Genomic DNA, 56052 nt, shown 5'->3' on the forward strand with positions numbered 1-56052 from the left:
GTCAAGGACGTCGTGGCGGTGCCGATCTCCGCGCTGGCCGGCGACAACGTGGTCGAGCCCTCCGCCGCGATGGACTGGTACGGCGGCCCCACCCTGCTGGAACACCTGGAGACCGTGCCCGTGGGCACCGACCCGGACGCCGAACCCGCCCGCTTCCCCGTCCAGTACGTCATCCGCCCGCAGAGCGAAGAACACCACGACTACCGCGGCTACGCCGGCCAACTCGCCTCCGGCGTCCTGCGCGTCGGCGACACCGTCACCGTCCAGCCCTCCGGCCACACCACCACCGTCGCGGCGATCGACGCGCTCGGCACCCCCACCGAGATCGCCTGGGCCCCGCAGTCGGTGACCCTCCGCCTCGCCGACGACCTCGACATCTCCCGCGGCGACCTCATCGCGGCCGGCCCGCCGCCCGCCCCCACCAAGGACGTCCAGGCCACCGTCTGCCACCTCAACGAGCGCCCCCTGCACGTCGGCGCGAAGGTGCTGCTCAAGCACACCACCCGCACCGTCCGCGCCCTCGTCAAGGACATCGGCTACCGCATCGACATCGACACCCTCCACCAACGCCCCGCCACCGACGGACTGCACGTCAACGACATCGGCCACGTACTCCTGCGCACCGCCGAACCCCTGGCCCTCGACGACTACACCGACAACCGCCGCACCGGCTCGTTCATCCTGATCGACCCGGCCGACGGCACCACCCTCACCGCCGGCATGGCCGGTTCGACCGCGGAGGAATGGACCCGCCATGCCTGACGTCGATCTGTTCCGGCTGCTGGCCGGACTGGTGCTGCTGCTGATGTCGGCGCACCTGCTGGGCAGGGTGTTCGCCCGCTTCCGCCAACCCCCGGTGATCGGTGAGATCGTCGGGGGTCTGTTGTTCGGGCCCTCGCTGCTCGGCCTGCTGGCCCCGCACGCCCAGGGCTGGCTGTTCCCGCGGACCGGTCCGGCGGCGTCCGGGCTGGCGCTGGTCTACCAGCTCGGCACGCTGCTGCTGATGTTCCTGGCCGGGGCGCAGATGCGGGCGGTGTTCTCCCGGCGCGACGGCCGGACGGTGGGCCTGGTGGCCGTGGTCGGGATGGTGGTGCCGTTCGCCTTCGGGCTGGGGCTCGCGCCGTTCCTCGACCTGGGGCGGGTGGTCGGCCCGGCGGGGGACCGGGCGGCGCTGACCCTGGTGCTGGCCTGCGCGGTGGCGATCACCAGCATTCCGGTGATCTCCCGGATCATGCTCGACCTGGGCATCCTGGGCACCGACTTCGCCCGGGTGGTGCTCTCGGTGGCGGTCCTGGAGGACATCGCGCTCAACGTGGTGATCTCGGTGGCGCTCGGCATGGTCAACGACGGGCGGCACGACAGCTTCGGGGCGGCGGCGCTGCTCGGGGTCGGCGACGGCCCGGCCGCGCTGGTCTACCACGCGCTGGCGCCGCTGGTGCTGTTCGCGCTGATGGCGGCGGTCGGGGTGGCGGTGCGCCGCCGGACGGCCGTCGCGGGCCGCCGGGCGGGCGGGGTGGCCGTCCAGCTGTCGGCGGTGCTGGCGGCGTCCGCGGGCTGCCTGTTCGCCGGGATCACCCCGATGTACGGTGCCTTCCTGGTCGGCCTGGTGGCCGGCTGGGGCGGGGCGGTGCGGGGCGCGGCGGACGCGGGGGACGAGCCCGCGCGGGCGGTGCACACCTTCGCCGCGAACTTCTTCATCCCGGTGTACTTCGCCGTGGTGGGCCTGAAGCTCGACCTGGTGCACTCCTTCGACCCGCTGCTCACCGTGCTGTTCATCGCCTTCGCCTGCGTGGTGAAGGCGGGCAGCGTGTACGCGGGGGCCCGCTGGTCGGGCTGTCCGCCGGTGCGCTCGGCCAACCTGGCGGTGGCGATGAACGCCCGGGGCGGTCCGGGCATCGTCCTGGCCACCCTGGCGTACGACGCGGGCATCATCGACGCGACGCTGTTCACCACCCTGGTGCTGACCGCGGTCGTCACCTCGCTGATGGCCGGCGGCTGGCTCGAACGGGCGGTCTCCCGAGGGCAGTTGGCGACGGACCGGCCGGCGGCCGGGGAGCCGGTCGCGGTCCGGGCGGGTGCGGCATGAGGCCGGTCCCCGTCTGCACCTGCCTGCCGGGCGCGACCCTCTGGCTGGCGGACGCCCGGGAGCACGACGCCGGGGCGGAGCTCGCCGCGCTGCTGTGCACCGGGCACCACCGCCGGGCCGAGTTCCTCCCGGCGTTCCCGCCGCTGCCGGGGGAGGACCCGGCCGGGGTCGTCCGGCGCACCGGGATGGTCGCCGAGATCCTCGCCCGCAACGGGGTCCTGGCGGTGGTGGCCGGCCCCGGCCCCGAGCCGTCCGGGCTGGCCGAGGTGCGCGAGCGCCACCGGCTGTCCGGCACCGCCTTCCTCGCCCCGGCCGCCGGGCCCGGCCCCGCGTCGACGGCCGACGCCCTGCTCGCCCTGCTCGGCGCGCACCACCTGGTCCGCCGCACCTGATCCCCCGTCCCAGGAGCCAGCACCCGTGTTCGAAGAATTCGCCATCGACTGTTCCGGCCGCTCCGCCGAGGAGATCGAGGCCGCCACCCTCGCCTCGGTCGCCGCGCACCGGCTCGCCTACCTCCGCAACTTCCCGGTCGAGGTGGACCGCTACACCGCCCTGCTGTCCCGGCTCGGCGAGCTGTGCCCCAACTACGCGGCCGGCTCGACCAAGGCCGCGTACGCGCTGCACGAGGCGATCAACGTGGTCCGCTGCCGGGCGCCGCAGGCCGAGGGGGTCGAGCGGGTCCAGGAGAAGGCCGGCTCGCTGCCCATGCACTCGGGCCGCTCCTTCGCCCGGCGCCGCCCGCTGTACCTGGCCATGCTGATGGCCGACCCGGGCTGGCAGGGCTTCGAGCCCGGCCGCAACGGGGAGTCCCTGCTGGTGCGCTGGGGCGACGTGCTGGCCGCGCTGCGCGAGCGCCACCCCGAGCACTGGGCCGAGGACCTGCGGCAGCTCACCGGCCTCGCGATGAGCTTCCCCGCCTCGCACCTCGACGAGGCGCCCTCCGAGCTGCCCTTCCTCTACCTGCCCGGCACCCCCCGGTACACCCCGGTGGCGGACGACTGCGCGGCCCGGCTGCCGCAGGACCTCGGGCGGCTGCGCAAGGCCGCCGGGGGGATCGAGGGCGGCGAGCGCTGGTTCGAGGCGGTCGAGCGCTTCCACGCCGCCGCCAACGACCCGGCCCTCCAGCAGGTGTACCTGATGCGCGCGGGCGACGTCGTGATCATCGACAACGACCGCCACGGGCACGGCCGGCAGTACGTGGTGGCGGCGCGGACCGCCGCCGACGGCCGGACCGAGGTCAATCCGCGCACCATCTGGAGCGTCAACATCCAGTGACCCGAACCAGGTTCGGTCCACTTCCCGCCAACTCCCCATTCTGGAAAGAGACATGAGCACGGTAATCACGAGCTGCACCCGTGGTGCGCAGGAGCTGCCGGAGCGGCCGACGGCCGTCGAGGGCACCGGCCGCGCCGGGGACCTGGTGATCGCCCGGGTGGTCCGGGTCGGCGCCTACCCGCGGGTCGAGAACGTCCACGGCCGGGACGTCCGGATCCGGGTCGGCGACGAGGTCGTCGGCGTGCTGGGCGACCGCCACTCCACCACGTCGATCTACGGCGGCCTGCCCGAGGACGGCCTGGCCGTCGGGGCCGGCACCCCCGCCGACCTGCTGGCGGTGGGCGGGGTGGTCGGCATCGCGGCCTCCTCCCCGTCCTCGCTGGGCACGGCCACCGCCCTGGAGCTGACCGGCCTCGCCGCCGGCCCGGACGGGCGGGTGCTGAGCCTGCGCCGGCGGGCCGCGGCCGAGGCCCCGGCCACCCCGGTGGTGTTCGTCGGCGGCACCGCCGCCGAGGTCGGCAAGACCACCTTCGCCGCGGCGCTGGTGCACCACCTGGCCGCCCGGTACGGGGTGCGGGTGGGCGTCACCAAGCTGGCCGGCACCGGCCGGCTCCGCGACCTGCTGACCCTCGCCGACGCGGGCGCCCACTGCGCCGCCGACTTCGTGGACGCGGGCCTGGCCACCACCTACGGCCACACCGCGGACACCGTGGTCGGCGCGGCCCGGCACCTGGCGGCCCGGCTGACCGGGGAGGGCGCCGAGATCGTCGTCGCCGAACTCGGCGGCGACCTGTGGGGCGCCGGCATCCCGGACATCCTGCGCGACCCCGGCCTGGTCGCCGCGGCCCGGGCGCTGGTCCTGGTGCCCTCCGACACCATGGCCTCGCTCGGCGCGGACACCTGGCTGACCCGCAACGGCATCACCGTCCCGCCGGTGCACGGCGTCCCGCACCGCAACGTGATGGCCGCCCGGGAACGGGTCGGCCGGGGCATGGGCGTCGAGCTGGTCGACCCGCACGACGAGGGGGACCTGGACCGCCTGGTCACCGGCCTGCTGCTGCCCGCGCTGCCCGCCCGCGCCGTCCCGGCCGGCACCCGGTGAGCGCCCCCGACCCGCACCTGGTGCTGCTGCTGGGCGCCGGCGGCATCTCCCCGGACGCCGCGCTGGCCTCCGCCCGGCGGGTGACCTCCGAGATCAGCGTGGTCTGGTACCAGGGCGGCCCGTCCGCCGCCGCGGCGCAGGCGCTGCGCACGGCCTGGAGTGCCGACTGCACCGGCGAGTGGCTGACCGTCGCCGACCACCTGACCGTCCCCGACCTGCTGGCGGAGCTGCACGCCCGCCGCCCGGTGCACGGCGTCGCCACCTTCGGCGAGCCGCTGATCGTGGCCCAGGCCGAGGCCCAGCGGCGGCTGGGCCTGCCCGGCAACCCGCCGGAGGCGGTCCGCACCGCGCAGTCCAAGCTGGCGCAGCGCCGCCGGCTGCGGGAGGCCGGCGTCGAGAGGATCCGCTTCCGGGAGGTCACCGGCGAGGCCGACCTCGCGGAGGCCGCCGCCGAGGTGGGCTTCCCCGCGGTGCTCAAGCCGGTGCACGGCGCGGCCAGCTTCCTGGTCGCCAAGGTCCACGACGAGGCTGAGCTGCGGGAGCGGCTGCGCGCCGCCCTGGACGCCTACCGCACCTCCCCGCTGTTCGACCCGGAGCCGCGGTTCGTCCTGGAGCAGCTGCTGGTCGGCGACGACTGGTACGGGCGGCCCGGGTTCGGCGACTACGTCAGCGTCGAGTCGCTGGTCGAGGACGGCCGGGTCCGGCACGTCGCGATCACCGACAAGCTCCCGCTCGACGCGTTCGTCGAGACCGGCCACCTGATGCCCACCTCGCTGCCCGAGGAGCGCCGCCGCCAGGTGCTGGAGCACGCCGGGCGGGTTATCGCGGCGATGGGCATCCGCTGGGGCGCCACCCACCTGGAGCTCAAGCTCACCCCGGACGGGCCCGCCTGCATCGAGCTGAACGCCCGGCTCGGCGGCCCGATCGGCCACCTGCTGCGGGCCTGCGCCGACACCGACATCGCGGCCGACGTCGTCCGGCTGGCGCTCGGCCGCCCGGCCGAGGGCGACTACCGGGCCGTCCGCCACGCGCTGTACCGCTCGGTGCCGCCGCCCGCCGAGGCGGTCACCCTGGTCCGGCAGACCCCGCGCGAGGAGCTGCTGGCGGCCTTCCCGGAGCTGGTGTTCTGCAAGACCCGCTTCGCCCCCGGCGCCGAACTGCACCCGGACCGCCCGTACGGCGTCCTGACGTTCCTGCTGGCCGGCGAGGACCCGGCGCACTGCGCCGCGCTCGCCGAACGGGTGCTGGCCGCCCACCGGGCCGAGTACGCCCCGCTCGGCTGAGCCGGCCGCCCCCACCCCCGAACCGACCGACGGAAGGTCAACATGCACACGTCCAGCGCGGGCGGCACCACCGCCCGCGACCTGCTGCACAGCCTGGTCGACCACGGCTACACCCTGGCCACCGGCGTCCCCTGCAGCCTGCTGAACGGCGCGTTCCGGCTGCTGGAGGAGCCCGGCGACGACCCGCGGCTGGCCGCCCTGCGCTACCTGCCCGCCCCCCGCGAGGACAGCGCCGTCGGCGTCGCCTCGGGCGCGGTGGTCGCCGGCGAGCAGGCCGTGGTCCTGATGCAGAACTCCGGGCTCGGCTACTGCCTGAACGTGCTCACCTCGTTCAACCTGATCTACGACGTGCCGGTGCTGCTGGTGGTCAGCTGGCGCGGCCACGACGGCAACGACGCGGTCGAGCACGACGTGATCGGCGCCGAACTCCTCGCGCTGCTCGACCTGTTCAAGTTCCCCCACACCCTCCTCGACCCGGCCGACCCGGCCGGCTCGGTGGCCCGGGTGATCGACCAGATGAAGCGGGAGCAGCGCTGCGGCGTGCTCGTCGTCCGGGAAGGGATCTGATGACCGACCACCTGCCCGCCCCCGGGCCCGCGCTGAGCCTCACCGAGGTGATCGGCGAACTGCTCGACCGCCACCCGGACGCCGTCGTGGTCTCCACCTGCGGGTTCACCAGCCGGGAGCTGTTCAACGCGGCCGACCGGCCGGAGAACTTCTACCTGGTCGGCTCGATGGGCATGGCCGCCCCGGTCGCCCTCGGCATCGCGCTGGCCCGCCCCGGCCGCACCGTCATCGCCCTGGACGGCGACGGCTCGCTGCTGATGAACCTCGGCGTGCTCCCGCTGGTCGCCGCGTCCGGCACCGAGCTGCTGCACGTGGTGGTCGACAACGGCATGCACGAGAGCACCGGCGGCCAACTCACCGTCCGACGCACCGACTTCGGCGCGCTGGCGCTGGCGGCCGGCTACCGGGCCGCCGTCCGGGTCGCCACCGCCGCCGAACTGCGCGCGGCCCGGCTCCCGGCCGGCCCGGTCCTGCTGCACGCCCTGACCGGCCCCCGCGCCGGCGGCCCCGGGCGCCGGGTGACGCACACCCCGCAGGAGATCGTCGCGCGGGTCCACCGCGCCCTCAACCGTCCGGACGCGCTGCAGCCCGCGTCCTGACCCCGCCCCACCGTTCCCCCACTTCGTCCCGCCCCCTGAAGGAGCCCCCCCATGTCCAAGAGCCGTACCCTGCGCGACGGCCTGAACGGTTCCGAGGTCATCCGCCTGGTGGGTGCGCACAGCGCACTGAGCGCCAAGCTCGGCCAGGACGCCGGCTTCGAGGCGATCTGGGCCAGCGGCCTGGAGATCTCCGCCAGCCGCGCCCTGCCGGACGCCAACGTGCTGTCCATGGCCGAGTGCCTGGAGGCCGCCGCCCAGATCGCCGACGCGGTGGACGTCCCGGTGCTGGCCGACTGCGACTCCGGCTTCGGCGGCGTCGGCAACGTCGCCCACATGGTCCGCTCGTACCAGGCCCGCGGCCTGGCCGGCGTCTGCATCGAGGACAAGCAGTTCCCCAAGCTGAACAGCTTCGTCGAGGGCCACCAGGACCTCGCCCCGATCGGCGACTTCGCCGCGAAGATCACCGCCGCCAAGGAGGCCCGCACCGGCGAGGACTTCGTGGTGGTCGCCCGGATCGAGGCGTTCATCGCGGGCGCCGGCCTGGACGAGGCGCTGCGCCGCGCCACGGTGTACGAGGCGGCCGGCGCGGACGCGCTGCTGATCCACTCCAAGCTCTCCACCCCCGAGGAGGTCTTCGCCTTCCGCGCGGCCTACACCGGCGCGCTCCCGGTCATCGTCGTCCCGACCACCTACCCGCAGGTCACCGCGGCCGAGCTGACCGAGCGCCGGTTCGGCGGCGTGATCTACGCCAACCAGGGGCTGCGCGCGGCGATCAGCGCCATGCGCGACGTGCTCGGCCAGATCGGCGCGGCCGGCTCGACCCACGCCGTGGAGGGGTCCATCGCCACCCTCAAGGACGTCTTCGCCCTCCAGAACGTGGACGCGCTGCTCGCCCGCCAGGAGCGGCACGACGCGCTGACCGCCCAGTACGCCGCCCTCGGCTGACCGAGCCGCTCCGCCCCGCCCCGCCCCGCCCACGAAGGGATCACGATGGAGCCCCGCCTGACCGCCGGCCCCCGCCTCGCCGAAGCCCACAACCACGTCGCCGGCCGGTGGTGCGGCGCCGCCTCGGGCCGCAGCCGGGACAACCGCAACCCCGGCGACCTCGCCGAGACCGTCAGCCGCAGCGCCGACTCCGCCGCGGCCGACGCGCTCGCGGCGGTCGCCGCCGCCCGGGCGGCGCTCGCGGCCTGGCGCTCGCTCGGACCGGTCCGGCGGGGCGAGGTGGTGCTGCGGGCGGCCCGGCTGGTGGCCGGGCGGCGCGCCGAGTTCGCCGCGGCGATCACCCGCGAGCAGGGCAAGCTCCCGCACGAGGCGCTGGGCGAGGTGGACCGCACCGTCGCGCTGCTGGAGTTCACGGCCGGCGAGGGCCGCCGCCTGGGCGGTGCCACCCTGCCCGCGGACGACCCGCGGACCCTGGCGCTGACCAGGCGCGACCCGATCGGGGTGGTCGCCCTGATCACCCCGTGGAACTTCCCGCTGGCCATCCCGGCCTGGAAGGTCGCCCCCGCCCTGCTGTCCGGCTGCACCGCCGTCTTCAAGCCCTCCCCGCTGACGCCGCTCACCGCGACCCTGCTGGTGGACTGCTTCGTCGAGGCCGGGGCCGGGCACGGCGTGCTCAACCTCGTGCACGGCGGGCGCGAGGTCGGCGAGGCCCTGGTCGACCACCCCGACGTGGCCGGCGTCTCCTTCACCGGCTCGGTCGAGGTCGGCCGGGCCATCCACGTCGCCGGCGCCCCGCGCTTCCTGCGCACCCAGCTGGAGATGGGCGGCAAGAACGCCGCCCTGGTGCTCGCCGACGCCGACCTCGACCGGGCCGCCGACGCGATCGTGGCCGGCGCCTTCGGCCAGGCCGGGCAGCGCTGCTCCGCGACCAGCCGGGTGGTCGTCGACCGCGCCGTCCACGACGCGCTGGTCCGCCGCCTCGCCGCCCGCGCCGAGGCCCTGCGGGTGGGCCCCGGCACGGACCCGGACGCCCGGCTCGGGCCGGTGGTCAGCGCCGAACGCCTGCACGCCTGCCTGGAGGGCGTCCGGCGGGCCACCGCGGACGGCGCCACCGTGGTCACCGGCGGCGGCCGGCTCACCGAGGGCCTGCCGGACGGCTACTTCATGGCCCCGACCGTGCTGGACGGGGTCCACCCGGACAGCCACGTCGCCCAGGAGGAGATCTTCGGCCCGGTCCTCTCGGTGATCACCTGCGACGGCCCCGAGGACGGCCTGCGGATCGTCAACGCGGTCCGCTACGGCATGGCCGCCGCCGTCTTCACCCGCGACACCTCCCTGGCCCTCGACGCCCTCGACCGGATCGACGTCGGCATGCTGCACGTCAACCGCCCGGGCGTCGGCGCCTACCCGCACATGCCGCACATCGGCGCCAAGGAGTCCCAGTACGGCCCGGCCGAGTGCTCGCCGCAGGTCTGGGACTTCTACACCGAACTGCGCAGCGCCTGCATCTCCTACTGAACCGGCCCGGCGGGCGCCGGGCGGCCCGGCTCCGGCCCGGCCCCCGCGCCCGGCTCCGGCCCCGCGTCCGTGCCCGGTCCCGGGGCGGCCACCCGGTGGACGAACGTCGCGGTCAGGAACGCCACCACCGCCGCGACGATCAGCAGCGGCATCGAGTCCGTCGCCTGGTCGCCCAGCAGGGCCGCCGCCAGCACCGTGCTGGTCACCGGCAGCCGGGTCACCGCCGCGCTGCCCGCCGCCAGCCCGGCCGCCAGCCCCGCCCCGGTGCCCAGGCCCGGCAGGCCGCCCGCCGCCACCCCGAGCGCCGCGCCCAGCAGCACCGCCGGGAAGATCGGGCCGCCGCGCAGCGACCCCAGCGCCACCCCCCAGCCCAGCCCCTTGAACAGCACCAGCGCCAGCAGCGCCCCCACCGGCCAGCCGTGCGGGTCCGCGGCCAACTGCCCCAGCGTCGCCTGCCCGGACAGCGCCGCCTCCTCCGGCGACCGCCCCGTCACCAGCGCGTACCCGGCGACGCACCCGCCCACCAGCACCGCGCACAGCACCGTGCGCACCGCCGTCCGGTGCGCCGTGAACGCGGCGCAGCGGTGCCCCAGGGTCTGCCCCGCGACCAGCACCACCGCGATCACCACCGCTAGCGGCACCCCCCACAGGAAGTCCCCCGCGTCCGGCAGCCCCGCCCTCGGCACCGACGGCAGGCTCAGCGCGCCGATCGACAGCCCCGTCCAGTGCCCGAACCCGGTGAACACCAGCGCCCCCACCCCCGACGCCAGCAGGCACGGCAACAGCAGCATCGTCAGCTGCGCCCCGCCCAGGCCCGCCGCCTCGATCATCATCACCGCCGCGACCAGCGGACTCCCGAAGATCGTCGCGATCGCCGCCGTCGACCCGGCCGCCCCCAGCATCGGCCCGAGCAGCGGACTGGCCGCCCGCTTCGCCGCGCTCACCGTCAGCAGCGCCAGCCCGCTGCCCAGCGCCATCAGCGGCGCCTCCGGGCCGAGCACCGCGCCCAGCGGCAGCGCTGCCAGCGCCGCCAGCACCACCGACGGCACCTCCACCGGCAGCGTCGGCGGCCCGCCCAGCCCCAGCACCGGCGTGTGCCCGCCGCGCCCCGGCATCCGGGTCACGATCGGCGCCAGCAGCAGACCGGCCAGCGCCAGCGCGGGCAGCGGCCACCACCAGGGAGCGCGCGCGTGGCCCAGCTGCCGCGGCAGCGACTCCCACACCCAGTGCTGCAACTCGTGCTCCAGGCCGACGAACCCGAACGCCGCCAGCGAGACCGGCACCCCGACCAGCGCCGACACCAGCAGCAGCCGCCCGTACCCGGGGCTGCGGAGCAGCTCCCGCAGGCCGGGCGGCGGGGCGGCGGAACCGGCGGCCCGTGCTGGCATCTGCACTCCCTGCTCTCGTCCGACTGCTCCCGTCCGGCTGCTCCCGTCCGGCGGGCACGCGTCCTCCGACCGTCCGCCGCCGACCGGCCCCCCGGCCATCGGAGCGGTCCGAACGGGCGAGCACCGCCCCCGCGGCCGTACGGTGGACGGAAGGAACGACCGAGGAGGACGCGATGCCCGGCTCCATGACCATCGGCCACACCGACACCCTCGTGATGCTCGGCCACGACGACGCCGCACGGCTCTCGTCCCTGCTCGCCGGCCTCTCCGCGCTGGCCGCGAGCGGACACCTCTCCACCGAACAGCTCGCCGTCCTCGGCGGCGGCGAGGCCCCCGACCGCGCCGCCCTGGCCACCTGGTCCCGCACCCTCGCGGACCACCTCCGCGACCACCTCTGAGCCCGGCCCGCCGGGCCCCGGCGCGCCCTACAGTGGCGGGATGGAACTCTCCTGGGTGACCGTCCCGACCCCGCTGCCGAGCGGGCCGATGCGGTTCGCGGTGACCGACCGGGGAGTGGCCGCCGCCAGCTACGTCTGCGACGGTCCGGTGCCGGAGTGCGCCGACGGGCGGAAGGCCGCGACGGTACGGGCCCGGGTCGGCGAGTACTTCGCCGGCGCGCGGCGCGACCTGGAGCTGCCGATCGACTGGCGGCTGGCCTCCGGCCCGCACCTGACCGTGCTGCGCCGCCTGTGGACCGACGTCGGCTGGGGGCGGACCGTCACCTACGGCGAACTCGCCGCCCGCAGCGGGGTGTTCACCGAGCCGACCGAGCCGGGCATCCCGGCCCGGACGGTCGGGCAGATGATGGGGGCCAACCCGCTGCCGCTGCTGGTGCCCTGCCACCGGGTGGTGGCCGCCGACGGACTGGGCGGCTTCGGCGGGGCGTGGCACGGCGTGGAGACCAAGCGCTGGCTGCTCACCCTGGAGGGCGTACTCCCGCCGACCCTGGACTGGTCCGGGCCGGAGCTCTAGGCCCGGTCTTGCCGGGCGCCCGACGCCGCGCGCCGATCCGACAAGACCGACCGGACCGGGCCTAACCCGCCGCGGGCAGCAGCCGCGCGCCGAGACCGCCGACGCCGCCCCCGATAGCGCCGACGCCGCCGCCGACGCCGCCGATCCGCTCCAGCGCGGGCGCCGCCGCCTGCCGGGGCAGCACCGCCTGGATGGTGGAGACCAGGGTGTAGTCGCCGAGCGTCAGCTCCTCCGCCGCGGGCAGCGACGGCCGGTGGCCCAGCGCGAGTTCGACGGCCGCGGCGGGCAGGTTGAGCCCGCACAGGCGCAGCTGGTGCAGGCCGCCGGACGGGCGGGTGTTGACGTCCAGGACCACCGCGCGGCCGGTGCCCCGCTCGTGCCGGAACTGCACGTTCGACAGGTGGCCGACGCCGAACTCCTCGACCAGGCGGCGGGCCGGGCCCAGGTAGGCCGGGTCGACGGTGAAGCCGCGGCGGCGGCCCTGCTTGGTGCGGCCGACCGCGGCCAGCACCCGGCCGCCCTGCTCGGCCAGGCAGTCGACGGACACCTCGGGGCCGTCCAGGTATGGCATCACCAGTAGCTCGGCCGGGGCCGCGGACCGCTCCAACGCGCCGAGCACCTGGTCGAGTTGGACCCGGGTGTCGACGTACCCGGAGAGCCGCCCGAGGTGGAACGGCTCGCGGGTCAGGACCCGGAAGCCCTCGCCGCCCGCGCCGCTGGCCGGCTTCAGGCAGGCCGTCATCCCGGCCGCCTCGATCTCCTCGACGGCGGCGAGCAGGTCGGCGGCGGTGTCGGCCTGCCGCCACAGCGGGGTGGGCAGCCCGGCCGCGTCCAGCGCCCGGTAGCCGTCGGCCTTGCTGGTGAACAGCGAGATCGCCGGGGCGGGCGGGCAGACCAGCGCGGTGCCCAGCGCCTCGAAGTCGCGGCGGCGCAGCGATATCGCCAACTGGTGCAGCCGCGGCAGGAATACGTCCACGTCGTGCCGGGCGCAGAATTCCAGCGCGAATTCCACGTACCCCTCGGCGCTCAGCCCGTCGGGTTCCAGAACGCCGAGATCGGCGGCGGCGAGCACCGGGGAATCGGGGTCGACGTGGGAGGCCAGGACGTGCACCGGTCGCGGCGCGGCCCGCAGCAGGTCGATGAAGAAGACGTTCTCGGCGTAGGTACGGTTCAGCCAGACGCGGACGGGCGCGGTCACGAGGGGTCTCCCTGGAGAAGGGCGTGCCGATGGGAGGTCACCGACCGGTTCGCCTGCGCTGCGGCGGCGGTCACCACGCGGTGAGGGGGCCACCTTAGCGCTGTTCCGGGCGGATTCGAACAGGGGGCCGGTGAGCAGCGCGGACGCCCGGAAAGAGGGCCCGCGGGAGCGCCCGGAAGAACCCTCGGAGACGGGGCCGGATCGCCCGCCGGCCGGCCCGCCGCGCCGGTCGCGCCCGCCGCGCCCGCGCACCCGAATCACCCCCACGAGTGATTGCCGCCTCACCTGAACGGCCGTCAGCATGGTTGCCGCAACGTGCCGTCGACACGATCTAGGGGCTCCGCGGAAATGACGACCGAAACCACCACCGGAATTCCCCGGGCGGAGCAGCGGAGCAGCCTCTCGGTGGCGGCGGCCAAGAACCTCGCGTCGACCACCAAGTCGGCCCCGCAGATGCAGGAGATCAGCAACCGCTGGCTGCTGCGCGCCCTGCCCTGGGTCGAGGTCTCCGGCGGCACCTACCGCGTCAACCGGCGGCTGTCGTACGCGGTCGGCCGTGGCCGGGTGGGCTTCGTGCAGGCCGGCCGCCGGGTCTCGGTCGTCCCGCCCACCCTGCGCGAGGTCCCGGTGCTGCGCGGCTTCGCCGACGACGCGCTGCTCACCGAGCTGGCCGGCCGCTTCGTCCAGCGCGACTTCGCCGCGGGCGAGGTGCTGGTCGAGCAGGGCGGCGAGATCGACCGGGTCTACCTGATCGCGCACGGCAAGGTCGACAAGCTCGGCACCGGCAAGTACGGCGACCCCACCGTGCTGGGCACCTTCGCCGACGGCGACCACCTCGGCGACGAGGCGCTCACCGTCGCCGACCGCCGCTGGTCCTACAGCGTCCGGGCCACCACCGCCGGCACCGCGATGGTGCTCGCCTGGCCCGCCTTCCAGGAGCTCGCCGACCGCTCCCCGGCGCTGCGCGACCAGATCCTCGCCTTCCTCGCCGACGCGCAGCTCCCGCAGACCCACAAGGGCGAGGCCGCGATCGGCATGTCGGCCGGGCACGAGGGCGAGTTCGAGCTGCCCACCGCCTTCGTCGACTACGAACCCGCCCCGCGCGAGTACGAGTTGAGCGTCGCCCAGACGGTGCTGCGGGTGCACAGCCGGGTCGCCGACCTCTACAACCAGCCGATGGACCAGACCGAGCACCAGCTCCGGCTGACGGTCGAGGCGCTGCGCGAGCGGCAGGAGCACGAGCTGGTCAACAACCCGGAGTTCGGCCTGCTGGCCAACGCCGAGCACGGCCAGCGGATCCAGACCCACTCCGGCCCGCCCACCCCCGACGACCTGGACGAACTGCTCTGCCGCCGGCGCAGCACCAAGTTCTATCTCGCCCACCCCAAGGCGATCGCCGCCTTCGGCCGGGAGTGCAACAGCCGCGGCCTGTACCCCGAGACGATCCGGTTCGAGGGCCGGACGGTACCCGGCTGGCGCGGCGTCCCGATCCTCGCCTGCACCAAGATCCCGGTGGTCGACGGCACCACCTCGATCCTGGCGATGCGCGTCGGCGAGGACAACCAGGGCGTCGTCGGCCTGCGCCCCGGCACCCTCCCGGACCAGGTCGAGCCGGGCCTGAACGTCCGCTTCATGGGCATCGACGAGAAGGCGGTCGTCTCCTACCTGGTCAGCGCCTACTACTCGGCCGCGATCCTGGTCCCCGACGCGATCGGCGTCCTGGAGAACGTGAACGTCGACCACCGGCGCTGACCACCCGGGCGGGCCCACCGTCCTGGGCCCGCCCCTTCCACTGCCTGACCGCCCGTCAGCGCGCATTCCCGCCGTCCCGCAGCCGGGGCCGGCCGAGGGGGAGGACTTCACCATGGCCATCACCGTGCCCGAACGCGACCAGCACGGGGCCGCCGCCGACGCGGGCCGGGACGCCGCCGAGGCGCTGGCCCTGCTCGACCGGGCCCGCGGCACCGTCGGCCCCGCGCTGCGCGCCGCCGTCGACACCCTGCCCGAGTCCATGCGGCGGATCTCCGGCTACCACCTGGGCTGGCTGGAGGCCGACGGCAGCCCCGGCGCGGCCGGCACCGGCAAGGCGATCCGCCCGGCGCTGGTCCTCGCCGCGACCACCGCGGTCGGCGGCCGCCCGCAGGACGCGGTGCGCGCCGCCGCCGCCGTCGAGCTGGTGCACAACTTCACCCTGCTGCACGACGACGTCCTCGACCGCGACCACACCCGCCGCCACCGCCCCACCGCCTGGCGGGTGTTCGGCACCACCGGCGCCATCCTGGCCGGCGACGCCATGCACTCGCTGGCCCTGCGGGTGCTCGCCGAGGACCCGCACCCGGCCGCCGCCGCGTCGGTCCGCCGCCTCGCCGACTGCGTGGTCGAACTCTGCGCCGGCCAGCAGGCCGACTGCTCCTTCGAGCAGCGCGCCGACGTCACCCTCGCCGAGTGCCTCGGCATGGCCGAGGCCAAGACCGGCGCCCTGCTCGGCTGCGCCTGCGCGCTCGGCGCGCTGTACGCGGGCGCGGACGCCGGCACCGCCGACGCGATGGACGCCTTCGGCCGCGAGATCGGGCTGGCCTTCCAGCTGATCGACGACCTGATCGGCATCTGGGGCGACCCCGCGGTCACCGGCAAGCCGGTCGGCGCCGACCTCGCCGCCCGCAAGAAGTCCCTCCCGGTGGTGCACGCCCTCGCCTCCGGCACCCCGGCCGGCGCGGAACTCGCCGCGCTCTACGCCACCGGCCGCCCGCTCAGCCCCGCCGAACTCGCCGCCGCCGCCGACGCGGTCGACCGGGCCGGCGGCCGGGCCTGGGCCCAGGCGGAGAGCTGCGAGCGGATGGCCGCCGCCATCGCCCACCTCGCCACCGCCGTCCCCGACCCCTCCCGCGCCGACGACCTGCTCGCCCTCGCCGAACTCGTCACCCGCCGGGCGTACTGAGAGCGCCCGCCGGGCTTACTGAGCGCCCGCCGGGCGCACCGGGCGAGCGTCCCGGCGTACTGAGGGCGCCCGCCACCGTCCGGGCGCGGGGCGCTCACCCGCGCGGGGCGAGCAGCCGGTCGACCAGGGCGTCGACCAGTTCGGGGCGGGCGGGCGCCCCCGTCATCGCGGCGTACACCAGCGGGCCGGTCAGCGCGTCCAGCGCCGCGTCGAGGCCGAGCACCGGGGCGAGTTCCCCGGCGTCCGCCGCGGCGGCCAGCCAGGCGCGCTCCTGCTCGCGGCGCGGCCCGAGGTGGCGCCGGTGCAGGGACGCCGCGGTACCGGGGTCGTGCTGCGCCTGGGCGAGCAGGGTGAGCAGCACCTTGCCGGCCGGGTCCCGGTCGAGGAACCGGGCGAAGTCGTGCAGGTAGCCGCGGACGGCCGCGGCGGTGGGCCGGTCGGCGGGGACGGGGAGCGTCTTGGCGCTGTCCTCGATCAGAGTGTCGAGCAGGATCTCCACCTTGGAGGGCCACCAGCGGTAGATGGTCTGCTTGGCGACCCCGGCCCGCCGGGCGATCGCCTCCACGGTCAGCGCGGCGAAGCCCTGTTCGGCGAGCAGGTCGTCGGCGGCGTGCAGCACGGCCAGCCGGGCGGCCTCGTCGCGCCGGTTGCCGGAGCGCGCCCGGGGCTCCGGGGTCGACGGGGTCGACGGGGTCGGCGGCGTCGGCGGGGTGCTGGTGGCGGACATGCCCGCCACCCTATCGGCCGGAACCCGCCCGGCCCGGACGTCGCGTTGTGCCTAGACGCGACGTTGCGTCTAGACTCGGGTCCGACCGCGCGGGCCCCCCGCGCCGCTCCCCGAGGAGACCCGATGACCCACCCGGCCCCGCCGCCCCGCCGCGCCCTCGTGGTCGGCGCCTCCCGCGGCCTCGGACTGGTCCTGGCCGAGGAACTCGCCCGCCGCGGCTGGCAGGTGGTGGCCACCGCCCGCGCGGACCGCGGCGGGCTCCCGGCCGCCGTCCGGGCCGTCGGCGGCCGGCTCGCGGTGGAGACCCTGGAGGTCACCGACGCCGCCGCCCTCGCCGCCCTGCGCGGGCGTCTGGCCGGCCGCCCGCTCGACCTGCTCTTCGTCAACGCGGCGATCGACCGGGGGGACCGGCCGATCGACGAGGTCCCCACCGAGGTGTTCACCGAGGTGATGACCGTCAACGCGCTGGCCCCGCTGCGGGTCCTGGCCGCCCTGCGCGGGCTGGTCGTCCCGGGCGGCACGGTCGCCGTGATGTCCTCCGAGCAGGGCAGCGTCTCGCTCAACACCGAGGGCGGCTACGAGCTGTACAAGGCCAGCAAGGCGGCGCTGAACCAGCTGATGCGCAGCTACGCGACCCGGCACGCCGACGACGGCCACACCAAGCTGCTGATCGACCCCGGCCACAACCGCACCCGGCTGGGCGGCCCCGACGCGCCGCTCGACCCCCGGCGGAGCGTCCCCGCGGTGGTCGACGTCCTGGAGGCGCAGGCCGGGACGCCCGGGCTGCGCTTCCTGGACCGGCACGGCGCGCCGGTGCCGTGGTGAGGCGGGCGGCGCTCAGGGGCGTCCCAGCAGCTCCCGCTCCTTCGCCGGGTCGATCCCCAGCGGGGTGTCCAGCTGCCGGTAGGAGACCTCCGCGCGACCGCCGGACTCCAGCCAGGCCCAGGTGTCGGTGACGGTGTCGAGCAGCGGGCGCACCCGCAGGCCCGCGGCGAGGGCGGTGGCGGGGTCGGCCCGCCAGGTGCCGTGCCAGCCCTCGGCGGCGGGGGCCCAGAGCGGGAGCTCGGTCCACGGGGAGACCCCGGCGGCGAGCAGCTCGTCGTCCGGGGTCCAGACGAACTCGGCGTCGGAGCCGGTCGCGGTGCGGCACGCGGCGAGGAGTTCGCCGGTGGTGGCCGAGCCGACCGGCGCGGTGGTGAGGTAGCGGCCGGCCGCCCGCCGCTCGGCCAGGTCGAGGCCGAAGGCGGCGAAGTCGCGGGCGTCGATCAGGCTGATCGGGCGGTCGGGGGCGCCGGGGGCCAGGACGGGGCCGCCGCGGGCGATCCGGTCGAGCCACCAGGGCAGCCGGCCGATGGGCTCGTGCGGGCCGATCAGCAGGCCGCAGTTGAGGATCGCGGCCGGTCCGTCGAAGTTGTCCCGCAGGGCGCGCTCGCAGCCGGCCTTGAGCGCGTTGGCGAAGGGCCGGCCGGGCGGGAGGTCGCCGGGGCAGTCGAGGGTGGCGGAGTCGGCGTCGACGGGGCGGGCGGGCCAGTCGGCGAAGGCGTGCACCGAGGAGACGAAGCCGTAGTGCCCGGCCCGGCCGCTGAGCAGCCGGGCGGCGGTGGCCACGTCGTGCGGCTGCTGGCCGGAGGTGTCGACGACGGCGTCCCACCGGCGGCCGTCGACCAGGCGGTGCAGGTCGGCGAGGTCGGTGCGGTCGCCGTGGACGGCCTCGACGCCGGGCGGGTCGGCCCGGCTGACGCCGCGGTTGAAGGTGGTGACGCGGTGGCCGCGGGCGAGCGCCGCCGCGGCGTAGGCGCGGCCGAGGAACGCGGAGCCGCCGAGCAGAAGGATGTCCATGCCCGGGAAGGTCTCCGGGCCGGGCGCGGTCCATGCGCCGCGTTCACCGGGAGCGGAGCGGTTCTGCCGGGAGCAGACCGCGGACCGGCTGACGGGACGTCGACTTCCCGGCGTGCCGGACCGGAGGGGAGCGCATAGCATCCCGGTGTACCGGTATGTCGGAATGTTCCCTTTCCGTGGGGAGGAGGGCGGGAGGGAAACCCGGCGCGCCCCGCCCCGGCCCTCCGCCGAAGTCACCGAGCAGACAAGGACGTTCGCATGGCTGACGCCACGCCCGAGATGCTGGCCGCCGAGGCCTTCGTGTACGGCTCCCCGCTGGTGGCCGACCTGACCGCCGTGGACACCCTCGTCCGCCGGGGGTTCGGCGCGGTCGGCCCGACCCCCTGGAACGCCTTCGGCCACTCCACCCGACTCGCCGACGCCGACACGGACTTCGTGTCGGTGAACAACGACACGCTGTACTCGAACGCGCCGCTGGACCTCTCCGCCGGTCCGCTGCTGCTGCACGTCCCGGACACCGGCGGCGCGTACGACGTGCTCCAGTTCATCGACGCCTGGACGAACAACTTCGCCTACGTGGGCCGCCGTTCGTCCGGCACCGCCGAGCAGACCTGGCTGATCGCCCCGCCCGGCTGGCAGGGCGAGCCGCCGCCGGACGTGCCGGTGATCGTCGCGCCGACCACGGTCGCGGTGATCGCCGGCCGCAACTCCTGCGCCGGGCCGGACGACCTCGACCGGGTCCGGGACCTCCAGCGGCAGCTCACCCTCACCCCGCTGGAGGGCGGCTCCGGCACCCCGGCCGGGCTGCCGGAGCCGGACGCGGACGTCCCGGCCGAGCTGCTCTTCCTGGAGCGGCTGCGGCGCTGGATGGCGGCCTTCCCGCCCGCCGCCGCCGACGTCGCCTTCCAGCAGCGCTTCGCCCCGATCGGGCTGCTCGACCAGGGCCGCTCGCCCTACCTGGACGGCCCGGCCGAGTGGACGGCGGCGCTCGCCAAGGGCCTGGCCGCCGGCCGGGAGCGGGTGGAGGCGGCGACCGCCGGGGCCGGCGAACCGACCGGCGAGTGGTCCGCCAACCTGCACCTGTTCGACTACAACCTGGACCACCTCGGCCCCGGCACCCGCGCCGAGCCGCAGTGGCGGATCGCCGACCGCCGGGCCGCGTACCTGACCCGCGCGGTCGCCGCCCGGGCCGGTCTGTGGGGCAACCACGCCTACGAGGCGGTGTACGCCACCACCCACCACGACGCCGACGGCGTCCCGCTGACCGGCGCGCACGCGTACACCCTGCGCTTCGAGCAGCCCCCGCCGGTGGGCGCGTTCTGGTCGGTGACGATGTACGGCGCCCCGGAGTACCGGCTGGTCCCCAACCCGATCGACCGGTACTCGATCGGCGACCGCACGCCCGGCCTGGTGTACGGCGAGGACGGCTCGCTGACCCTCCACCTCCGGCACGAACCCCCCACCGACCGGGACGAGCTCGCGAACTGGCTGCCCGCGCCCGCTGGCGGCTTCCGGCCGATGGTGCGGATGTACCAGCCGCAGGACGCGGTGCTCGACGGCAGCTACCGGCTGCCGGCCGTCCGGCCGCGCTGACCGGCGGGACGCGACCGCCCGGCCCGCCCCCTCCGACCCGCCGGAGGGGGCGGCACCCCGTCAGGGCGCGGGCGACCCGGACGGCGGGGCGGCGGGGGAGCCGGAGCCCGGGTCGGACGGGCTCCCGGACGACGGGGACGCCGGGGACGACGGGGAGGCCGACGGAGCCGGGGACGACGGGGACGACGGGGGAGCGGACGGCGACGGGGAGGCCGGCGCCGGGGCCGAGGCGGACGGCGAGCCGGGCGCGGTGGAGGAGCCGGACGGCGACGGGCTCGGCGGGGCGGGGGCGTCGGAGCCGCCCGCGGACGGCGAGGGGCCGCCGGGGGAGGGCAGGCCGCGGTGGTCGGTGCCGCCCTCCAGGGTGACCACGGCGGTGGAGGGCGGCAGCGCCAGGTGCGCGGTCCAGCGGGTCTGCGGGGCGCGCGACTCGTCGACCGTGACGGTCACGGTGATCCGCTGGCCGGGGGCCAGGGTGCCGGCGTCCCGGCTCAGCCGCAGCCAGTCCACGTCCAGCACGGCCTGCCAGGACAGCGGGGCGTCACCGGTGTTGGTCAGGGTCAGCACCGTGCGGCTGCCGTACTCGCCGGCCTGCACGGCCAGCCGGGCGGCGGACGGCGCCGGGGCGGGCGCGGCGGTCAGCGCGGGGCTGGAGAGCGGGGCGGACCCGGCCGAGGGCACCGCGACGGCCGGCCCCTGCAGGGCCGGCAGGGACGTTTCTGCGATCGCCCCCGCCAGCTCCAGCGACCCCACCGAGACGGCCGGCGGCAGCGCCGCAGCGGCGACCGCGGTCGGCTCCGGCACCGGCACCCGGTGCCCGGCCCCGGCGGTGGCGTCCACCCGCACCGAGGACACCGCCGAGGCGTGGTCCTCCCCGCCGTCCCGGTGCGCGCTCCACAGCGCCACCACCGGCGCGGCCAGCACCGCCGCCAGCACGCCCGTGGTGACCACCCGCTGGCGCACCGCCGCGCCGCGCGGCACCGACGGCATCCGGTGCCGGGGGAAGCCGCGCTGGTCGAACCGCGGCTCCGCCGGGCCCTGCGCGGCCCGCCGCCCCGCCGCCGCGCCGGACAGGAACGCCGCCCCGCCCGCCGTCGGCGCGGACACCGGGCGCAGCGCGCCCGGCGCGGCCAGCAGCGGCAGGCCGGGCAGCCCGGCCAGGCCGTGCCCGAGCTGCCCGGCGACCCGCTCCGCGGTGCCCCGGCAGGTCGGGCACTCCACCAGGTGCGCCACCAGTTCGCGGCGCAGCGCCGGGCCCAGCACCCAGCCCCGCCAGGACTCCGCGCCGACCCCGCCGAGCTGCGCCAGCTCCGGGCAGGAGCCGACCCCGAGCACCAGCAGCGCCGTCCTGGTGCGGCCGACCTCGGCGCCCGCCGCGTCCAGCAGCGCCGCCGCGGCCCCGGTGCTCAGGCCGAGCACCGCCGCGACCTCCGCGCCGTCCAGCCGGTGCCGGACCGCCAGCTCCAGCGCCTCGCGCTGCTCCGGGTCGGTGCCGGCCGCCTCCGGCCAGGCCAGCGAGGCGAGTTCGCGCCGCTCGCGGCCCGCGCCGGGCCCGGGCGGGCCGCCCGCCGGGCCGCCGTCCGGCGCGCCGCCCTCCAGCCGGGCCAGGCAGCAGTGCCGGGCCAGCGCGTACAGCCAGGCCCGCAGCAGGGCCGGGTCCTCGATCCGGTCGCCGTGGCGGCGGGCCAGGTCGCGGACCTCCAGGACGGCGGCCGAGGCGGCGTCGTGCGCGCAGAGCACGGACAGGCAGTAGGTGAACAGCCCGTCGACGCACGCGCCGTACGCCCGCAGGGCCGGGGACGGGTCGACGGGGTGGGGCTGGCCGGTGGTCACGGGATCGACGGTAGGCAGCCCAAACCCGTCGCCCGGGGGGTTTCGGCCGCTTGTCCTTCTTTCGGGTAACAGGACCGATCCCCTGTTCGCCCGGTTGACGCCGTCCGGGTGACGTCCGGCCGCTGTCGGTGCGAGGCGCTACGGTGGCCCGCATGGCTGCCCGTACCAAGACCACCGCCAAGCCGCGCTCCTCGTACCGCTGCACCGAGTGCGGCGCCCAGCTGCTCAAGTGGGTCGGCCGCTGCCCCGAGTGCAACGCGTGGGGGACGGTGGAGGAGTACGGCGCGGTGCCGATCCGGACGACGGCGGCCGGGCCGGTCTCCGCGCCCGCCAAGCCGATCGGGCAGGTCGACGGACAGGTCGCCACCGCCCGCTCCACCGGCGTCCCGGAGCTGGACCGGGTGCTCGGCGGGGGCCTGGTGCCGGGCGCGGTGGTGCTGCTGGCGGGCGAGCCCGGCGTCGGCAAGTCCACGCTGCTGCTGGACGTGGCGGCGAAGGCCGCGAGCGAGCGGCACCGCACGCTGTACGTCACCGGCGAGGAGTCCGCCGGGCAGGTCCGGCTGCGCGCCGACCGGATCAACGCGCTCTCCGAGCACCTCTACCTGGCCGCCGAGCAGGACCTGGGCGCGGTGCTCGGCCACATCGACGCGGTCGGCCCCGGCCTGCTGGTCCTCGACTCGGTGCAGACCATCGCCTCCGCCGAGCTGGACGGCGCCCCCGGCGGCCCGGCGCAGGTCCGCGAGGTGGCGGGCGCGCTGATCCGGGCGTCCAAGGAGCGCGGCATGGCCACCCTGCTGGTCGGCCACGTCACCAAGGACGGCCAGATCGCCGGCCCGCGCCTGCTGGAGCACCTGGTGGACGTGGTGCTCTCCTTCGAGGGCGACCGGCACGCCCGGCTGCGGCTGATCCGCGGTGTGAAGAACCGCTACGGGGCGACCGACGAGGTCGGCTGCTTCGAGCTGCACGACGAGGGCATCGTCGGCCTGGCCGACCCGTCCGGCCTGTTCCTGACCCGCCGCGACAAGCCCGTCGCGGGCACCTGCCTGACCGTCACGCTGGAGGGCAAGCGCCCGCTGGTGGCCGAGGTGCAGGCGCTGATGGTGGACTCGCAGATCCCCTCGCCCCGGCGCACCACCTCGGGCCTGGAGTCGCCGCGGATCGCGATGATCCTGGCGGTGGTCGAGCGGCACGGCGGGGTGAAGCTCGGCAAGCAGGACATCTACACCGCCACCGTCGGCGGCGTGAAGCTCACCGAGCCCTCGGCGGACCTGGCGATCGCCCTCGCGGTGGCCTCCTCCTCGACCGACACGCCGCTGCCCAACAACCTGGTGGCGATCGGCGAGGTCGGCCTGGCGGGCGAGGTGCGGCGGGTGACGGGCGTGCAGCGCCGGCTCGCCGAGGCGCACCGGCTCGGCTTCACGCACGCCCTGGTGCCGCCGGACCCGGGCAAGGTCCCGGCGGGCATGAAGGTGGTGGAGGTCTCCGACATCGGCGAGGCGCTGCGGGCGATCCCCGGCCGCCGCCCCCGCTCGAAGCCCCGGCAGGACGCGGCGCCGCCCGCGGACCAGGGCGCCCGGGCGCTCGCCCGGGCCCGCGCCCAGGCCCCCGTCCCGGCCTTCCCGGAGGAGCTGATGGCGGGCTGGGAGCCGGTCGACTCGGACGAACTGGGCTGACCCACGCCCCGCCGCGGCCGCACGCAGTTAGACTTCACCTGCTCATCGGCATCATTCGCAGCAACAACAGACAGACCGTCGGCCGCCGTGGCACACGGTCCGGGTCGGCCCAAGGAGTCACGTGGCAGCCATCGACCGGGCGGACAAGTCCTCCCGCGAGGAGGCCCTGCTGCGGGCCTCCCTCAGTGCGATCGCGCCGGGCACGGCGCTGCGGGACGGCCTGGAGCGGGTGCTCCGGGCCAACACCGGCGGCCTGATCGTGCTCGGTTTCGACAAGAGCGTGGACGCGCTGTGCACCGGCGGTTTCGTGCTGGACGTCGAGTTCACCGCCACCCGGCTGCGCGAGCTGTGCAAGCTGGACGGCGCGGTGATCCTCGACAAGGACCTCACCAAGATCCTGCGCGCGGGCGTCCACCTGATGCCGGACGCCAACATCCCCACCGACGAGACCGGCACCCGCCACCGCACCGCCGAGCGGGTCAACCGGCAGACCGGCTACCCGGTAGTCGCGGTCTCGCACTCGATGCGGCTGATCGCCATCTACGTCAACGGCGCCCGCCGGGTGCTGGAGGACTCCACCACCGTGCTCTCCCGCGCCAACCAGGCGCTGGCCACCCTGGAGCGCTACAAGCTCCGGCTGGACGAGGTGGCCGGCACGCTGTCCGCGCTGGAGATCGAGGACCTGGTCACCGTCCGGGACGTCTCGGCGGTGGTGCAGCGCCTGGAGATGGTCCGGCTGATCGCCGGGGAGATCGCCGGGTACGTGCTGGAGCTCGGCACCGACGGCCGGCTGCTCTCGCTCCAGCTGGACGAGCTGATCGCGGGCGTCGAGCCCGAGCGCGAGCTGGTGGTGCGCGACTACTTCCCGGACCGGGCCGCCAAGAAGGGCCGCACCGTCACCGAGGTGCTGTCCGACCTGGAGGCGCTCACCCACGCCGAACTGCTGGACCTCCAGACGGTGGCCAAGGCGCTCGGCTACACCGGCACCCCCGAGTCGCTCGACTCCGCGGTCTCCCCGCGCGGCTACCGGCTGCTGGCCAAGGTGCCGCGGCTGCCCAACACCGTCATCGAGCGGCTGGTCGACCACTTCGGCGGCCTCCAGAAGCTGCTCGCCGCGTCCATCGACGACCTGCAGACCGTGGAGGGCGTCGGCGAGACCCGGGCCCGCTCGGTGCGCGAGGGGCTGTCCAGGCTCGCCGAGTCCTCCATCCTGGAGCGGTACGTCTGACCGTCCCGCCCGCGCGGCCGCGAGACCGCGCCGGGCCCGCACCCGGGACGGACCGCGGGCCGACGGCGCGGTGCCGGGGGCTCAGCCCTCCAGGCGCAGCGAGGTGCGGGCGGAGAGCGGGCCGCCCGCCGGGCCGGTGAGGTCGGCCTGGACCAGGTAGTTGCCGGGCTGGGCCGGGGCGGGGTCGGGGGTGGCGCACTGGGGCTTGGAGCGCGAGCGGTCCCAGGTGAAGGTCTCGGTGACGCCGCTGTTGCCGGCGATCTGGGCCCAGGCGTCGGTGCGTTCGGTGATGCAGTCCGCGGAGGACCAGACCCGCTCGTTGGCGCTGGAGGTGACGGTCAGGAAGGAGTACTCGTGCGAGAGGTTGATCCGGCAGCCCGCCCCGGAGGAGTTGCGGACGGTCAGGGCCAGCTTCGGCTTGTCCTTCGCCGGGTACGCGCTCTGCCCCGGGGCGAGTTCGAGGGTCAGCTGCGCGGTGGTGCAGACCGGTAGCGCCATCACCTCGGTGGTGTTGACGGCGGGCGAGGCCCCGCCGCCGGGGCGGGAGTTGCCGCCGCCGGTGCCCGCCCCGCCGGAGCCGCCGGAGCCCGTCCCGCCACCTGCGGAGCCCGAGGAGCCGCTGCCGCCGGCGGAGCCGCCGCCGGTGACGCTGATCTCGCCGCCCGCGCCGGAGCCCGTCCCGCCGGTGCCGGAACCGCCGGTGCCGGAACCACTGCCGCTGGCACCGCCGTTGCCCCCGCCGCCGGTGCCGCCGGGGCGGGTGGTGATCGCGGGGCCGGTCGGGGAGGCGCCGGGGGTGATCGACTGGGCGGGCGCGGGCAGCGGCCCGTTCCCGGAGTCCTGCTTCCGCTTGTCGCCGTCGCCGCCGCCCAGCGTGAGCCAGCCGACCACCAGGAGGACGACGGCGAGGGCGACGAGGACCACGGCGCGGCGCCGCCAGTAGATCGAGGCGGGCAGGGGTCCGACGGGCTGGCGCAGAGAGGGCACGCGCAAACTCTACGAGACCCTGTGCGCCTGTTGACGCATCAACACCGCACCGGGACCACTTCTTTCACATCATCCGCCATTTGGTCCGGAAGAGGGACTCGACACGTCGTCGCGTCGCCCTATAGTCGCCCTCATGGCCTCCCCGCACGACCGCGCCCCCAGCGGCACGTCCCTCGACCCGGCGCAGATGATCGCCGAGGCGCGCAAGGCGTTCTTCACCATGTTCGGCTTCCTCTGCCTGGTCTGGGCGGTGCAGTTGGTGAACTGGCTGCTCGACGGGCGGATGGCCCTGCTGCACGGCATCCGCTCGCGGGACGTGGACAGCCTCGGGTACCTGCTGACCGCGCCGTTCCTGCACCTGAACTGGCAGCACCTGCAGGGCAATTCGGGCCCGCTGTTCGTGTTCGGGTTCCTCGCCGCGTACCGCGGGGTGCGCAAGTTCCTCGGGCTGACGGTGCTGCTGGTGGTGACCAGCGGCATGGCGGTGTGGCTGTTCGAGCGGGGGGACGTGGTGACCGTCGGCGCGAGCGGCGTGATCTTCGGCTACTTCGGCTACGTGGTGCTGCGCGGCCTGTTCGACCGGAACCTGATCGACTCGCTGATCGGCCTGGTGATGGGCGCCTCCTTCGCCTACCTGCTGACCACGGCGGTCCCCGGCACCCCGGGGGTGTCCTGGCTGGGCCACCTGGGCGGGCTGGTCGGCGGCCTGGCGGGGGCGTGGATCTTCCGGGACCGCCGCCCGAAGCAGGCGGCCGCGCTCCCCGACGGCCCCGCCGCCCCGTCGCTGCCCGCCCCGGGCGCCGCCCCGGGCCGGAAATCCGCCGCGTCCGGTGCGTCCGGTGCGTCCGGCCCGTCCGCGATCGGCCCGGCCGGGCCGGTCAGCCCGCGCGCGGACCTGCTGAAGGAGCTCGATGACCTGGGGCTTTAAGCCTCCGGCCCGGGTCGTGGCAGGATCGTAGGGCCATGGTTGCCACTGCTTCGACTCTTCCCCCGGGCGCCCTCCAGGCGCTGCACTCGACCGTCATCGGCTGGTACGAGGCCCACGCCCGCGACCTGCCCTGGCGGGCCCCCGACGCCTCGCCCTGGGCCGTGATGGTCAGCGAGTTCATGCTCCAGCAGACGCCCGTGAAGCGGGTGCTGCCCGCCTACGCGGCCTGGCTGGAGCGCTGGCCCACGCCCGCCGCGCTGGCCGCCGACGCGCCCGGCGAGGCGGTGCGGATGTGGGGCCGGCTCGGCTACCCGCGCCGCGCGCTGCGGCTGCACGGCGCGGCCGTCGCGATCACCGAGCGGCACGGCGGCGTGGTGCCGGACGACCACGCGGCGCTGCTGGCGCTGCCCGGGGTGGGGGAGTACACGGCGGCGGCGGTCGCCTCGTTCGCGTTCCGGCAGCGGCACGCGGTGCTGGACACCAACGTGCGCCGGGTGTTCGCCCGGGCGGTGACCGGCGTCGAGTACCCGGCGAACGCCACCACGGCCGCCGAGCGCCGCACCGCGCACGAGCTGCTGCCCGCGACCGACGAGCGGGCCGCGACCTGGGCGGTCGCGGTGATGGAGCTGGGCGCCCTGGTCTGCACCGCCCGCGGCCCGCAGTGCGGCGGCTGCCCGCTGCTGGCCGAGTGCGCCTGGCAGCGGGCCGGCTGCCCGCCGTACCAGGGCCCGGCGCGCCGCGGGCAGACCTACGAGGGCACCGACCGGCAGGTGCGCGGCAAGCTGCTGGCGGTGCTGCGGGACGCCCACGGGCTGGTCGGGCAGGGCCAGTTGGACGTGGTGTGGTCGGACGCGGTGCAGCGGGCCCGGGCGCTGGACGGGCTGGTCGCCGACGGCCTGGTCGAGCCGGTCGGGCCGGGCACCTACCGGCTGCCGCAGTAGCGGCGGAGCGACGCGCGGCGGCCCGGGACCGACGTCGGTCCCGGGCCGCCGCGCGTTCAGGCCGCGGGGGGCGTCAGAGCGCGCCCTCCAGGGCGGCCTCGGCCTTGGCCTCGGCGGCGTCCGCGCCGCCGCGGAGCTTGACCTCGCGGACGAACAGCGCGGCGACGACGGCGACCAGGCTGATCACCGTGCCCCACAGGAAGACGGTGTGCATGCCGTTGGAGATGCCGTGCTGGTAGGCGTTGAGCACGTCCGCCGGCAGCTGCTTCAGGGTGGCCGGGTTCATCGCCGACATGCCCTCGCCGCCGCCCTGGGCCATCTTGGCCAGGGTCTCCGGGGGGAGGGCCTTGATGGAGTCGTTGACCTGGTTGATGTACAGGGTGCCGAACAGCGCCACGCCGAACGAGCCGCCGATGGTGCGGAACAGGGTGGCGGAGGACGAGGCGACGCCCATGTCCTTCATCTCCACGCTGTTCTGCGCGACCAGCATGGTGACCTGCATCAGGAAGCCCATGCCGGCGCCGAGCACCACCATGTAGCAGGAGGAGGCGAAGCTGGTGGTGTCCACCGAGAGGGTGGAGAGCAGCAGCGAGCCGCCGGCCATCACCGCGGTGCCGATGATCGGGTAGATCCGGTACTTGCCGGTCCGGGTGATGGCCTGGCCGACCACCAGCGAGACCACGAGCATGCCGAACATCATCGGCATCAGCAGCAGGCCGGAGTTGGTCGCCGAGGCGCCCTGGACGATCTGCTGGTAGGTGGGCAGGAAGGTCACCGCGCCGAACATCGAGAAGCCGACGATGAAGCCGATGATCGAGACCATGGTGAAGTTCCGGTTCCGGAACAGCTTGAGCGGCAGGACCGGCTCGGCGACCCGCTGCTCGACGTAGCAGAAGCCGATCAGCGAGGCCACGCCGAGCGCGCCCAGGCCGAGGATCTGCTTCGAGCCCCAGGCGTACTCGTGGCCGCCCCAGGTGGTGATCAGCACGGCCGAGACGATGCCGACGGTGAGCAGGACCGCGCCGAAGTAGTCGATCTTCGCGTTGGAGCGGACCTTGGGCAGCTTCAGCACGACGACGACGAAGGCCAGCGCGATCGCGCCCAGCGGCAGGTTGACGTAGAACGTCCAGCGCCAGCTCAGGTGGTCGGTGATGAAGCCGCCGATCAGCGGGCCGCCGACGGTGGCCAGCGCCATCACGGCGGCGAACATGCCCTGGTACTTGCCGCGGTCGCGGGGCAGCACCAGCGCGCCCATGATCGACATCACGCCGACCATCAGACCGCCGGCGCCCAGGCCCTGGACGGCCCGGAAGGCGATCAGCTGGTCCATGGTCTGCGACAGGCCGGACAGCGCCGAGCCGAGCAGGAAGATGGCGATCGAGACCAGGAACGAGCCCTTGCGGCCGTACAGGTCGCCGACCTTGCCCCAGATCGGGGTGGAGGCGGCGGTGGCCAGGGTGTAGGCCGTCACCACCCAGGACATGTGCTCGGCGCCGTTCAGTTCGCCGACGATGGTCGGCATCGCGGTGCCGACGATCAGGTTGTCGAGCATGGCGAGCAGCATGGTGATCACCAGGCCGACCATCACCAGGCGGACTTCGCGGTGCGGGCGCTGCTCGAACTCGTCGGGCTTCCCGAGTTCGACCGACGGCTCCTCCGGAACCGCCTCGGACTGCTGGGTTGTCATGGTGCGTCTCTCCCGGGGCGCAGGAGCCGCGGGGTGCCGCGGCGGTACTTACTTGACGACCGGCTAGTTAATCGTCGTCCGGCACGGTAGGTTGTTCCCTAGCCGGTCGTCAAGCCAGTTTCGAAGCAGACCCTCTGGGCAGGGAGAATGCCGAGAGAACCGGACCTTGACACCCGTCCGCTCCCCGCTTAAGAGGCAGGCCGCCAGCGATGACCACCACCCAGAGCCCCCGCAGCGACACCAGAGCGCGGATCATCGACGTGGCCCTGGAGCTGTTCGCCGAGCACGGCTACGAGAAGACCTCGCTGCGGGAGATCGCCGACCGCCTCGGCGTCACCAAGGCCGCCCTCTACTACCACTTCAAGACCAAGGACGACATCGTCCGCGGCATCGTGGAGAAGATGGCCGCCCCGCTCGACGACGCCATCGCCTACGGCGAGGGCAGGCCCTGGTCGCCCGGACTCCGCGACGAGCTGCTGCGCCGCTTCGCGGCCGGGATGGGCGAGCGGGCCCCGCTGCTGCGCTTCTTCCACGAGAACCAGCCCGCGCTGCGGGAGTCTGCGGCCGGGCTGGCGTTCAAGGACCGGATGATCCGGATGATCGGCCTGCTGCACGGGCCGGAGCCGACCTTCCGCGACCGGCTGCGCGCCACCGTGGCGCTGACCTCCGTGCACTCGGCGATGTTCCTGCTCAAGGCGGACCTGTGCGAGCCCGACCGGCCGGGCCCCTCGGTCGAGGAGGCGATGGACGCGGCCCTGGAGGTCGCGCTGGAGGTCGCGGCACGCATCGAGCCGCCCGCGCGGTAGGCGCGGACGGCTCGGCGGGGTGCGGCGGGCGGCGGATCAGAAGTTGGTCGCGCCGTGCTGCTTCAGGTAGCCGACCGGGTCGATCACCTTCGCGTACTGGTTGGCGGTGCGGATCTCGAAGTGCAGGTGCGGGCCGTGCGAGTTGCCGGTGTTGCCGGACTTGCCGACCTGGTCGCCCGCGTCCACGTGCTGCCCGGCCTTGACGCCCAGCTGCGACAGGTGCGCGTACTGCGCGAAGCGGCCGTCGGAGAGCTTCAGCACGATCTGGTTGCCGTAGGCGCCCGCGTAGCCGGAGGACACCACGGTGGCGTCGCCGACCGCCAGCACCGGGGTGCCGACCGAGACCGCGAAGTCGGTGCCGGTGTGGTAGCCGGCCGCGTACGCCGCGTTGGTCTTGTGGTACGGGTTGCTGATCGTCGCGCCCGGCGCGGGGGAGGACCAGGCCGGCTTCGCGGCGGCGGCGGCCTGCTCGGCGGCGGCCTGCTGGGCGGCTGCCTGTTCGGCGGCGGCCTGGGCCGCCTGCTGCTCGGCGGCGGCCTGCTGGGCTGCCTGCTCAGCGGCGGCCTGGGCCGCCTGCTGCTCGGCGGCGGCCTGGGCGGCCTGCTGCTCCGCCGCCTGCTGGTCGGCGGCGGCCTGGGCGGCGGCCTGCTGCTCGTCGCTCTGTCCGGCGGCCAGCAGTTCGGTGCGCTCCTCGCTGCGGGAGGCCGACTCGTCCTGGGCCCGGGGCTGGGTCTGGGCCTGGGCCGGGGCGTCCGCCCCGGAGCCGCCGCCCAGCGAGGCGACGACCGCGGCCTTGACCGCGGCGGTCTGCCCGACCGGCTGCTCGGCCTGGACCGGCAGGCGGAAGTCCTGCACGGCGGTGGCGGTGGCGGTGGCGGTGCCGGTGGCGGCGGTGGCCGCGGCGGCGTGGTCGGCCGGGTGCCCGCTCTGCGCGATGGCCTGCCCGGTGGGGATCAGCAGGGCGCCGGCGGCGACCACCGCGGCGCCGGAGGCGATCGCCTTGGCGGGGGCCAGTCGGGCGGTGGTCAGCGGCGCGGAGGAGAGCACGGAACGGACGTGGCCGGTGCTGATCGCCTGGAGAACCCGGCGGCCGGTGGCGGGGAGAGAACGCATCGGAGTCGGTACCTCACGGACGGGGCCAGTGCGGGGCCGAGTCGGTGCGACTCGCCGAACTGGTGGAACGACTCCGGTGTAAACGAACCGGATGCGCAGGCCCAAGCGTGTGACCTACGACGGCCGGTAGTGCGTGAGGGGCGGGGAATACCCCCTCGGAGCCTCGGGCGGAACGGCTTTTGCCGCCCCAAACCTCCTACGGTGGGTCGTATGTCGGAAATGTGCTGTGAGCAGTGCCACCGGCGAGCGCCCGGTTTGGGCCCGAACCGGTCCGGGTAGAACCGGCTTTCGAACCAGCTGCGCGATCCGATCCACCCGCCCTCGGCCCCGGCCGGGGAACCCCCCGTCGGAGATGATCAGCTGATGAACGACACCCCTGTTCAGGACCGCCGCTTCCGGGCCCGCCGCCAGGCCGACCGCCTGCTCTCCGGCGGCCGCCCGCAGACCGTCCGCGAGGCGCTCGCCGCCCTGGCCGCCCTGGGCGACGGCCCCCTCCCGCTGGACGAGCCCGTCGACATGTACGGCAGCGGCATCGTCCGCACCCTGGAGCGGCGCACCGCCGAGCTGCTCGGCAAGCCCGACGCCGCCTACTTCCCGACCGGGACGATGGCCCAGCAGGCCGCCCTCAAGACCTGGGCCGACACCCACGGCCCGGTGGTCGCCATGCACCCGCTCGCCCACCCCGAGGTGCACGAGCGCCGCGCCCACCAGGTGCTCTCCGGCCTGCGCAGCGTCCCGCAGACCACCGCCCCCCGGCACCCCGCCGCCGCCGAGCTGGCCGCCCTGGACGAGCCGTACGACGTGCTGATGCTGGAGCTGCCGCTGCGCGACGCCGGCTTCCTGCTGCCCGACTGGGCCGAGCTGGAGGCGCTGTACGAGCTGGCCGAGCGCCAGGGCCGCCCGGTCCACCTGGACGGGGCCCGGCTCTGGGAGTCCGCCCCGCACCTGAGCCGCACCCTGCCGGAGGTCTGCGCCCGGGCCGGCTCGGTGTACGTCTCCTGCTACAAGTCGCTCGGCGGCCACAGCGGCGCCCTGGTGGCCGGCGAGGAGGAGTACGTGCGCCGGCTGCGGGTCTGGCGGCACCGCTACGGCGGCAACCTCTGGCAGCAGTGGCCGGCGGTGCTCTCCGCGCTGGCCGGCCTGGAGCGCGAGCTGCCCCGGCTGCCCGGGTACGTGGCGCACGCCAAGGTGGTCGCCGCCGCGCTCGCCGGGGCCCCGGGCGCCCGGGTGCACCCCGAGCCGCCGCACACCCACCAGTTCCGGTTCTGGCTGCCGCACCCCGCCGACCGCCTGAACGAGGCCGGTCTACGGCAGGCCGAGGAGCAGGGCGTCGCGCTGTTCGGCGCCTGGCGCGAGCCGGGCCCGCTGCCCGGCCTGTCGATGACCGAGGTGACGGTGGCCGCCGACGCCGCCGAGTGGAGCGCCGAGGAGGTCACCGAGGCGCTGGAGGACTTCCTCGCCCTGCTCTGACCGGCCCGCCCCGGCCGCCCCGGCGCGCGCCGGGCACGCGAAGGGCCCCGGCAGTTCGGAAACCGCCGGGGCCCTCGCTGTCGCTACCGCCGGGTCACTTCTTCCGGACCGGCTTGACGTGGATCAGGGCCTCCAGGTCGTTGTAGGACTGCCACAGCACCTCGATCTGGGTGCCGGTGTCCGGGACCTGGACGCTGCTGTACGGGTTGTCGGCCGACCAGTACTTGGTGGTGTGGTCGTTGAAGACCGTCACACCGCGCGAGCTCGGGATCTTGGTGAGCACGTCGGCCTTGTGGATGTTCAGGCCGTCGGTGCGCTCGAAGCCGAAGGTCGAGTCGTAGCCCTGGAAGCGCGGGCGCAGCAGCGTGCCGTCGCTCCACTTCAGCGGGGCCGGGTGGGCGTCGATCGGGAGGATCAGGCCCTGGCCCGGGTGGTTGGCCACGTTGTTGTCCGACTGCGAGGAGTCCCACAGCCAGATCAGGATGCCGTTCTGGTTGGCGTAGTGCTCCACCCAGTCCGGACGGGCGGCCGAGCCGAAGTTATACGGGCCGGTCTTCAGCGTGGTGTCGTACGAGATGTACTGGCGGTTCTCGACCAGGTAGTGCTGGTCGTAGTCCTTGGCGAACTTGCCGGTGATCCGGGAGAACCCGGTGGCGGTCCAGCCGTTGTCGCCGTTCTCGGCGCCGTCGGTGAACAGGGCCGCGCCGTCCGCGGTCACCGCGATGTTGTCCAGGGCCAGGCCCTTGTAGTGGACGCCGCCGTCGGTGGTGTTGTGGAAGCGGATCTTGACGGCCTTGCCGGCGTACGCGTCCAGCGGGAAGGACAGGTCGCCCCAGGCGCCGTTGCTGGAGCCGTTGATGGCGTTGTCCGGCAGCGCGGCGCCGTTGAAGGTGCCGGCCAGCGGGGTCCAGTTCTTGCCGCCGTCGGTGGAGACCTCGGCGTACGCGTAGTCGTAGTCCGTCTCCAGGTCGAACCAGGCCTTCGCGGTCAGCGTGGCCGAGGTCTTCCCGGTCAGGTCCAGGTCACGGGTCAGCGCGACGTTCAGGTCGTCGGCGCTGCCGCTCCACCACTCGTTGGCGCCCTCGAACGGGGTGTTGACCTCGGTGGTGACGGTCTTCGCCGGCAGGTTGACGATCAGGCCCTGCTTGCGCTTGCTGTTGTACTCGACCGGGCCGAGCAGCGAGAGCGACTCCTTGCCGGCCTTGGCGGTGTCGTAGTTCAGCCAGCCCAGCTTGAGCTTCGACCAGACGTCGAGGTCGTTCGGCATGTCGCCGATCTCGTTCTTGCCCTCGCCCAGCCAGGAGCCGGAGGACATCAGCGACCAGAAGCCGACCGAGTTGTCGATGCCCTGGCCGGAGGTGTCGTACAGGTCCGGCAGGCCCAGGTCGTGGCCGTACTCGTGGGCGAACACGCCCAGGCCGCCGTTCTCCGGCTGCATGGTGTAGTCGCCGACCCACAGGCCGGTGGCGCCGATCTGGGTGCCGCCGAGCTTGTTGTTGTCCGGGCCGGTCTTGCCGGCCTGGTTGGCGTACGCGTAGGAGCGGTGCGCCCACAGCGCGTCGGTGCCCTGGACGCCGCCGCCGGCCGACTGGTCCTCACCGGCGTGGACGATCTGGAAGTGGTCCAGGTAGCCGTCCGGCTCGTTGAAGTTGCCGTCGCCGTCGTAGTCGTAGCGGTCCCACTGGTCGTACTGCGCCAGGTCGGCCTTGATCTGGGCGTCGGTGCGGCCCTTGGCCTTCTGGTCGGCGACCCAGGCGTCGATGCCGTCGCGGATCAGGTCCTGCGCGTTGGCGCAGACGTGCTGGCCGCAGTAGTCCGAGCCGTAGCGGGCCTCGTTCCACGGCACCCGCACCCAGTCGGTGACCAGGCCGTCGACCGAGTACCGGCCGGAGGACTGGCGCTCGTAGTACGTCTTCAGCGAGGGCTTGTTCTTCGCGAAGTAGATGTCCTGGTAGTGCGCCTGGTTGTAGTCCGCCTGCCAGGCCGTCGAGTTGTCGTTCTTGCGGTCCGGGGCGGCGATCTGGTTGTGCGCCGGGCCGGGGGTGCCGCCGTACTTGACCTTGCCGTCGGCGGTCGTGGTGGTGGTGTCCACCTGGGTGCCGAAGTCCACCAGGATCGTGAAGATCTTGTCGGTGCGCTCGCGGGACAGCTCGACGTACTTGTCCCGGCCCAGCTTGATCGAGGAGCCGCTGCCGTGCTGCTCGACCTTCGCGGTCCCGTTGACCAGCTGCTCCACCGCGGCGGTCTGCTCGGCCTGCTGCTTGTCGGCCAGCGGGCTCTGCAGTTCGCGCGGGACGCTGTCGTTCTGGAGCGCCTCGGCCGGGTCGGTGGCCGTCTTGGTCGCGGGGGCGGCGGTGGCGGTCCCCGGGAGCATTCCGGCGCCCAGCGCGGCGGTCACCGCGATGGCGGCGGAAGCCGCGACGGCCCTCTTGGTTATCTTCAACGTGGTGACGTCCTCCCCTTACCGGTCGGGCTGGTCGGCCGAACCGGTGAACCAATGCAAGACAGGTGGACGACATTTGACCCAAGGTCCGGTAAAAAAGAAAGACCTTGACCCTGGCGTGGCCACGCCGCTATGCTCCCGCACCCCGGTTTCGCTGACGGTCCGTCAACCTACCCACCATTCCTGCCGGTCAAGGGTCGGTCGTGCCCGCACCGCACCGCGCTCCACCCGTTCGGCGGGCCGCCCGTCCGCATTCACAGCACACGGAAACCTAAACAGTTTTTCAACTGAAGAGCGGGACGGCAGAAAACCGCCGCCCCCGACCTGATCAGGTCGGGGGCGGCGGCTTGCCGAACGCTTTGCGGGGCTATTACTTGGTCAGGTCCGGACCGGCCGCCGAGACCGCCGCGGGAGTGTCCGCCACCGGGGACTTCTCCTCACCGCGGAAGGTGAACTTGGCTTCCTTGCCCTCGCCCTCCACACCGACCACCACGATGTGGCCGGCCCGCAGCTCACCGAATAGGATCTTCTCGGACAGGTGGTCCTCGATCTCCCGCTGGATCGTGCGGCGCAGCGGACGCGCGCCCAGGATCGGGTCGTAGCCGCGCTTGGCCAGCAGCTGCTTGGCCTCGACGCTGAGCTCGATGCCCATGTCGCGGTCCTTCATCCGCTGGTCGACCCGGGCGATCATCAGGTCGACGATCTCGATGATGTTCGCCTCGGACAGCTGGTGGAAGACGACGATGTCGTCGACGCGGTTCAGGAACTCGGGGCGGAAGTGCTGCTTGAGCTCCTCGCCGACCTTCGCCTTCATCCGCTCGTAGCCGGCCTGGACGTCGCCCGTGGCCGCGAAGCCCAGGTTGAAGCCCTTGGAGATGTCCCGGGTGCCGAGGTTGGTGGTCATGATGATGACCGTGTTCTTGAAGTCCACGACCCGGCCCTGGGAGTCGGTCAGGCGACCGTCCTCCAGGATCTGCAGCAGCGAGTTGAAGATGTCCGGGTGGGCCTTCTCGACCTCGTCGAACAGGACCACCGAGAACGGCTTGCGCCGCACCTTCTCGGTGAGCTGGCCGCCCTCCTCGTAGCCCACGTAGCCGGGCGGGGAGCCGAACAGCCGGGAGACGGTGTGCTTCTCCGAGAACTCGGACATGTCCAGCGCGATCAGCGCGTCCTCGTCCCCGAACAGGAACTCCGCCAGGGTCTTGGACAGCTCGGTCTTACCGACGCCGGACGGGCCGGCGAAGATGAACGAGCCGCCGGGGCGCTTCGGGTCCTTCAGACCCGCCCGGGTGCGGCGGATCGCCTGGGAGAGCGCCTTGATCGCGTCCTCCTGGCCGATGACCCGCTTGTGCAGCTCGTCCTCCATGCGCAGCAGGCGCGAGGACTCCTCCTCGGTCAGCTTGAAGACCGGGATGCCGGTGGCGGTGGCCAGGACCTCGGCAATGAGCTCCTCGTCCACCTCGGCCACGACGTCCATGTCGCCGGCCTTCCACTCCTTCTCCCGCTTGGCCTTCGCCTGGAGCAGCTGCTTCTCGTTGTCGCGCAGCGACGCGGCCTTCTCGAAGTCCTGCGCGTCGATCGCGGACTCCTTCTCCCGGCGCACGTCGGCGATCTTCTCGTCGAACTCGCGCAGGTCCGGCGGCGCGGTCATCCGGCGGATGCGCATCCGGGAACCGGCCTCGTCGATCAGGTCGATCGCCTTGTCCGGCAGGAAGCGGTCCGAGATGTACCGGTCGGCCAGGGTGGCGGCGGCGACCAGGGCGGCGTCGGTGATCGAGACCCGGTGGTGCGCCTCGTACCGGTCGCGCAGGCCCTTGAGGATCTCGATGGTGTGCGGGAGCGAGGGCTCGGCGACCTGGATCGGCTGGAAGCGGCGCTCCAGCGCGGCGTCCTTCTCCAGGTGCTTGCGGTACTCGTCCAGCGTGGTGGCGCCGATGGTCTGCAGCTCACCGCGGGCCAGCATCGGCTTCAGGATGGAGGCGGCGTCGATCGCGCCCTCGGCGGCGCCCGCACCCACCAGGGTGTGGAGCTCGTCGATGAACAGGATGATGTCGCCGCGGGTGCGGATCTCCTTGAGCACCTTCTTCAGGCGCTCCTCAAAGTCACCGCGGTAGCGCGAGCCGGCCACCAGGGCGCCGAGGTCGAGCGTGTAGAGCTGCTTGTCCTTCAGCGTCTCCGGGACCTCGCCCTTGACGATCGCCTGGGCCAGGCCCTCGACGACGGCGGTCTTGCCGACGCCGGGCTCGCCGATCAGCACCGGGTTGTTCTTGGTGCGGCGGGACAGCACCTGCATGACCCGCTCGATCTCCTTCTCGCGCCCGATCACCGGGTCGAGCTTGGCCTCGCGGGCGGCCTGCGTCAGGTTGCGCCCGAACTGGTCGAGCACCAGGGAGGTGGAGGGGGTGCCCTCGGCGGGGCCGCCGGCCGTGGCCGACTCCTTGCCGCTGCCGGTCTGGTAGCCGGACAGCAGCTGGATGACCTGCTGGCGCACCCGGTTCAGGTCGGCGCCGAGCTTCACCAGGACCTGGGCGGCGACGCCCTCGCCCTCGCGGATCAGGCCGAGCAGGATGTGCTCGGTGCCGATGTAGTTGTGGCCGAGCTGAAGCGCCTCGCGGAGCGACAGCTCCAGGACCTTCTTCGCCCGGGGGGTGAAGGGGATGTGCCCGGACGGGGCCTGCTGGCCCTGGCCGATGATCTCCTCCACCTGCTGGCGGACCGCCTCGAGCGAGATGCCGAGGCTCTCCAGCGCCTTTGCGGCGACACCCTCGCCCTCGTGGATCAGGCCCAGGAGGATGTGCTCGGTGCCGATGTAGTTGTGGTTGAGCATCCGGGCTTCTTCCTGTGCCAGGACGACAACCCGCCGCGCGCGGTCGGTGAACCTCTCGAACATCGTTAATCGCTCCTCAGAGCGGTCGGTCAGTTCGGGGGCCGTCCCCGCCCTGTCCTTCCGCATGCTAGTCCCGCTCAGCAGCGCGGCTACGGAACTCCCACGGAGCGGGAGCAACATGCTGCGCGACCAGCCGACACCTTTCCCAACCTGATGCTGGGAGACGGTGTTCCCAGCGACGGGCCCGATGCACCGGATCCCGCTACGCCAACGGCGAACACGGTCCGGCGGAACCGGCGGACCGGCCCCGCGGTGTGCCGCGGGCGGACTCCGCGGAGCCCGTCCACCAGCATTCATACCCGGTAATCCGGCGGGTTTCGCGTGGTTTCCCGGGGTCTGTGTTCGCCTGGCGAGAAGTCCGCCGACCGGGGACCCGGCTGACGGGCCGTCAGGTCGGCCGCGGGCGGCTCACCGCCGTCCCGGTGGCGGTCGCGTGACCGCCCGGCCCCTCCAGCGTTGCACAGGTCGTGACCCGTCCGCCGCCGCCCGCCCCGGCCGCACCCCGTGCGGCGGTCGGCTGGCGCGGATCGGACCGGGTGACCGCGCCGCTGGGGCCCGCGCGGGCCGCGCTGGGCCGGCTGGAGCGGCTGGGCCGCCCCACCGGGCCGGTGCTGCGGCAGTCCGGCCGGGCCGTCTTCCTGCTCGCCCCGGGGGCCGCCGAGCCGGTGCCCGAGCTGCTCCGCTGGCTGGGCTGGGGCCCCGAGCTGGGGCTGCCGATCGAGGCCCGGGCGGCGCACCCGGGAGACCCCCGGGTGCCCGAACCGCGGACCGCCGACTGGCTGCGGGCCGGAGCGCCGCGGCCCGCCCTGGACCTGCGCTCGCCCGCCCTGCTGCACCTGCTGGACGCCCTCGCGGACGCCTGCGCGCGGGAACGGCTGGGCCTGCCGCCCGCCCGCTGAGAGCCCCGCCGGGGCCCGGGCGGCTCCCTCGGGAGCCGCCGTCAGGAGGCGTTGGCCTTCTCGTACGCCTCGCGCACGTTGCTCGGGACGCGGCCGCGGTCGTTGACGGGGAGGCCGTTCTCCTTCGCCCAGGTGCGGATCTTGGCGGTGTCGGCCTGCCCGGCCGCGGCGGACCGGCCGCCGCCGCTGCGCCCGCCGCCGCTGCCGCCGCGCCGCGGGGCGGTCAGCCGGCCGCTCTGCTTGCGGCCCTTCTCGACGTACGGGGCGAGCAGGTCGCGGAGCTTCTCCGCGTTGTCGCTCTTCAGATCGATCTCGTAGGCCACGCCGTCCAGGGCGAACGTCACCGTCTCGTCCGCGGAGCCGCCGTCGAGATCGTCTTCCAGAATGACCTGAACCCTCTGTGCCACGGGCTTCCCTTTCCGCGATAACGATCCATTGCCTGGAGAAAGGAAAGCGTCTTTTCCCGGAAAACACAAACCCCTGTGTCGCCGGTCGTGCCGCGGGGCATGACTCACAGGTGCAGCAGCATCCGCGAGTTGCCCAGCGTGTTCGGCTTCACCCGCTCCAGGTCGAGGAACTCGGCGACGCCTTCGTCGTACGAGCGCAGGAGTTCTTCATAGACTTCTGTGGCCACGGCCGCCGGGTCTGCCGTACGATCGTCGTTTTCGCCGATCTCCACGAAGCCGTGTTTCGAGAAGAACGGAACCTCGAACGTCAGGCAGAAAATCCGACGGACGCCGAGCCAGCGCGCGGTCTCCAGCAGCTTGGCCAGCAGCAGGTGCCCGATACCGAGGCCCTTGCAGACCGGGTCCACCGCGAGGGTGCGCACCTCGGCGAGGTCCTCCCACATCACGTGCAGCGCGCCACAGGCCACCACTCGGCCGTCCTGGTCGCGTTCGGCGACCCAGAACTCCTGGACGGATTCGAACAGGGTGACGGTCGGCTTGTCGAGCAGAATGCCGTCCCGGGAGTACGCGTCGATGAGCCGGCGGACGGCGCGCACGTCGGTGGTCCGCGCACGGCGGATGGTGACCTCCATGCCGGGGAACGTTATCGTGCCGCGGGCGGCCCGGTCTCCTCGGTATCGGCGCCCGCCACCCGCAGCGCGTCGCGCAACCACTCGCGCTGTTCCGGGGACATCATCCCGAAGAAGTGCACCAGGGCGGCGGCCGGATTGTCGCTCGTCGCCCAGGCGTCGTTCATCAGCGCGGCGGTGTACGCCTCCCGGGAGGAGACCGGCTCATATCGGTATGCGCGCCCGGCGCGCTCCCGGCGCACCCAGCCCTTTCGATAGAGCTTGTCGAGCACCGTCATCACGGTGGTGTACGCGATTTCGCGTTCCGCCCGCAGATCCTGCAGAACCTCCCGAACCGTGACCGGGCGGTTCCACTGCCACACCCGGGTCATGATGTCGTTCTCGAGTTCTCCGAGTCGCCGCACCATAGTGCCGCCAAGGATAGGGCCGATGCGGACAAAAGGCGGCAAACGGCAAACGGACCGGCGCGCCGCTCCCCGGAGGGGGGAGCGGCGCGCCGGCCCGGAGACCGCTATTCGGCGGCGGAACGCGCCGCCATGGCCTCGGCGGCGGCGTCCTCCTTGGCCTTCTGGGCGCCGCCCTGGCTGCGGATGATGGCCCGCACCAGGAAGGCGAAACCGACCGCCATGACCAGCGGCGGGACGATCGCGCTGACGTACTCCATCGGTTACTCCTCGGTCGGGTCGGACGCGCCCTCGGCGGCGGTCCGCTCGTTCTTCGCCGCCTTCTCCGGCTTCACCAGCGGGAAGAGCACCGTCTCGCGGATGTTCTTGCCGGTGAGCAGCATGATCAGGCGGTCCACGCCCAGGCCGAGGCCGCCGGTGGGCGGCATCGCGTACTCCAGGGCGCGCAGGAAGTCCTCGTCCAGCTGCATCGCCTCGACGTCGCCGCCGGCCGCCAGCAGCGACTGCGCGGTGAGCCGGGCGCGCTGCTCGACCGGGTCGATCAACTCGGAGTAGGCGGTGCCGATCTCGGTGCCGAAGATCACCAGGTCCCACTTCTCCGCGACGCCCTCGACCGAGCGGTGCCGCCGGGTCAGCGGGGAGACCGAGGTCGGGTAGTCCCTGATGAAGGTCGGCCGGATCGCGTGGTGCTCCAGCAGGCGCTCGATCAGCTCCAGCACGATCTGGCCGTGGTCCCAGGCCGGGTCCAGGTACTCGCCCAGGCCGTGCTCGGCGGCCAGCTTCCGCAGCTCCTCGGCGGAGGTGGCCGGGGTGACCTCGGTGCCCAGGTGGGCGGAGATGCCCGGGTAGACCGAGACCTCCTCCCAGGGCTCGGCCAGGTCGATCTCGTGCTCGGCGCCGTCCGGGCCGAGGCCCCTGACCACGGTGGTGCCCAGCGCGTCCCGGGCGGCGTTGACGATGACCGCCCGGATCAGCTCGGCCTGGGTGTCGTAGTCGCCGTACGCCTCGTACGACTCCAGGGCGGTGAACTCCGGGTTGTGGGTGGCGTCCGCGCCCTCGTTGCGGAAGTTCCGGTTGATCTCGAAGACCTTCTCGGCACCGCCGACCACCAGGCGCTTGAGGTACAGCTCGGTGGCGATGCGCAGGTACAGGTCGATGCCGTACGCGTTGATGTGCGTCGTGAACGGGCGGGCGTTGGCGCCGCCGTGGATCGGCTGCAGCATCGGGGTCTCGACCTCGAGGTAGCCGCGGTCCTCGTAGGTGCGGCGGATCGAGCGGATCACCCGGGTGCGCAGCTGGAGCATCTCGCGCGCCTCGGGGTTGACGATCAGGTCCACGTAGCGCTGGCGGACCCGGGCCTCCGGGTCGTTCAGGCCCTTGTGCTTGTCCGGCAGCGGGCGCAGGCACTTGGCGGTGAGCTCCCAGCGGTCGACCATCACGCTGAGCTCGCCGCGCTTGGAGGTGATCACCTCGCCCTCGACGCCGACCTGGTCGCCGAGGTCGATGTCGCCCTTCCAGGCGGCCAGCCGCTCGGCGCCCAGCCTGTCCAGGGAGAGCATCACCTGGAGGTCGCCGGAGCCGTCCCGCAGGGTGGCGAAGCAGAGCTTGCCGCCGGTGCGGGCCAGGACCACCCGGCCGGTGACGCCGACCCGCTCGCCGGTGGCGGTGTCCGCGGCCAGGTCGGGGTGCTTGTCGCGCAGCTCGGCGATGGTGGTGGTGCGGGGGAAGCCGACCGGGTACGGGTCGACGCCGGCCGCCCGGAGCCGGTCCAGCTTCTCGCGCCGGACGCGCATCTGCTCGGGAAGGTCGTCGGTCGCGGGGACGGTGCTCTGATCACTCACCCCACCAGGGTAGCCAGGCTCACGGCCCGCTCCGTCACGGGATGTCGGCGGGGGCGCGCCGGGAACGGCGGGGCCCCCTCCGGACGGAGGGGGCCCGGGGCGCGGCGGCCGGTCAGCCGTCGGTGCCGGTGGCGAGTTCCGGGTGCTCCTCGTCGGCCGGGGGCTCCTGGTGGGGGGCCGAGCGGGCGCGGCGGCCGAACAGCTCGGCGGGGGTGGGCATCCGGCGGGGGCGGGGGCGCTCGGCCGGGTGCGGGGGCTGCTGGTCGTTCATCGGGGACCGTCCTGCGACTGGGGTGGCGGACTGGGGTTCGGACGCCGGGCTGGGCACCGCCGCGAGGTGCCGCTGGCCGGAGCCCAGCGAGAGCCGCTCGCGGACCTCGGCCTCGGCGAGCGCGTGGCAGCGCCCGGCGAGCCGGGAGCGGCGGGCCTGTTCGGGCGGGCCGCAGGGCTGGCGGGACAGCGAGCGCAGGGCCGAGAGGTCCTCGGCGGTGGGCAGGTAGCCGTCGGCGACGGCCTCCTCCAGGCGGTCCAGGTAGCCCGCGACGCTCCCGGGCAGGGCGGCCCGGTAGCGGGCCAGGTCGGTGAGCATGAAGGCCCGCAGCCGCCCGCCCTCCTGGACCGCCTCGTCGATGGCCTCGGTCAGCCGCAGCGCGTCCTGGACGTCCTCGGTCCACAGTTCGCCGGCCGCGGCGGGCAGCGGGAGCCGGTCGGGCGCGGCCGGGTAGAGGGCTTGGGCGAGGACACGGCGCAGCACCCGGACTTCATCGGCGCTGAAGGCCATGCCGCCGCGCGATCCGTGTGGCGTTGGCATGGGTCGACAGTACGTGTCGTACGTCCGACTTATGGCGATTGATGACGTGTTTGTCCCGATTGGCCTATGAGATGGCCCGCGGGCCGGCCGCGCCCCGGGAACGCGGCGGGCCCCGGCGCCCGCCGGGGCGGACCGGGGCCCGGGCGGGGCGGCCGGGGGTGTCGGGCGGCGGTGGCCGGGGGCGTCAGGCGGCGGTGGCCGGGCGGTTGCGCTCGAAGATCAGCCGCAGGCCGATCAGGGTCAGCCAGGGCTCGTGCACGTCGATCGAGTCGGCCTCGCCGAGCACCAGCGGGGCCAGGCCGCCGGTGGCGATCACCTGGACGTCGTTCGGGTCCTTGGCGAGCTCCTTGGCCATCCGGTTGACCAGGCCGTCGACCTGGCCGGCGAAGCCGTACAGGATGCCCGACTGCATGCCCTCGACGGTGTTCTTGCCGATCACGTTCCGCGGGCGGGCCAGCTCGATCTTGCGGAGCATCGCGGTCCGGCCGCCCAGGGCGTCGACCGAGATCTCGATGCCCGGGGCGATCGCGCCGCCCACGTAGTCGCCGCGCGCGTTGATCGCGTCGAAGGTGGTCGCGGTGCCGAAGTCGACCACGATGCACGGGCCGCCGTACAGGTGGTTGGCGGCCAGCGCGTTGACGATCCGGTCCGCGCCGACCTCCTTCGGGTTGTCCATCAGCACGTGCACGCCGGTCTTCACGCCCGGCTCGACGATCACCGCCGGGACGTCCCCGTAGTAGCGGCGGGTCACCTCGCGCAGTTCGTGCAGGACGGCCGGCACCGAGGAGCAGATCGCCAGGCCGGCCACCCGGTCGTCCGCCGAGACGATCGGGTGGGCGCCCATCAGGCCCTGCATCAGCACCGCGAGTTCGTCCGCGGTGCGGCGCGGGTCGGTGGAGATCCGCCAGTGCTCGACGATCTCCTCGCCGTCGAACAGGCCGAGCGTGGTCTGGGTGTTGCCGACGTCGATGGTGAGGAGCATGGGGGCGCTTTCTGCTTCGAAGGGTCGGGGTTCGAAGGGTCAGGAGCTGCGGAGGTCCAGGCCGATGTCGAGGATCGGGGCGGAGTGCGTCAGGGCGCCGACGGCCAGGTAGTCGACCCCGGTCCCGGCGACCTCGCGCGCGGTGGCCAGGGTCAGGCCGCCGGAGGCCTCCAGCTTCGCCCGGCCGGCCACCAGCGCGACCGCCTCGCGCAGCTGCGCGGGGGTGAAGTTGTCCAGCAGGATCAGGTCCGCGCCGGCCTCCAGGACGGGCGCGATCTGCTCGACCGTGTCCACCTCCACCTCGATCGGCAGCTCCGGGAACGCCTCGCGCACGGCGGTGAACGCCTCCACCACGCCGCCTGCGGCGACCACGTGGTTGTCCTTGACCAGCGCGGCGTCCGAGAGCGCCATCCGGTGGTTGGCGCCGCCGCCGGCCCGCACCGCGAACTTCTCCAGCGCGCGCAGGCCCGGGGTGGTCTTGCGGGTGTCGCGGACCACCGCGCCGGTGCCCTCCAGGGCGTCCGCCCAGGCCCGGGTCGCGGTGGCGATGCCGGACAGGTGGCAGAGCAGGTTCAGCGCCGAGCGCTCGGCGGTGAGCAGGTCCCGGGTGCGGCTGCGCACCGAGAGCAGCACCTGGCCGGGGGCGACCCGCTCGCCGTCCTCGACGTGCCGCTCGACCTCGAACTCCTCCTCGCAGACCAGCGAGACGACGGCCTCCGCCACCCGCAGCCCGGCCACCACGCCCGCCTGGCGGGCGGTGAAGTCGGCGGTGGCGACGGCCTCGGCCGGGACGGTCGCCACCGAGGTGACGTCCTCGCCGCCGGCCAGGTCCTCGGACAGGGCCGTCATGGCCACGTCCTCCACCTCGACCGGGTCCAGCCCGGCGTCCTCCAGCAGGGCGGCGAGCGCCGGGTCGAGACCGGTCTCGTACTCCTCGCCCTCGCCGCACGCGCAGCCGTCGCCGCAGCCGCCGGACTCGGTGGACAGGAGGGGCAGTTCGGAGTGGGACATGGTGGCGGGGCTCCAGGTGTCGGCGGTACGGGGATCGGCTGGCGGGGGTGCGCGCGCGGACGTCAGCCGGCGAGCGGGTGGACGACGTGGCGGTGCCAGTGGGCGTCGTCGCGGTCGGGGAAGTCCTCGCGCCAGTGGCAGCCGCGGGTCTCCTGGCGCAGGGCGGCGGAGGTGGTGAGGGCGGTGGCGACCTGGTGCAGGTTGGTGGCCTCCCAGGTCTCCACGGACGGGGAGCCGGGGCGGTCCGGGTCGGCCAGGCCGGCCAGCCCCTCGGCGGTGGCGGCCAGCGAGTCCGCGGAGCGGATCACGCCCGCGCCGGCGGACATCAGCTGCTGGAGCTCGCCGCGGGCCCCGGCGGGCAGCAGCGGGACGGGCTCGGCCGCGTGCGCCGCGTCGGTGGTGACGGTGCGGGCCGGGAGCCGGCCGGCGGCGTTCAGCGCGGCCAGGTCGGCGGCGATCCGCTCGGCGAAGACCAGGCCCTCCAGCAGCGAGTTGGAGGCCAGCCGGTTGGCGCCGTGCACGCCGGTGCAGGCGACCTCGCCGCAGGCGTACAGGCCCGGGACGGTGGTGCGGCCGTGCAGGTCGGTGCGGACGCCGCCGGAGGCGTGGTGGGCGGCCGGGGAGACCGGGATCGGCTCGGTGACCGGGTCGATGCCGTGCGCCCGGCAGGCGGCCAGGATGGTGGGGAAGCGGTGCTCCCACATTTCGGCGCCGAAGTGCCGCCCGTCCAGGTACATGTGCCGGGCGCCCTGCTCGTGCATCCGGCGGATGATCGCCTTGGCGACGATGTCGCGCGGGGCGAGTTCGGCCAGTTCGTGCTGGCCGACCATGAAGCGGACCCCGTCCGCGTCGACCAGGTGCGCGCCCTCGCCGCGGACCGCCTCGGAGACCAGCGGCTGCTGGCCCTGGGCGTCCGGGCCGAGGAACAGCACGGTCGGGTGGAACTGGACGAACTCCAGGTCGGTGACCTCGGCGCCGGCCCGCAGGGCGAGCGCGACGCCGTCCCCGGTGGAGACCGCCGGGTTGGTGGTGGCCGAGAAGACCTGGCCCATGCCGCCGGTGGCCAGCACCACGGCCCGGGCCAGGATCGCGCCGACGCCGTCGCGCTGGCCCTCGCCCATCACGTGCAGGGTGACGCCGGAGGCGTGCCCGTCGGCGTCGGTGAGCAGGTCCAGGACCAGGGCGTGCTCGATCAGCTCCAGGCCCGGGTCGGCCTCGACCGCGGCGACCAGGGCGCGCTCGATCTCGGCGCCGGTGGCGTCGCCGCCGGCGTGCGCGATCCGGCGGCGGTGGTGGCCGCCCTCGCGGGTCAGCACGATCTCGCCGTCCTCGTCGAGGTCGAACTCGGCGCCCGCCTCGATGAGCCGGCGCACCGCGGCCGGGCCCTCGGTGACCAGGGTGCGCACCGCCTCCTCGTCGCACAGGCCGGCGCCCGCGACCAGGGTGTCCTGGAGGTGCTGCTCCGGGGTGTCGCCCTCGCCCAGGGCGGCGGCGATGCCGCCCTGGGCCCAGCGGGTGGAGCCCTCGTCCAGCACCGCCTTGGTCACCACCATGGCCCGCAGGCCGGCCTTGCGGGCGTTGAGCGCGACGGTGAGCCCGGCCACGCCGGAGCCGATCACGACCACGTCGGTGCTCGTGGTCCAGCCGGGGGCGGGGGCGGTCAGGCGGTGCGACATGGGTTCAGCTGCTCCTTCAGCGCGCGGCGGCGTCGGCCGCGCCGTTCGCACCACCGTACGCGCCGTCCCCGCGCACCAGTCCGCTGCCCTCGGGGGCGTCCGCGGGGTCGCCGCCGAGGCCGGTGATCCGGTTGCGCTCGTCGACGAACACCACCTTCGGCAGGTACGCCTTGGCCTCGGCGGTGTCCATCTGCCCGTAGGCGATCAGGATCACCAGGTCGCCGGGGTGGACCAGGCGCGCGGCGGCGCCGTTGATGCCTATGACGCCCGAGCCGCGCGGCCCGGCGATGGTGTAGGTCTCCAGCCGGGCGCCGTTGTTGATGTCGACGATGTGGACCAGCTCGCCGGGGAGCAGGTCCGCGGCGTCGAGCAGGTCCTCGTCGACCGTCACCGAACCGACGTAGTGCAGGTCGGCCTGGGTGACGGTGGCACGGTGGATCTTGGACTTGAGCATGGTGCGGAACATGGGTCACGCCTCCTGTGAGTGCATGCCTGGTGGTGCCTACCGGTGGTGGACGGGGCGGCCGGGACCTCGGGAGGCCGGCCGCCCCGGGCGTCCGGGCTAGCGGACGATGACGCTCACGTTGTCGATCAGCCGGGTCGAGCCGACCCGGGCCGCGACGGCGAGCACCGCCTCGCCCCGGAAGTCGTCCGGCGCCTCGGTGAAGGAGAGCGGATCGACCAGGGCGAGGTAGTCGGGGGAGAGGCCGTCCGCGCCCTCCAGCACGGCGGCGGCCGCCGCGCGGACGGCCTTCGGGCCCTGCGCGCCGGCGTCCCGGCCGGCGAACAGGGCGCGGGAGAGGGCGAGCGCCCGGGTGCGCTCCTCCTCGGAGAGGAAGCGGTTGCGCGAGGACAGCGCCAGGCCGTCCTCCTCGCGGACGGTCGGGACGCCGACCACCTCCACGTCGAAGTCCAGGTCGGCGACCATCCGGCGGACGATCGCCAGCTGCTGGGCGTCCTTCTCGCCGAACACCGCGAAGTCCGGGTCGGTGATGTGCAGCAGCTTGGCGACCACGGTCAGCATCCCGTCGAAGTGCCCCGGGCGGGACGCGCCCTCGAAGCCGTCGCCCATCGGGCCAGCCGAGAGCCGCACCAGCGGCTCCCCGTTCGGGTACACCTCGTCCACGGACGGGGCGAACACCACGTCCGCGCCCGCCTCCTCGGCGAGCGCGAGGTCCGCGTCCAGGGTGCGCGGGTAGCGGTCCAGGTCCTCGCCGGCGCCGAACTGCAGCGGGTTCACGAAGACCGTCACCGCGACCCGGCCGTCCCGGCCGACCCGGCGGCGGGCCTCCCGCACCAGCGCCGCGTGGCCCGCGTGCAGCGCGCCCATGGTCATCACCACGGCGTTGTCCACCGGCTGCTCGTCCGGCCAGAACGCGGCCTCGAACTCCTCCACGGTGCGGGTCAGCACCGCCGTGCGGGCCTTCGCCGCCCTCGGGGCCTTCGCCGGGCGCCTGTCGCGTGCCATCAGTGCTTCTCCTCGTTCAGTACGTCCAGCAGCGCCGCCGCCGGCTCCGGCTTCAACGTGCCGTTGGCCACCGCGCGCTGGGCGGTCGCCCGCGCCATCGCCCGGTACGCCTGGCCGATGTCCGGGGTCACCGTAGCGAGTCGGTCCAGGTGCGTGCGCACCGTCCCGACGTCACCGCGGGCCACCGGGCCGGTCAGCGCGAGGTCGCCCGAGCGCAGGGCGTTGTCCAGGGCCGCGCCCAGCAGCGGGCCGAGCAGCTGGCCGGGTTCCTGGACGCCCGCCGTGCGCAGCAGCTCCATCGCCTGCGCGACCAGCGTCACCAGGTGGTTCGCCCCGTGCGCGAGCGCCGTGTGGTAGAGCGGCCGGACCTCCTCGGGGATCCAGGCCGGCTCGCCGCCCATCTCCACCACCAGGGCCTCGGCGACCGGGCGCAGCTCCTCCGGGGCGGTCACCCCGAACGGGCAGCCGGCCAGCCGGGCCACGTCCACCGAGGTGCCGGTGAAGGTCATTGCGGGGTGCAGCGCCAGCGGCAGCGCGCCCGCCCGGGCGGCGGGCTCCAGCACGGCCACGCCGTGCGCGCCCGAGGTGTGCACGAGCAGCTGGCCCGGGCGGACCGCGCCGGTCGCGGCCAGGCCCTGCACGAGACCGGGCAGGACGTCGTCCGGGACGGTCAGCAGCACCAGGTCCGCGGCGGCCGTCACCTGCGGGGGCGCGACCAGCCGCACCCCCGGCAGCAGGGCCTCGGCCCGGCGGCGGGACGCGGCGGAGACGCCGGACGCGGCGACCACGCGGTGGCCGGCGAGCTGCAGGGCGGCGCCCAGGGCGGGGCCGACGCGGCCGGCGCCGAGGACGCCCACGGTGAGCCGGGCGGGGCGGTTACCGGGGTCGGAGGGGTCTCCGAAGTCGGGCAGCACTCTTCCGTTCCAGTCCTCTAGGGGTACCAGACGTACCGGTCAATGGTACGGGGGTTTCCGGCCCGCCCACCCACCCGTGCCACCGCGGCCCCCCGTCAGGGGGTCTCGCCGGCCCGGACGAGGCCGTTCTCGTAGGCGAGGACGACGGCCTGGACGCGGTCGCGGAGGCCGAGTTTGGCGAGGATGCGGCCGACGTGGGTCTTGACGGTGGCTTCGGAGAGGACCAGGCGGGCGGCGATCTCGCCGTTGGAGAGGCCCTGGGCGACCAGCAGGAAGACCTCCCGCTCGCGGTCGGTGAGCGGGCCGAGCACGGGAGAGCCGGGGGTGCCGGCGGGGGTGGGGAGGACCTCCGCGAAGCGGTCGATCATGCGGCGGGTGGTGGTGGGGGCGACCACCGCGTCGCCGCCGTGCACGGAGCGGATCGCGGCGACCAGCTCGGTGGGCGGGACGTCCTTGAGCAGGAAGCCGGAGGCGCCGGCCCTGAGCGCGGCGAAGGCGTACTCGTCCAGGTCGAAGGTGGTGAGGATGAGGACCCGGGGGGCGCCCTCGACCGGGGCGCCGTGCTCGTCGAGGCAGATCCGGCGGGTGGCCTGGACGCCGTCGAGCCGGGGCATCCGGACGTCCATCAGGATCACGTCGACCTCGGCGGTGCGCAGCACCTCGACGGCCTGCTGGCCGTCGCCCGCCTCGGCGGCGATCTCGATGTCGCCCTGTGACTGCAGGACCATCCGGAAGCCGGTGCGCAGCAGTTCCTGGTCGTCGACCAGCATGACGCGGATCGGCATCGCTCGGGTCTCCTTGCGTGGGGGGCGGGTGGGTCAGGCGGACGCTCTGAGCGGCAGGACGGCCCGGATCCGGAAGCCGCCGCCGGGCCGGGGCCCGACGTCCAGGCTGCCGCTGACCATACCGACGCGCTCGCGCATGCCGATCAGGCCGTGGCCGAGCCCGTCGGTGCCGCCGGAGAGCTGTTCGCGGGTGGAGCCGCGGCCGTCGTCCTCGACCAGGACCTCCAGGTCGCTCTCCCGGAAGTCGACGGCGACCCGGGCCCGGGCGTTCGGCCCGCCGTGCTTGCGGACGTTGGTGAGCGCCTCCTGGACGATCCGGTAGACCGTCAGCTCCAGGCCGCGGGGCAGTTCGCGGACCTGGCCGGTGGCGGCGAACTCGACCGGCAGGCCGGCCGTGCGGACCTGCTCCAGCAGGTCGGGCAGCTCCTCGACGCCGGGCTGCGGCACGTACTCGCCGGCCGTGTCGGCGGTGCGCAGCACCCCGAGCAGGCGGCGCATCTCGGCGAGGGCCTGGCGGCCGGTGGACGCGATGGTGCCGAGCGCCTCCTTGGCCTGCTGCGGCGAGGAGTCCATCACGTAGGCGGCGCCGTCGGCCTGGACGATCATCACCGAGACGTTGTGCGCGACCACGTCGTGCAGCTCGCGGGCGATCCGGGCGCGCTCGGCGGCGACCGCGACCTGGGCCTGGGCGTCGCGCTCGCGCTCCAGCCGGGCGGCCCGGTCCTCCAGCTCGACCAGGTAGGCGCGGCGGACCCGGGTGAGCCGGCCCCAGGCCCAGCACAGCACGAACGGGGTGGTCATCAGCACGGCCAGGAACACCGCCCCGTAGCCGCTCTGGCGCTGCTCCGCGGGCGTCAGCCGCCACAGCGTCAGCGGGCCGGCCGCCAGGCTCGCCGCCAGCGCCAGCCGGGACGTCCAGGCGTGGCCGAACGCGGCGCCGGTGTAGCCGAACACCAGGTAGGCGATGCTCGACACGTTGGGGTCGATCCCGAACGCGACCTGGCCCAGGCCGAGCGCGACGGCCGCCGCGGTGGTGGCGTCCGGCCGGCGGCGGCGGACCACCATCAGGGCGGGCAGCAGGACGGCGACCGCGACGCCGGCGTAGTGCTTCCAGGAGGGCAGCGGGTCGTCCGGCACGCCGTTCGACTCGACCGCGGCGAGCACGCCGAGCATCAGGACGAGCAGCGCCCAGCCGGAGTCGACGACCACGGGATGTCGGCGGAGCCAGGCGTTGAGTCGATGCACGTCTCCAGCGTAGGGAGTCCGCGGGGCCGTTCCGCTCCGCCGCGAGGTCGATCCGGGGCTACTCCCCAGGGTGGAGGCGCATCCGCCCCGGTAACGTCGCCCACCATGACATGGATGCGGTGGCGGCCCGCGATCGAACACGCCCTGTACCGGCCCGACGGCGGCTTCTACCGCGGGCCGGAGGGCCCGGCCGGGCACTTCCGCACCTCGGTGCACGCCTCCGCGCGCTTCGCCGCCGCCGTCACCCGCCTGCTGGCGGGGGTCGACGCGGCGCTCGGCCGGCCGGAGCGGCTGGCCTTCGTCGACGTCGGCGCCGGCCGCGGCGAACTCACCCTCGCGGTGCGCGACCTGCTCCCCGCCGGGCTGCGCGGACGGGTGGACCTCCGGGCCGTCGAGCTGGCCGACCGCCCGGCCGGCCTGCCCGCCGAGATCGGCTGGTCCGCCGAGCCGCCCGCCGGCGTCCGGGGCCTGCTGTTCGCCAACGAGTGGCTGGACAACGTCCCGCTGGAAGTGGCCGAGCGCGGCGCGGACGGGCGGCTGCGCTACGTCGAGGTCGCGCCGGACGGGGCGGAGCGGCCCGGCGGGCCGGTGGACCCGCCGGACGCGGCCTGGGCCGGGCGCTGGTGGCCGGACGGGGAGCGGGTCGAGCTGGGCGGCCCGCGGGACGCCGCCTGGGCCGCGGCCGTCGGCACCCTGGAGCGGGGCCTGGCGGTGGCCGTCGACTACGGGCACCTGCGGGCGGCCCGGCCGCCGTTCGGCACCCTGACCGGCTTCCGGGACGGCCGCGAGTGCGCCCCCGTCCCCGACGGCTCCCGCGACCTGACCGCGCACGTCGCGCTCGACGCGGCGGCGGTCCCCGGGCACCCGGCGCTGCTCACCACCCAGCGCGAGGCGCTGCGCGCGCTGGGCGTCAGCGGCGCCCGCCCGCCGCTGGCGCTGGCGGGCAGCGACCCGGCGGCCTACCTGCGCGCCCTGGGCGGGGCGGGCGAGGCCGCCGAGCTCACCGACCCGGGCGGGCTCGGCGCGTTCCACTGGCTGGCCCAGGCCGTCCGGATGCCGGTACCGGACGACCTCGCGGGCCTGCCGGGATGGCAGACTCTCCCCTCGTAGAAGGAGGCGACGGCCATGACGGAGACCACGGTCGGCATCGGCCCGGGCGCGCAGACGCTCCCCGGCGACGGCGGCAGCACCGACATGGTGCTCAACATCGGCCCGCAGCACCCGTCCACGCACGGCGTGCTCCGCCTGAAGCTGGTGCTCGACGGGGAGCGGATCACCTCCGCCGAGCCGGTGATCGGCTACATGCACCGCGGCGCGGAGAAGCTCTTCGAGGCCCGCGACTACCGGCAGATCGTCATGCTGGCCAACCGGCACGACTGGCTGTCCGCGTTCGCCAACGAGCTGGGCGTGGTGCTGGCCGTCGAGCGGATGCTCGGCATGGAGGTGCCCGAGCGGGCGGTCTGGCTGCGGACGCTGCTGGCCGAGCTCAACCGCGTCCTCAACCACCTGATGTTCCTCGGCTCCTACCCGCTGGAACTGGGCGGCATCACCCCGATCTTCCACTCCTTCAACGGCCGCGAGGAGCTCCAGCACGTCCTGGAGGAGGCCTCCGGCGGCCGGATGCACTACATGTTCAACCGGGTCGGCGGCCTCAAGGAGGACCTTCCGGCCGGCTGGCTCGGCCGGGTCCGGCGCGCGGTCGGCACGGTCCGCGGGCAGCTGCCGGTCTTCGAGGACCTGGTGCTCGGCAACGAGATCTTCCGCGGCCGCACGGCGGGCGTCGGCGTCCTCTCCCGCGCGCACGTGCACGCCTACGGCGTCAGCGGGCCGATCGCCCGGGCCAGCGGCGTCGACTTCGACCTGCGCCGCGACGAGCCCTACCTCGCCTACGGGGAGCTGCGGGACGTCCTGAAGGTGGCCGTCCGGGAGGAGGGCGACTGCCTGGCCCGGTTCGAGTGCCTGCTGGAGCAGACCGCCAACTCCCTCGACCTCGCCGACGCGTGCCTCGACCGGCTGGCCGGCCTGCCGGCCGGGCCGGTCAACCTGCGGCTGCCCAAGGTGCTCAAGGCGCCGGAGGGCGAGACGTACGCCTGGACCGAGAACCCGCTCGGCCTGAACGGGTACTACCTGGTCTCGCGCGGCGAGAAGACGCCGTGGCGGCTCAAGCTGCGCTCGGCGTCCTTCAACAACGTCCAGGCGCTGACCGAGCTGCTGCCGGGGACGCTGGTGGCGGACATGGTGGCGATCCTGGGGTCGATGTTCTTCGTGGTCGGCGACATCGACAAGTGAGCGGGCCCCGGCCGGGGCCCGCTCCCGGGCGCTACCGGTCCGCGGGGTGCGGGGCCAGCCGGGTGTCGTGGGCCTCGCAGAGGGCGACCAGCTGGTCGTACGCGGCCCGGCCCATGAGCTCGGTGAGCTCGGGGCGGTAGGAGACGTAGACCGGGTCGGGCGCGCGGTGGGCCTCGGGGGAGCCGGTGCACCACCAGTGCAGGTCGTGGCCGCCGGGGCCCCAGCCGCGGCGGTCGTACTCGCCGATGGAGACCTGGAGGTAGCGGGTGTCGTCGGGGCGGTCGATCCAGTCGTAGGTGCGGCGCACCGGCAGCTGCCAGCAGACGTCCGGCTTGGTCTCCAGCGGTTCGAGGCCCTCGCGCAGGGCCAGGACGTGCAGGGCGCAGCCCGCGCCGCCGGGGAAGCCGGGGCCGTTGAGGAAGAGGCAGGCCCCGTCGACCCGGCGGGTCTGGCGGTCGCCGTCCTCGTCGAACATGGTGATGCCGCCGTCGCGGCGGATCCGGCCCCTGGCGTCGGTGCCCTCGGCGTGGTGCTCCCAGATGTCGGGGGTGAGGCGGGCGGCGTGCCCGGCGACGCGCCGCTCGTCGTCCTCGTCGGAGTAGTGGGCGCCGAGGGTGCAGCAGCCGTCGGAGGCGCCGCGGCCGGGCTGGATGCCGTGGCAGCCCTTGCCGAAGATGCAGCCCCAGCGGGAGGTGAGCCAGGTGAGGTCGCAGCGGAACACCTGGTCCCCGTCGTCGGGGTCGGTGAACTCGACCCAGGCGCGCGGGAAGTCGAGGGCGACCTCGCGGACGGCGGGCATCGCCAGGTCGACGACGGGGCCCCTGGCCTTGGCCGGCTTGTCGGCCCTGTCGGCCCTGTCGGCCCTGTCGGCCCCGGCGGTCTTCGCCGGCTTGTCGGCCTTGGCGGGCTTCTTGGTCTTCTTGTTCTTGGTGCTGTCAGCTGGTGCCACCCGGCAAGGGTATGGCCTGGGCGGGACGGGCCGGGGTTGCGGCGGCGCGGCTTTGCCGGGGGTTCGTCCGAGTTGGGATGGTTGCGGGGGTTTCGGGCGGCCGGGGAAGGTGAAACGGCTGTGAAAAGGGCCGCCGGCCGGTCGGCGCGGGCGGAGTGTGGTCCTAGGATGGCTCAGCCGATAGGTCGGGCGCACGGGCGCCCTTGCACGGGGGAGTGCAGATGGGCGACGAGGTCGTCATCCGGTCGTGGGAACTCCACGGCGAGGGACGCGAGTTCGAGAAGATCTCGGACGAGTTCGGGAGCGCGGCGAAGCAGTTGGAGAGCGGCCTGGCGGCGCTGGGCGCGCCGTGGGGCGAGGACGAGCCGGGGCAGCCGTTCGGCACCGCGTACGGCGAGGCCCGGGAGGGCGCGCTGGCCGGGCTGCAGGGGCTGTCGGAGCGGCTGGGCCGGATCGGGCGCGGGCTGCACACGATGGCGGACACCACCGACCGCACCGACCAGGAGATCAGCGCGGACTTCGACGCGCCCTCGCTGAACCACCCGACCGCAACCGGCCGGGCCTGAAACGGAGTCAGTCCACCTGGCGGGCCGCCGCGCGCGCCGAGCCGTACCACCCGAAGGGGGAGCACGTGTCCAGGAACCTGCCGGAGGAACTCGCCCCCGCGCTGGCGCGGACCGGCCACGCGTGGCCGCAGGCGGACGAGGACGGGCTGCGCCGGGCGGCCGGCCTGTGGCGCGAGTTCGGGTCGGACGCGGACGCCCTGGTGGCCCGCGGCACGGCCTCCGCGCAGCGGGTGTCGGGGGAGAACAAGGGCCGCGCGGTGGACGCCTTCGCCGACCACTGGCGGCAGTTCAGCGGCGGCGGGCGCGGCCAGCTGGACGACGCCGCGGCGGCGGCCGCGCTGGTGGCCGCCGCGCTGGACAAGGCGGCCGGGGTGGCCGACCAGGTGAAGGCCGACATCATCGCGGTGCTCACCGAGCTGACCGAGAAGATCCGGGCGGCCGACGCGGCCGAGGCCAAGGCCAAGGCGGACATCGCGCAGGCCGGCAAGGAGGCCGCCACCGGACTGGGCGGGCTGGTGACCGGCGCGGTCGGCGCGGCCGTCGGCGCGGTCAAGGAACTGGCCGCCGAGGCCGAGGAGCTGGCCGCGGTCGAGCACGCCAAATCGAGGATCGGCCAGCTGCTGGAGCGGCTCGGCCGGGACATGGGCGAGGCCGCCGGGTCACTGGCCAAGGAGCCGCCCCTGGTCGCGCTGGAGCGGATCGCCCGGACCGACGGCCGGGGCCTGCACGGCGAACTGCGCGAGACCTCGATGGCGGCCCGCTCCGGGAAGGTCGGCGGGGCGCTGGCGCGGGCCGGGGTGGCCCGCTCGGTCGAGGTGGCCGCCGTCGCCGGCCTGCACGCCGAGGTCAAGGCCGACGGCACGGTGCGCACCGACCGGCACGGCAACCCGGTGCTGGTCGGCGAGGACGGGCAGCGGGTCAAGGGCGTGGACGGCCTGACGGTCACCCAGGGCCCGGACGGCACCCAGCAGTTGGTCGACGCCAGCGGCACCCCGGTCACCGGCGTGGCGATCGGCGAGGACGGCAAGCCGCTGCTCGGCGGCAACGGCAAGCCGCTGCTGGTGGGCCTGGGCGGCGCGCTGGTCGGCACCGGCATCACGCTGGCGCTCGGCCTGAACGGCAAGCCCCGACTCGGCGACGACGGCCACCC

The 56052-nt window shown here is 74.6% G+C and carries 51 protein-coding genes and 1 pseudogene (1 of these 52 only partly in view); 27 read left to right on the plus strand and 25 right to left on the minus strand.

The window, feature by feature from the left end:
* The 10 genes and pseudogenes from K353_RS25670 to K353_RS25715 all read left to right on the plus strand — a co-directional run.
* A pseudogene (locus tag K353_RS25670) lies at positions 1 to 762 on the plus strand (hypothetical protein); the annotation flags it as partial.
* Positions 755 to 2086, plus strand: a complete 1332-nt coding sequence (locus K353_RS25675) for a cation:proton antiporter (RefSeq protein ID WP_111555911.1) — start codon at positions 755 to 757, stop codon at positions 2084 to 2086. The pseudogene K353_RS25670 and the gene K353_RS25675, both read left to right, overlap by 8 nt.
* Positions 2083 to 2478, plus strand: a complete 396-nt coding sequence (locus K353_RS25680; RefSeq protein WP_111555912.1) for a hypothetical protein — start codon at positions 2083 to 2085, stop codon at positions 2476 to 2478. Before K353_RS25675 ends, K353_RS25680 begins: the two co-directional genes overlap by 4 nt.
* 25 nt (positions 2479 to 2503) lie before the next feature.
* Positions 2504 to 3361 (plus strand): TauD/TfdA family dioxygenase, encoded by an 858-nt coding sequence (locus K353_RS25685; protein WP_111555913.1) that lies wholly within the window; start codon positions 2504 to 2506, stop codon positions 3359 to 3361.
* Positions 3362 to 3413: 52 nt separating this feature from the next.
* Positions 3414 to 4463, plus strand: a complete 1050-nt coding sequence (locus K353_RS34525) for a DUF1611 domain-containing protein (protein WP_158585489.1) — start codon at positions 3414 to 3416, stop codon at positions 4461 to 4463.
* Complete coding sequence (locus K353_RS25695) at positions 4460 to 5746, plus strand: acetyl-CoA carboxylase biotin carboxylase subunit family protein (RefSeq protein WP_111555914.1); 1287 nt, start codon at positions 4460 to 4462, stop codon at positions 5744 to 5746. Before K353_RS34525 ends, K353_RS25695 begins: the two co-directional genes overlap by 4 nt.
* Before the next feature lie 42 nt (positions 5747 to 5788).
* Positions 5789 to 6313, plus strand: coding sequence for a thiamine pyrophosphate-binding protein (locus K353_RS25700; protein WP_111555915.1), 525 nt, complete (start codon positions 5789 to 5791; stop codon positions 6311 to 6313).
* Positions 6313 to 6912 carry a thiamine pyrophosphate-dependent enzyme gene (locus K353_RS25705; protein ID WP_111555916.1) on the plus strand — a complete coding sequence of 200 codons (600 nt, stop codon included), beginning with the start codon at positions 6313 to 6315 and terminating at the stop codon, positions 6910 to 6912. The genes K353_RS25700 and K353_RS25705 overlap by 1 nt, the downstream gene beginning before the upstream one ends.
* 51 nt (positions 6913 to 6963) lie before the next feature.
* Positions 6964 to 7857: an isocitrate lyase/phosphoenolpyruvate mutase family protein gene (locus K353_RS25710; protein WP_111555917.1), complete on the plus strand. Its 894-nt coding sequence runs from the start codon at positions 6964 to 6966 to the stop codon at positions 7855 to 7857.
* Positions 7858 to 7902: 45 nt separating this feature from the next.
* Entirely contained in the window at positions 7903 to 9375 is a 1473-nt protein-coding gene (locus tag K353_RS25715) for an aldehyde dehydrogenase (RefSeq protein WP_111555918.1), read from the plus strand.
* On the opposite strand, the gene K353_RS25720 is transcribed toward K353_RS25715, so the two are convergent.
* Positions 9369 to 10763: a chloride channel protein gene (locus K353_RS25720; RefSeq protein ID WP_199528244.1), complete on the minus strand. Its 1395-nt coding sequence runs from the start codon at positions 10761 to 10763 to the stop codon at positions 9369 to 9371. The two genes, K353_RS25715 and K353_RS25720, sit on opposite strands and share 7 nt — an antisense overlap.
* A 173-nt stretch (positions 10764 to 10936) precedes the next feature.
* On the opposite strand from K353_RS25720, the gene K353_RS25725 reads away from it, so the two are divergent.
* Together K353_RS25725 and K353_RS25730 are read left to right on the plus strand one after the other, a co-directional pair.
* Positions 10937 to 11161 (plus strand): hypothetical protein, encoded by a 225-nt coding sequence (locus tag K353_RS25725; RefSeq protein WP_111555919.1) that lies wholly within the window; start codon positions 10937 to 10939, stop codon positions 11159 to 11161.
* Between the two features lie 40 nt (positions 11162 to 11201).
* Entirely contained in the window at positions 11202 to 11735 is a 534-nt protein-coding gene (locus tag K353_RS25730) for a methylated-DNA--[protein]-cysteine S-methyltransferase (protein WP_111555920.1), read from the plus strand.
* 61 nt (positions 11736 to 11796) lie between these two features.
* Here K353_RS25730 and K353_RS25735 read toward each other — a convergent pair whose 3' ends face one another.
* Entirely contained in the window at positions 11797 to 12933 is a 1137-nt protein-coding gene (locus K353_RS25735; protein ID WP_111555921.1) for an ATP-grasp domain-containing protein, read from the minus strand.
* A gap of 348 nt (positions 12934 to 13281) precedes the next feature.
* Here K353_RS25735 and K353_RS25740 point away from each other — a divergent pair, with 348 nt between their 5' ends.
* A complete protein-coding gene (locus K353_RS25740) occupies positions 13282 to 14685 on the plus strand; it encodes a family 2B encapsulin nanocompartment shell protein (protein ID WP_111555922.1) in 1404 nt (467 codons plus the stop codon).
* 112 nt (positions 14686 to 14797) lie between these two features.
* The gene (locus K353_RS25745; RefSeq protein WP_199528245.1) at positions 14798 to 15871 is read left to right on the plus strand and encodes a family 2 encapsulin nanocompartment cargo protein polyprenyl transferase; all 1074 of its coding nucleotides are present in this window, start codon (positions 14798 to 14800) and stop codon (positions 15869 to 15871) included.
* 94 nt (positions 15872 to 15965) lie between these two features.
* On the opposite strand, the gene K353_RS25750 is transcribed toward K353_RS25745, so the two are convergent.
* Positions 15966 to 16598: a TetR/AcrR family transcriptional regulator gene (locus K353_RS25750; protein ID WP_111555923.1), complete on the minus strand. Its 633-nt coding sequence runs from the start codon at positions 16596 to 16598 to the stop codon at positions 15966 to 15968.
* A 123-nt stretch (positions 16599 to 16721) separates the two neighbouring features.
* Between K353_RS25750 and K353_RS25755 the strand changes: the two genes are divergently transcribed.
* Entirely contained in the window at positions 16722 to 17423 is a 702-nt protein-coding gene (locus tag K353_RS25755) for an SDR family NAD(P)-dependent oxidoreductase (RefSeq protein WP_111555924.1), read from the plus strand.
* 12 nt (positions 17424 to 17435) lie between these two features.
* On the opposite strand, the gene K353_RS25760 is transcribed toward K353_RS25755, so the two are convergent.
* On the minus strand, positions 17436 to 18437 hold the full coding sequence (locus K353_RS25760; RefSeq protein WP_111555925.1) for an NAD-dependent epimerase/dehydratase family protein: 1002 nt from the start codon (positions 18435 to 18437) through the stop codon (positions 17436 to 17438).
* Between the two features lie 258 nt (positions 18438 to 18695).
* On the opposite strand from K353_RS25760, the gene K353_RS25765 reads away from it, so the two are divergent.
* Complete coding sequence (locus K353_RS25765; RefSeq protein WP_111555926.1) at positions 18696 to 20030, plus strand: DUF1254 domain-containing protein; 1335 nt, start codon at positions 18696 to 18698, stop codon at positions 20028 to 20030.
* A 60-nt stretch (positions 20031 to 20090) separates the two neighbouring features.
* Here the strand turns inward: K353_RS25765 and K353_RS25770 are convergent, their stop codons facing one another.
* On the minus strand, positions 20091 to 21863 hold the full coding sequence (locus tag K353_RS25770; RefSeq protein WP_111555927.1) for a sigma-70 family RNA polymerase sigma factor: 1773 nt from the start codon (positions 21861 to 21863) through the stop codon (positions 20091 to 20093).
* Between the two features lie 152 nt (positions 21864 to 22015).
* On the opposite strand from K353_RS25770, the gene radA reads away from it, so the two are divergent.
* Both radA and disA read left to right on the plus strand, forming a co-directional pair.
* Positions 22016 to 23536, plus strand: a complete 1521-nt coding sequence (gene radA, locus K353_RS25775; protein ID WP_111555928.1) for a DNA repair protein RadA — start codon at positions 22016 to 22018, stop codon at positions 23534 to 23536.
* Positions 23537 to 23705: 169 nt separating this feature from the next.
* On the plus strand, positions 23706 to 24764 hold the full coding sequence (disA, locus tag K353_RS25780; RefSeq protein ID WP_111555992.1) for a DNA integrity scanning diadenylate cyclase DisA: 1059 nt from the start codon (positions 23706 to 23708) through the stop codon (positions 24762 to 24764).
* Between the two features lie 81 nt (positions 24765 to 24845).
* Here the strand turns inward: disA and K353_RS34530 are convergent, their stop codons facing one another.
* The gene (locus K353_RS34530) at positions 24846 to 25751 is read right to left on the minus strand and encodes a hypothetical protein (protein WP_158585490.1); all 906 of its coding nucleotides are present in this window, start codon (positions 25749 to 25751) and stop codon (positions 24846 to 24848) included.
* Between the two features lie 133 nt (positions 25752 to 25884).
* Here K353_RS34530 and K353_RS25795 point away from each other — a divergent pair, with 133 nt between their 5' ends.
* Both K353_RS25795 and K353_RS25800 read left to right on the plus strand, forming a co-directional pair.
* The gene (locus K353_RS25795; RefSeq protein ID WP_111555931.1) at positions 25885 to 26679 is read left to right on the plus strand and encodes a rhomboid family intramembrane serine protease; all 795 of its coding nucleotides are present in this window, start codon (positions 25885 to 25887) and stop codon (positions 26677 to 26679) included.
* Positions 26680 to 26714: 35 nt separating this feature from the next.
* The gene (locus K353_RS25800; protein WP_111555932.1) at positions 26715 to 27620 is read left to right on the plus strand and encodes an A/G-specific adenine glycosylase; all 906 of its coding nucleotides are present in this window, start codon (positions 26715 to 26717) and stop codon (positions 27618 to 27620) included.
* Positions 27621 to 27693: 73 nt separating this feature from the next.
* On the opposite strand, the gene K353_RS25805 is transcribed toward K353_RS25800, so the two are convergent.
* On the minus strand, positions 27694 to 29307 hold the full coding sequence (locus tag K353_RS25805; RefSeq protein ID WP_111555933.1) for an MDR family MFS transporter: 1614 nt from the start codon (positions 29305 to 29307) through the stop codon (positions 27694 to 27696).
* 209 nt (positions 29308 to 29516) lie between these two features.
* Here K353_RS25805 and K353_RS36965 point away from each other — a divergent pair, with 209 nt between their 5' ends.
* Positions 29517 to 30113 (plus strand): TetR/AcrR family transcriptional regulator, encoded by a 597-nt coding sequence (locus tag K353_RS36965; protein ID WP_111555934.1) that lies wholly within the window; start codon positions 29517 to 29519, stop codon positions 30111 to 30113.
* 36 nt (positions 30114 to 30149) lie between these two features.
* Here K353_RS36965 and K353_RS36640 read toward each other — a convergent pair whose 3' ends face one another.
* Positions 30150 to 31226, minus strand: coding sequence for a M23 family metallopeptidase (locus tag K353_RS36640; RefSeq protein WP_111555935.1), 1077 nt, complete (start codon positions 31224 to 31226; stop codon positions 30150 to 30152).
* 363 nt (positions 31227 to 31589) lie between these two features.
* On the opposite strand from K353_RS36640, the gene K353_RS25820 reads away from it, so the two are divergent.
* Entirely contained in the window at positions 31590 to 32696 is a 1107-nt protein-coding gene (locus K353_RS25820) for a low specificity L-threonine aldolase (protein WP_111555936.1), read from the plus strand.
* 94 nt (positions 32697 to 32790) lie between these two features.
* Here K353_RS25820 and K353_RS25825 read toward each other — a convergent pair whose 3' ends face one another.
* Together K353_RS25825 and K353_RS25830 are read right to left on the minus strand one after the other, a co-directional pair.
* The gene (locus tag K353_RS25825) at positions 32791 to 35070 is read right to left on the minus strand and encodes an immune inhibitor A domain-containing protein (protein WP_233533842.1); all 2280 of its coding nucleotides are present in this window, start codon (positions 35068 to 35070) and stop codon (positions 32791 to 32793) included.
* A gap of 439 nt (positions 35071 to 35509) precedes the next feature.
* Positions 35510 to 38029: an ATP-dependent Clp protease ATP-binding subunit gene (locus K353_RS25830; protein WP_100837683.1), complete on the minus strand. Its 2520-nt coding sequence runs from the start codon at positions 38027 to 38029 to the stop codon at positions 35510 to 35512.
* Positions 38030 to 38562: 533 nt separating this feature from the next.
* Here K353_RS25830 and K353_RS25835 point away from each other — a divergent pair.
* On the plus strand, positions 38563 to 38925 hold the full coding sequence (locus tag K353_RS25835) for a hypothetical protein (protein ID WP_111555937.1): 363 nt from the start codon (positions 38563 to 38565) through the stop codon (positions 38923 to 38925).
* A gap of 41 nt (positions 38926 to 38966) precedes the next feature.
* Here the strand turns inward: K353_RS25835 and K353_RS25840 are convergent, their stop codons facing one another.
* From K353_RS25840 to K353_RS25900, 14 genes are all read right to left on the minus strand, one after another.
* The gene (locus K353_RS25840) at positions 38967 to 39332 is read right to left on the minus strand and encodes an Lsr2 family protein (protein WP_100837685.1); all 366 of its coding nucleotides are present in this window, start codon (positions 39330 to 39332) and stop codon (positions 38967 to 38969) included.
* A 104-nt stretch (positions 39333 to 39436) separates the two neighbouring features.
* Positions 39437 to 39964: an amino-acid N-acetyltransferase gene (locus K353_RS25845; RefSeq protein ID WP_111555938.1), complete on the minus strand. Its 528-nt coding sequence runs from the start codon at positions 39962 to 39964 to the stop codon at positions 39437 to 39439.
* Between the two features lie 11 nt (positions 39965 to 39975).
* Positions 39976 to 40368, minus strand: coding sequence for a BlaI/MecI/CopY family transcriptional regulator (locus tag K353_RS25850; protein WP_111555994.1), 393 nt, complete (start codon positions 40366 to 40368; stop codon positions 39976 to 39978).
* Between the two features lie 104 nt (positions 40369 to 40472).
* Positions 40473 to 40625, minus strand: a complete 153-nt coding sequence (locus tag K353_RS34945; RefSeq protein ID WP_199528246.1) for a hypothetical protein — start codon at positions 40623 to 40625, stop codon at positions 40473 to 40475.
* 3 nt (positions 40626 to 40628) lie between these two features.
* Positions 40629 to 42206 carry a bifunctional lysylphosphatidylglycerol synthetase/lysine--tRNA ligase LysX gene (lysX, locus tag K353_RS25855; RefSeq protein ID WP_111555939.1) on the minus strand — a complete coding sequence of 526 codons (1578 nt, stop codon included), beginning with the start codon at positions 42204 to 42206 and terminating at the stop codon, positions 40629 to 40631.
* A gap of 112 nt (positions 42207 to 42318) precedes the next feature.
* Positions 42319 to 43017 carry a hypothetical protein gene (locus K353_RS25860; RefSeq protein ID WP_111555940.1) on the minus strand — a complete coding sequence of 233 codons (699 nt, stop codon included), beginning with the start codon at positions 43015 to 43017 and terminating at the stop codon, positions 42319 to 42321.
* 184 nt (positions 43018 to 43201) lie between these two features.
* On the minus strand, positions 43202 to 43999 hold the full coding sequence (locus tag K353_RS25865; RefSeq protein ID WP_111555941.1) for a type III pantothenate kinase: 798 nt from the start codon (positions 43997 to 43999) through the stop codon (positions 43202 to 43204).
* Positions 44000 to 44038: 39 nt separating this feature from the next.
* The gene (gene nadC, locus K353_RS25870; protein WP_111555942.1) at positions 44039 to 45010 is read right to left on the minus strand and encodes a carboxylating nicotinate-nucleotide diphosphorylase; all 972 of its coding nucleotides are present in this window, start codon (positions 45008 to 45010) and stop codon (positions 44039 to 44041) included.
* 62 nt (positions 45011 to 45072) lie between these two features.
* Complete coding sequence (locus tag K353_RS25875) at positions 45073 to 46686, minus strand: L-aspartate oxidase (protein WP_111555943.1); 1614 nt, start codon at positions 46684 to 46686, stop codon at positions 45073 to 45075.
* Positions 46687 to 46702: 16 nt separating this feature from the next.
* On the minus strand, positions 46703 to 47152 hold the full coding sequence (panD, locus tag K353_RS25880; protein WP_100837693.1) for an aspartate 1-decarboxylase: 450 nt from the start codon (positions 47150 to 47152) through the stop codon (positions 46703 to 46705).
* A 96-nt stretch (positions 47153 to 47248) separates the two neighbouring features.
* A complete protein-coding gene (panC, locus tag K353_RS25885) occupies positions 47249 to 48154 on the minus strand; it encodes a pantoate--beta-alanine ligase (protein WP_111555944.1) in 906 nt (301 codons plus the stop codon).
* Entirely contained in the window at positions 48154 to 49068 is a 915-nt protein-coding gene (locus tag K353_RS25890) for a Rossmann-like and DUF2520 domain-containing protein (RefSeq protein ID WP_111555945.1), read from the minus strand. Before K353_RS25890 ends, panC begins: the two co-directional genes overlap by 1 nt.
* 95 nt (positions 49069 to 49163) lie before the next feature.
* Complete coding sequence (locus K353_RS25895) at positions 49164 to 49853, minus strand: response regulator transcription factor (protein ID WP_111555946.1); 690 nt, start codon at positions 49851 to 49853, stop codon at positions 49164 to 49166.
* Between the two features lie 33 nt (positions 49854 to 49886).
* Positions 49887 to 51098 (minus strand): sensor histidine kinase, encoded by a 1212-nt coding sequence (locus K353_RS25900; protein ID WP_199528247.1) that lies wholly within the window; start codon positions 51096 to 51098, stop codon positions 49887 to 49889.
* A gap of 105 nt (positions 51099 to 51203) precedes the next feature.
* Here K353_RS25900 and K353_RS25905 point away from each other — a divergent pair, with 105 nt between their 5' ends.
* Positions 51204 to 52208, plus strand: a complete 1005-nt coding sequence (locus K353_RS25905; RefSeq protein WP_111555948.1) for an SAM-dependent methyltransferase — start codon at positions 51204 to 51206, stop codon at positions 52206 to 52208.
* 15 nt (positions 52209 to 52223) lie between these two features.
* Positions 52224 to 53387 carry an NADH-quinone oxidoreductase subunit D gene (locus K353_RS25910; RefSeq protein ID WP_111555949.1) on the plus strand — a complete coding sequence of 388 codons (1164 nt, stop codon included), beginning with the start codon at positions 52224 to 52226 and terminating at the stop codon, positions 53385 to 53387.
* A 31-nt stretch (positions 53388 to 53418) separates the two neighbouring features.
* On the opposite strand, the gene K353_RS25915 is transcribed toward K353_RS25910, so the two are convergent.
* Complete coding sequence (locus tag K353_RS25915) at positions 53419 to 54336, minus strand: hypothetical protein (protein ID WP_111555950.1); 918 nt, start codon at positions 54334 to 54336, stop codon at positions 53419 to 53421.
* 221 nt (positions 54337 to 54557) lie between these two features.
* Here K353_RS25915 and K353_RS25920 point away from each other — a divergent pair, with 221 nt between their 5' ends.
* Positions 54558 to 54902, plus strand: coding sequence for a WXG100 family type VII secretion target (locus tag K353_RS25920; RefSeq protein WP_111555951.1), 345 nt, complete (start codon positions 54558 to 54560; stop codon positions 54900 to 54902).
* Between the two features lie 65 nt (positions 54903 to 54967).
* A protein-coding gene (locus K353_RS25925; RefSeq protein ID WP_111555952.1) for a toxin glutamine deamidase domain-containing protein crosses the window boundary here: on the plus strand, positions 54968 to 56052 show its beginning. 2215 nt of this gene lie beyond the right edge of the window; the window shows 1085 of its 3300 coding nt (coding positions 1–1085); it begins with the start codon at positions 54968 to 54970; its stop codon lies beyond the right edge, outside the window.

Source organism: Kitasatospora sp. SolWspMP-SS2h (assembly GCF_003259315.1).
Classification (GTDB): Bacteria; Actinomycetota; Actinomycetes; order Streptomycetales; family Streptomycetaceae; genus Kitasatospora; species Kitasatospora fiedleri.

Excerpts from the sequence above, each read along its gene's own strand:
- K353_RS34945 (WP_199528246.1), bottom strand. The coding sequence starts at position 40,625 with ATGGAGTACGTCAGCGCGATCGTCCCGCCGCTGGTCATGGCGGTCGGT.
- K353_RS25895 (WP_111555946.1), bottom strand. The coding sequence starts at position 49,853 with ATGCCGATCCGCGTCATGCTGGTCGACGACCAGGAACTGCTGCGCACC.
- nadC (WP_111555942.1), bottom strand. The coding sequence starts at position 45,010 with ATGTCCCACTCCGAACTGCCCCTCCTGTCCACCGAGTCCGGCGGCTGC.
- K353_RS25805 (WP_111555933.1), bottom strand. The coding sequence starts at position 29,307 with ATGACAACCCAGCAGTCCGAGGCGGTTCCGGAGGAGCCGTCGGTCGAA.
- K353_RS25825 (WP_233533842.1), bottom strand. The coding sequence starts at position 35,070 with ATGCTCCCGGGGACCGCCACCGCCGCCCCCGCGACCAAGACGGCCACC.
- K353_RS25740 (WP_111555922.1), top strand. The coding sequence starts at position 13,282 with ATGACGACCGAAACCACCACCGGAATTCCCCGGGCGGAGCAGCGGAGC.
- K353_RS36640 (WP_111555935.1), bottom strand. The coding sequence starts at position 31,226 with ATGCGTTCTCTCCCCGCCACCGGCCGCCGGGTTCTCCAGGCGATCAGC.
- K353_RS25680 (WP_111555912.1), top strand. The coding sequence starts at position 2,083 with ATGAGGCCGGTCCCCGTCTGCACCTGCCTGCCGGGCGCGACCCTCTGG.
- K353_RS25760 (WP_111555925.1), bottom strand. The coding sequence starts at position 18,437 with ATGGACATCCTTCTGCTCGGCGGCTCCGCGTTCCTCGGCCGCGCCTAC.
- K353_RS25705 (WP_111555916.1), top strand. The coding sequence starts at position 6,313 with ATGACCGACCACCTGCCCGCCCCCGGGCCCGCGCTGAGCCTCACCGAG.
- K353_RS25920 (WP_111555951.1), top strand. The coding sequence starts at position 54,558 with ATGGGCGACGAGGTCGTCATCCGGTCGTGGGAACTCCACGGCGAGGGA.
- K353_RS25850 (WP_111555994.1), bottom strand. The coding sequence starts at position 40,368 with ATGGTGCGGCGACTCGGAGAACTCGAGAACGACATCATGACCCGGGTG.
- K353_RS25800 (WP_111555932.1), top strand. The coding sequence starts at position 26,715 with ATGGTTGCCACTGCTTCGACTCTTCCCCCGGGCGCCCTCCAGGCGCTG.
- K353_RS25725 (WP_111555919.1), top strand. The coding sequence starts at position 10,937 with ATGCCCGGCTCCATGACCATCGGCCACACCGACACCCTCGTGATGCTC.
- K353_RS25795 (WP_111555931.1), top strand. The coding sequence starts at position 25,885 with ATGGCCTCCCCGCACGACCGCGCCCCCAGCGGCACGTCCCTCGACCCG.
- K353_RS34525 (WP_158585489.1), top strand. The coding sequence starts at position 3,414 with ATGAGCACGGTAATCACGAGCTGCACCCGTGGTGCGCAGGAGCTGCCG.
- K353_RS25720 (WP_199528244.1), bottom strand. The coding sequence starts at position 10,763 with ATGCCAGCACGGGCCGCCGGTTCCGCCGCCCCGCCGCCCGGCCTGCGG.
- K353_RS25875 (WP_111555943.1), bottom strand. The coding sequence starts at position 46,686 with ATGTCGCACCGCCTGACCGCCCCCGCCCCCGGCTGGACCACGAGCACC.
- K353_RS25755 (WP_111555924.1), top strand. The coding sequence starts at position 16,722 with ATGACCCACCCGGCCCCGCCGCCCCGCCGCGCCCTCGTGGTCGGCGCC.
- panD (WP_100837693.1), bottom strand. The coding sequence starts at position 47,152 with ATGTTCCGCACCATGCTCAAGTCCAAGATCCACCGTGCCACCGTCACC.
- K353_RS25860 (WP_111555940.1), bottom strand. The coding sequence starts at position 43,017 with ATGCCAACGCCACACGGATCGCGCGGCGGCATGGCCTTCAGCGCCGAT.
- K353_RS25765 (WP_111555926.1), top strand. The coding sequence starts at position 18,696 with ATGGCTGACGCCACGCCCGAGATGCTGGCCGCCGAGGCCTTCGTGTAC.
- K353_RS25745 (WP_199528245.1), top strand. The coding sequence starts at position 14,798 with ATGGCCATCACCGTGCCCGAACGCGACCAGCACGGGGCCGCCGCCGAC.
- K353_RS25700 (WP_111555915.1), top strand. The coding sequence starts at position 5,789 with ATGCACACGTCCAGCGCGGGCGGCACCACCGCCCGCGACCTGCTGCAC.
- K353_RS25845 (WP_111555938.1), bottom strand. The coding sequence starts at position 39,964 with ATGGAGGTCACCATCCGCCGTGCGCGGACCACCGACGTGCGCGCCGTC.
- K353_RS25820 (WP_111555936.1), top strand. The coding sequence starts at position 31,590 with ATGAACGACACCCCTGTTCAGGACCGCCGCTTCCGGGCCCGCCGCCAG.
- K353_RS25730 (WP_111555920.1), top strand. The coding sequence starts at position 11,202 with ATGGAACTCTCCTGGGTGACCGTCCCGACCCCGCTGCCGAGCGGGCCG.
- K353_RS25865 (WP_111555941.1), bottom strand. The coding sequence starts at position 43,999 with ATGCTCCTCACCATCGACGTCGGCAACACCCAGACCACGCTCGGCCTG.
- K353_RS25910 (WP_111555949.1), top strand. The coding sequence starts at position 52,224 with ATGACGGAGACCACGGTCGGCATCGGCCCGGGCGCGCAGACGCTCCCC.
- K353_RS36965 (WP_111555934.1), top strand. The coding sequence starts at position 29,517 with ATGACCACCACCCAGAGCCCCCGCAGCGACACCAGAGCGCGGATCATC.
- K353_RS25905 (WP_111555948.1), top strand. The coding sequence starts at position 51,204 with ATGACATGGATGCGGTGGCGGCCCGCGATCGAACACGCCCTGTACCGG.
- K353_RS25715 (WP_111555918.1), top strand. The coding sequence starts at position 7,903 with ATGGAGCCCCGCCTGACCGCCGGCCCCCGCCTCGCCGAAGCCCACAAC.
- K353_RS25750 (WP_111555923.1), bottom strand. The coding sequence starts at position 16,598 with ATGTCCGCCACCAGCACCCCGCCGACGCCGCCGACCCCGTCGACCCCG.
- K353_RS25710 (WP_111555917.1), top strand. The coding sequence starts at position 6,964 with ATGTCCAAGAGCCGTACCCTGCGCGACGGCCTGAACGGTTCCGAGGTC.
- panC (WP_111555944.1), bottom strand. The coding sequence starts at position 48,154 with ATGGCACGCGACAGGCGCCCGGCGAAGGCCCCGAGGGCGGCGAAGGCC.
- K353_RS25830 (WP_100837683.1), bottom strand. The coding sequence starts at position 38,029 with ATGTTCGAGAGGTTCACCGACCGCGCGCGGCGGGTTGTCGTCCTGGCA.
- K353_RS25675 (WP_111555911.1), top strand. The coding sequence starts at position 755 with ATGCCTGACGTCGATCTGTTCCGGCTGCTGGCCGGACTGGTGCTGCTG.
- radA (WP_111555928.1), top strand. The coding sequence starts at position 22,016 with ATGGCTGCCCGTACCAAGACCACCGCCAAGCCGCGCTCCTCGTACCGC.